The organism is Amycolatopsis nivea, from assembly GCF_004522235.1.
GTDB lineage: Bacteria > Actinomycetota > Actinomycetes > Mycobacteriales > Pseudonocardiaceae > Amycolatopsis > Amycolatopsis nivea.
In genome coordinates this window covers 1-55,536 of record NZ_SDLT01000011.1, presented here as the reverse complement: position 1 = coordinate 55,536, position 55,536 = coordinate 1, and the positions used below count along the sequence as shown (strand labels likewise).

Below are 55,536 nucleotides of genomic sequence, written 5' to 3'. Positions count from 1 at the left end.
CCCGCGTCCGGTTCGCGTCGCGATCTCCGAAGCGCAGGGTCTGCTCTGCGCGGAGGAGGTCGTCGCCGAGCACGCGCTGCCCGGGTTCGACCAGGCGGCAGTGGACGGCTACGCGGTCCGGAGCGTCGACGTGCAGACCGCCGGACAGGAACCGGTCCAGCTGCCGGTCGTCGGCGAGATCCCGGCTGGCTCGCGTCAGCCGCGACGGCTGCAGCCGGGCCAGGCGGTGCGGGTCGACACTGGCGCGCCGCTGCCCACGCTCGCGGACGCCGTCGTCCCGACCGCTTACACCGACGGCCACCAGGCGAAGGTCACCATCACCCGGTCCGTGCCGTCGGCCGGCTACGTGCGCCGGACCGGCGAGGACGTGCAGATCGGCGACGTCGCGGTGCGCAAGGGCGACACCATCGGCTCCGCGCAGGTCGGGCTGCTCGCCGCGGTCGGCCGCGCGAAGGTGCTGGTCTACCCCCGGCCGCGGGTCTCGATCGTGTCGGTTGGCGACGAGCTCGTGGACATCGACCGCACGCCGTCGGTCGGCCAGGTCTACGACGTCAACTCGTACGCGCTGGCCGCGGCCGCTCGCGACGCGGGCGCCGAGGTGAGCCGGGTCGGCATCGTGCCGGGCGACCCGAAGCGGCTGCGCGAGGTCGTCGAAGGACGGCTGCTGATGTCCGAGATCGTGGTCGTCGCGGGCGGGGCAGGCGGGTCTTCCGGCGACGAGGTGCACGCCGCGCTGTCCGACCTCGGGCACATCGACCTGACGAGGGTCGCGATGCACCCCGGCTCGGTGCAGGGCTTCGGCAGGCTCGGCCCGGACTCGGTGCCGACCTTCCTCATCCCGGGCAACCCGATGAGCGCGCTCGTGGTGTTCGAGGTGCTGGTACGGCCGCTGATCCGCACCGCGCGCGGCACGCGCAACCCGCACCGCCGGGTGGTCGGCGCGAGGCTGCTTTCGTCGATCACCTCGACGAAGGGCCGCCGCGGCTACCTGCGCGGCCAGCTGCTGCGCGACGAGGCGAACGGCGAGTACCTGGTGCAGCCGCTCGGGACGTCGGGTGCGCATCTGCTCGCGTCGCTGGCCGAGGCCAACTGCCTCATCACCGTCGAGGAGGATCTCACCGAGGTGGCCGCGGGCGACCAGGTCAAGGTCACCTTCCTCGCCCAGCGCGCCTGATCCGTGGCCGCACTCGCCGACTCGGTCGAAAACCGGCACCCCGGCTGGCCCGCCACGCTCGGCCCCCTGCGGATCCCGGCAGGCGTGCTCGCTGTACGCCCGGTGCGGCTGCGCGACGCCGGCGAGTGGAGCCGCGTCCGGCTGCGCGACCGCGAGCACCTCGAGGAGTGGGAGCCGACCGGGATCGGGCCGTGGGCGGACCGCAACGCGTTCTGGTCGTGGCCGTCGCAGTGGGCGGCGCTGCGCGGGCTCGCGCGGCGCGGGCAGTGCCTGCCGTTCACGATCACGGTTGACGGAAAGTTCGCGGGGCAGATCACTGTCGGTAATGTGATCCGCGCCGCACTCCGGTCGGCCTGGATCGGGTATTGGGTGTCGTCCGAGATCGTCCGGGGAGGCGTGGCCACCGCGGCCGTCGCGCTCGTGACAGATCACGCTTTCGATGTCGCCGGCCTGCACCGGCTCGAAGCGACCGTGCGGCCGGAGAACAACGCCAGCATCCGCGTGCTCACCAAGGCCGGATATCGGCAGGAAGGGCTGTTCGAGCGGTACCTCGACGTCGCAGGCGCCTGGCGTGACCACCTGTGTTTCGCCGTGACGAAAGAGGAGACCGGCAACGGCCTGGTGTCCCGGCTGGTGGCGTCCGGACGCGCCGAGCTGGCCTGACGGTGACTACGCGTCCCAGTGCGATCACGCGTTACCACATCATGTGAGATTCACCTAATGCGGTGATGCATTTTCGTGATCGAACCCGGCGAGTCTGCGCCTCCTGTGTGACTGTTGTGGCTAGCGTGACTACAGCAGAGGATCGGGGGAGGTGACGGGAGATGCCCAGTTCGGTGATCATCGTCGCGCTCGCCGCGGCATGGCTCGTCGTTCTCGTGCCCATGGTGGCTCGCAAACGCCAGCAAGTCGCGCGGACGCCAACCTCCGCGCTGGCCGCCCGGGTAGTGCGAAGGGGCAGTGCTCGCAACGAGGGACAGGAGGACGACGCCATGTCCGACCATGCGAATCCTTCGGTGGAGGATGACCTCGCCGAACTCGAGGCGGAGCTCGACGCTGACCTGGACGCCGAGCCCGAACCCGAACCGGAGCCGCTTCCGCAGCCTTCGCGCGCGGAACGGGCCGCCGAACCGCGCCGCGAACGCCGCAGTTACCGGCCCGGCCGGGGCGGCTTCGACCCGGAGGCAGCGGAGATCGCGGCCAAGGCCAAGTACGCGTTCCGCCAGCGGGTGGTCGTGATCCTGCTGATCGCCGCCGTCGTCACGGCCGCGATCGCCGGATTCGCCATCTCGCTCGCGTGGTGGGCGCACGCCGCGGTGGACATCGCCCTCGTCGGCTACCTCGTGTACCTCCGCCGACAGGTCCGCATAGAGAACGAGATCCGGCAGCGCCGGATGGCCCGCTACGCGACGACGGCTCCCGCTCCTGCCTACGAGGCGTACGACTCCTTCGAGGAGGAGGAAGAGGAGGACGTCGAGGTCGTCGCACCCGAGGTGCCGCGCGACATCGTGGAGCGCAAACCGTCCCCGATGTCCCGCATTCGCCGGCAGGCAGTCGTGGTCGACCTGGACGACGAAGACCCCGCTTTCGAGGAACTCGCCGAGCCCACCGCGGGCCCGTACCGCCGGGCGGTCGGAGAGTGACCCCCCGTTGTTCGGTGCCTGGAGGGCGCTGCTAAGCTTTCCAAGCACTGAACAACAGGGGCTCACGCTCCTGAGGGGCTGTAGCGCAGTTGGTAGCGCGTCTCGTTCGCATCGAGAAGGTCAGGGGTTCGATTCCCCTCAGCTCCACAACAAATTTGGTTTCGTGTTCTTCGGCAGCCCTCTCGGTCATTGTGAGCGAGAGGGCTTTTCCGTTCAGGGTCTGTTTTCGTGATGCACTTCTGGATGGTTGCTCGTAGACGGCCGCAGCACGTCCTGAGCCGGGAAGAGCCGATCGTAGCTGGCCAGGTCCCTGCGGCCACGCACCGCCATCGCCTCCCGCAACAGGGCGGTGCCAAGCCGCCGAGCCGTCTCCGCGGGCACGGGCGCAATGCCGTTGGCAGCGACCACGTCCTGGCGGCTTTCAGGTAGGCCAGGGCATCCAGCATGACCGTCGGCCCGTCGAAGTCGGCCGCCAGCACAAGTAGCCGTCCAACAGCGGGTACAGCCCGGCATGTGCGGCACCGGTCAGATGCGTTCGCAGCACGTCCTTGCTCGGCGCCAGGTAGTCGCGATCCTCGTGCGGGATGCCCTTGCGTCACCCGCCGCGGACCGCTGGCAGCAACCGGCTTTGCCAGTACGCGCGTTCTCCCATCGTGTGGCGTAAATGTCGGTGCGTGCGGCGAACAAGGCCGCGAAGAAGCCGACCTTCACGTCCGGGGCCGATTGCCGGTCGACCGGGCCGGGTTGCGCTTCGAAGAAGCCGGTCTGTGCTGGGCCGGGCGGAGCCGCCTGCTTCGGCGTCAACTCCAGCAGACGCAGCAACCGCGCGTTCTCCGTGCGCAACTGCGTTGTCTAAGCACGGAGTTCGGCAAGCTCCTCGACCGTCGCGGATTGGAGATCGTCATCCACCGAGCCCACCGTGGACGGATCAGATGCGTGCCCGGTCGAGGCGCTCGATGAGGCTGGATTTGCGGGCATGGGTGTGCCGCAACCTGATGGTGCGCAAGGTGAACGTGTCGTACTGGCCACCGCGTTCGGCGAGGGTTTGCAGATCGGTGAGCAGAGTGACGGCGGCGTCGTACTCGGCCGGTTTCCGGGTAGCGATCATCGCCTCGACGCGTGACCACGCGGCTTCGGCCTCTCGCGCCAACTCGTCCAGTCGTTGCTCACGGGCATCGAGGCGAGCCTGTTCCCGGCGCGCCTCGTCTTCGGCGCGCTTGGCGGCCAGCCGACGCTCACCGGCGGCTCGCCGCCCGGCCGCGTTGTCGAGCAGGTCGGCCACAGTCCGCCGGGCCGGGGCGGGGGCGGCCGGAGCGGTGTCGCCACGGAAGCGGCGCAGCAACTCCATCCGCGCCCGTGCCGCCTCACCCCGCATGACCCGCGCCAGGAGCAGGTCCTTCTCGGCAACGGGCAGGCCAGCCACCCACGCGGAGAGGTCGTCCGCTGCCTCGTCAAGCGGTGGAGATGTTTCAGCTGCGGTCGCGAGCAGGGCGTCGTCGAGGCGGAGAAAGTCCGCCAGCGCCCGCTGCGGCGCGGTGAGCGTGCCAAGCCCAGGCGGAACCGGCGGTTCGAGGTCGTCATTGGCCTCGTCGTCGAAAGCGTCCTCGTCGCGTTCCCACGTGCCGTAGGCGGCCAGCCAGGCGAGATAGAGCGGGCGGAGATCACCGGCGGCGAGTTCGGCGCGAACTCCGGCGATCGCTGACAGCAAGGCCTGCGGTTCGTAGTCGAAGTCGAAATCACCGGCGTCGTCTTCGCTGCTGAGGCTGAGCACGATGAATTCGCCCGTGACCCAGGCGCTTACCCCGTCATCGGTGCAGTAGTCCTCGACTGCTTCGGGATCGAGGAGATCGCACGGCAGGCGGAACATCACCTGGTGGGTGCCCCAGTTGGCGAGATACAAGTGCGCGTCGTAGTAGCGCTCCATCAGATGGCGCGGGTCGCCCTTGAAGTCGCCCCAGTGGTATTCGTTCACGAAGCTGGTGGAGGTGATCCGCGCCCGGGTCGACAGCGACCGGACCGCAGCTTGTTCGCTGTCATCCAGTGGCCGGTCGATCGCCAGGAACTCGTAGTACTGGTATTCGCTCACGGTCCGTCCTGGGCATTGGTGAACGGTTTCATCCGTCGGCCGGGCGTCCGGGCACTCACTTTCTGAGCCCCTGCCACGGGGCGTCAGCGTAGTGAACGCGGAGCAGAACTCGCTCGGGAGGTCCCTCAGCCAAGACCGTCCAGGAACGGTCGGTGTGCGTTCTGGAAAGCCCAGCCGTAGTACCGATCCCAGTTCACCGACCAAGTCATCAACCCGCGCAATGCAGGTGAAGGCCCGCCGCGCAGGGTGTACGAGCCGCAACCCGATCCGTGGGCCAGGCAGGTCACGGCGGTTTGGACTTCTGCCGGGGAGACATAGCCGTTGCCTGCACTGACCGCAGCGGGCAGGCCGACGGCGATTTGGTCTTCTCGGAGGCCCGGGAAGGTCTGGCCGGTGTTCGCGACTTTGAAGCCGGACTTCAGCATGTCGGTCATCGCGATCAGGAAGTCCGCGCCGCCCATAGTGTGGTACTGGTTGTCCAATCCCATGACTGGGCCGGAATTGTAGTCCTGGACATGCAGGACCGTCAGCGAATCGCGCAAGGCATAGATCACCGGCAGGTACGCGCCGGTTCGGCTGTCGCCGCCGCCTGCGCCTCCGTAGAACTGGTAGCCCACCTGGACGAAGAATGTTTCTGGGGCCATCGTCAGGACGAATTTGGCTCCGTAGCGGGCTTTCAACGTTTTCAAGGCCGAGATCAGGTTGACGATCACCGGGGTGGTCGGGTTGTGGAAGTCCGTGTCGCCCGAGTTCAGGGACAGGGACTGGCTTTCGAAGTCGACGTCCAGACCGTCGAGGCCGTATTTGTCGATGATCGCCGCGACTGAGTTGACGAAGTTGTCGCGGGCGGCGGTGGTGGTGAGCTGGACTTCGCCGTTTTGGCCGCCGATCGAGATCAGGATCTTCTTGCCTTGTGCCTGCTTCGCGCGGATCGCGGCGATGAAGTCCGCGTCGCTTTCTACCCCGGGGCATTCGGTAACCGAGCAGCGGTTGAAGCGGATATCGCCCGAGGTCACCGACGTTGGTTCGGCGAAGGCCAGGTCGATGATGTCCCACGCGGCGGGGACGTCGGCGAGTTTCAGGTAGCCCGAGCCGTTCGCGAAGCTTGCGTGGACGTAGCCGATCAGTGCGTGTTTGGGCAGGCCGGTGCTGGTACAGCCGCCGGTCGTGGCGGAAACCGCTGGGGTGTGGGCGGATTCGGCCTTGTCGTTGTAGGAGGTGATCGAGTAGCTGTGCGAGGTGCAGGGGGCCAGGCCGGAGAGCGTCGTGGTAGTTCCGGTGACGGTGGCGCGCAGGGTGTTGTCTTCGTAGACGCGGTAGCCGGCCACGGTGCCTGCGGCCGCGGTCCAGTTCAGGGCGATTGACGTGTTGGTGACAGTGCCGACGGTTGGCGTGCCTGGGGTGCCGGGGGCGCCCGGGGTGTCGCCGCCTGGGCCGTCGAGGACTACGTCGTCGGCGTAGTACGTACCGGCGCCGTACCAGCCGTGCAGGTACAGCTCGGCGGACGTCTGGGTCGCGGTGGTGGTGAAGGACAGCGAGAGCTGGCTGTAGGCGGAGGCGTTCGTCCAGGTGGACGAGCCGCCGGTGACGCCTAGGTAGACCGGGGAGCCTTGGGCCCAGGCGGAAACCGTGTAGGTCGTGTTCGGGCGCACGGAGACTGTTTGGGTGCATTGGCCCTGGTCAGAGGCACCGGGGGTGACGGCTAGGGCGTAGCTGCCCGAGTGCACTGGCGTCTTCACGGCCGCGCCTGCGGGGCAGGTCCAGCCGGAGGTCGAACCGGCTTCGAAACCGGGGTTGGCGAGCAGGTTCGCCGCCTGCGCTGGCCCGCCGACGACCAGTCCGGCTGCGGCTAGCAGGAGCACGACGAGGAAACGAGCACGCTTCATTGCGGTTCCTCCGGTCCGATGCGACCCTCTGGGCACATATTGTCTAGACCACTCGCGGAGTTGTCCAGACCTATTGGGGCGACGAAAGTCGGCTTTCCGGTGAACTAGGCCGTGCTGTCGGGCATCAGTGCGCGGAGCAGTTCGTGCAGGGATTCCTGCTGGGCCGGGCTGAGCGGCGTCAGCGGGGAGCGCGCGTCCAGGTGGCGTAGTGCTTCGGTGCGGCGGCGTTTGCCTGCCGGGGTCAGCACGATCTGTTTGGCCCGGCGGTCCGCGGGGTGCGGCTGACGCTCGATCAGGTCCTGCTCTTCGAGCCGGTCCAGGACGAAGGTGGCGTTCGACGCTTCGCACACCATTCGGGCGGCCAGTTCGCGCGCGGTGATCGGCTCGGACAGTTCGCGCAACGCGATCACTTGGCTCGGCGTCAGGCCCATCTGCTCGGCCACGCGACGCACGTGGACATCCAGCGTGTGCGCGAGGTGGTGGACCAGTTTGCACACGTCGCGGTCCACGCCCGGAGTCCCTGCCATGCGCCCGAGTCTAGCGGAACTGATTCGAGCTGTGATAGTTCTAGTTCGAATCATTTGAACTAGAACTACTGTGGGGTGCCGTGCCGCTCTCGGTGTTTTCCTTGCTGCTCGTTGTCTTCAGCCTCACCACCGGCGAGTTCGTGATCGCCGGCATCCTGCCCGACGTCGCCGCCGGGCTGTCGGTCTCGGTCGGGTCGGCCGGGCTGCTCGTCACCGCCTACGCGATCGGGATGATCGTCGGCGGCCCGCTGGTCACGCTGGCTACCGCGCGGGTCGCGCGCAAGCCGCTCATCGCGGGGCTGATCGTGGTGTCCATGGCCGGCAATCTGGGGTCGGCGCTCGCTCCGGGCTACGCGCTCGCGGTGGTGTCGCGGTTCGTCGCCGGGCTGGTGGTGGCGACGTTCTTCGCGGTCGCGATCGCGACTGTCGTGTCGATGGCTCCGCCGGGAAAGGCGGTTTCGACCATCGCGAAGGTGACCATGGGGCTGAACCTGGGCATCGTCGCGGGCAGTCCGCTCGGCACGGTGCTCGGTCATCATCTTGGCTGGCGGGCGACGTTCGGGGCGGTGGCCGTGGTCAGCGGGATCGCGCTGCTGCTCGTGCTGCGGTTCGTTCCGGCCCAGCCCGCGGCCGGGTCGGTGCGCGGGGAGTTGCGGGTACTGGCCGATCGCAACGTCTGGCAGGCAATCGGCCTGACCGTGCTCGGCAACGTGGGCGTGGTGACCGTTTTTACGTATATCGCGCCATTGCTCACCGACGTCAGTGGATTCAGCAGCGAGCTGCTTCCGGTGCTGCTGGTTCTTTACGGGGTCGGCGCGGTCGCGGGCAACTACCTTGGCGGGCGGTGGGCGGACCGGGCACTGCTGCCGTCGCTGGCCTGGATGCTGGCCGCGCTAGTGGTCGCGCTGGCGGCGGCGTGGCTGGGCAGCCCGGTCAAACCGGTGATGATCGGGTTGGTGTTCGTGCTCGGGATGCTTGCCTTCGGGATCGTCCCGGGAATGCAGGCGCGGGTGATCGCCGCGGGCAGCAGCGCTCCGACGCTGGCGGTAGCGGTCAACGCGTCCGGGTTTCAGCTGGCCGCCGCGGTCGCGGGGCTGCTGGGCGGGCAGGTGATCGCCCGTGCGCCGCAGTCGATTTATCTGCTGGCCGCGGTCCTCACCGTGGTTGGCCTCGGCATCGCGCTGTACGCGCTGCGCCGGGAGCGACTGAGTACCGACTCGCGTCGGTAATTCCCCACGATCTTCGGCGTTACAGTGGCCAGGCGAGAGGGGTTGCGGCCGGAGGAGTCATGGAGCTGGAACTGCGCCACCTGCGCGCGCTCGTGGCCATCGCCGACGCGCACAGTCTCGTTCGCGCGGCCAAGGCGTTGCACGTTTCTCAACCGGCTTTGTCCGGGTTGCTGCGGCGCGTCGAACGGTCGGTCGGCGGGAGTTTGTTCGCGCGCTCGCCGACGGGATGCGTGCCGACCGCGCTCGGGGAGGACGTCGTCGCGGACGCGCGGGCGGTGCTGGCGGGGATGTCGGCGCTGACCGAGCGGGCTGGAGCGCGGCGGGAAGCGGCGGGGGCGGTTCGCCTCGGCGGGTACAGCGGGTTTCTGCATCTCGCGTTGGCGAGGTGGTTGCGAGATCAGCCGTGGTGTCCCGCGGTCCGGGTGCACGAGGAGCAGGACGAGGACCGGACGTTGGCGGCGCTCGCGGACGGGGACCTTGATCTCGCACTGGTTTACCTTGCGCCGCTTCCGGATCGGATCGTTCCGGACGGCGTCGAGAGTCTCGTCGTGCAGGCGCGGGAGCCGGTTTTCGTGATTCTGGCCGAAGAGCATCCGCTGGCCACTCGTGCGGAGATACCGCTGGCGGAACTCGCCGGGTATCCCTGGGCGGACGACCCGCCGTGGACGACCCGGTGGTCGGCGTACTTGCAGGAGGCCTGCCGACAACGCGGGGTCGTGCTCGATCAGCCGCATCGGCCGCAGTGTCTGGCTACTTTGCTGGATCTGGTGCGCGAGGGCATGGCGGTCGCGCCGGCGTTGGCGACTCGGGAGGACCGGCAGGACGGGATCGTCGTGCGGGCGATCGAGGACGCGCCGCTGTGGCAGGAGCTGCGGTTGTGTTACCGGGCAGGCACGGCGGTCGCGGACCGGGCCGGCGAGATATCTCAGAAGGTGGCTCGTGATTACGCCAACCGGCAGGGGTGCAGTGCCGCGTTCGACCGCTGGTGGCACGCACTCCTGCCGGCCGGGGCCTAGACGGTGACGCGCCAGTTGCTGTTCGGCGTCGGCACCTCGAAGTTCAGCGACGAACAGCTGTAGTCGCTCGGGTTCGGGTTGGCGGTCGGCTGCAAGGGCGAGTTCGACTCCGTCGCCGGGGTCCACTGGCCGCCGATGCGCAACTGCAGCTGGCTGGATTCGAAGACCTTGCCCTTGGCGTCCGAGCAGTAGTAAGCCTGGCCGGTCGACGGGTCGACGGTCGAGTACAGCTCGAAGATGTCCCAGCCCTCGTTGAGGGTGCTCTGGTCGCTGCCGCTTTGCGAGAACAGGTCGTCCCACTTGCCGGTCTTCACGTTGTAGAGCGACGCCGTCCAGCTGTTGGCGCTCGCGTCGGTCTGGACTTCCTGGACGGTGAACGCCGGGTTTCCGTCCACTGTGGACGTGTAGTTGGAGAGGAACGAGCTGTCCAGCGGGACTACCTTGGCCGGGCCGACTGTCCCGCACCAGTCCCAAGCCCAGACCTGACCGCCTTGGTCGAGTCCGTACGCCGTGACGACCTCGATGCAGGAATGGCCGGTGGGCTTGACCGTCGGGGCGTAGACGACGTCCGCGCTGTTCGAGAGTCGCAGGTCCGGGACGACACTGTGCGTGACGAGAATTCCGTCCGCGCCGCTGGACAATTGCGGTTCAGGACCCCAGAAAGTGTGCTGCTGCGCGTCGATCCGCGGTTTGACGGAGCGGCCGGCTTTTTCGCGGCGCAGCTTGAGGAATTTGTCCGCGGCGGTCCCGGCGGCGGCTTTCGCGGCGGCCCCGGTCAGCCCGGGCACCACCCCGCTGCCCGGAGCCGCGGAAACCGGCGGGCTGCCGGCGACGACGGCCGCGGCCGCCAGGGCGGAAGTGAGCAGGGCAAAGAGTTTCCGCATCGATGCATCTCCTCGTCGTGGGCGAAGGAAACGCGCGGAGGGAAAAGGGTGTCCGTCCGCGGGACACGGATGTTAAGTCGGGATTTTTGGTGCTAGGCACCGACTTTCGACGGTGTGTTCCGATAAGCGCAGCTCAGTGCGGGCATAGGTTTTCCCGTACGCCCGGGGTTATACCGCCAAGTGGAGTAGTCAGCGGGTCTTCGCGCGGACGCGGATGCGCTCGCCCTGCTTGCCGAACATGCTGAGGATTTCGACCGGGCCCTCGCCGGTGCTGCCGAACCAATGCGGGATCCGGGTGTCGAATTCGGCGACCTCGCCTGCTTTGAGGACGACGTCGTGGTCGCCGAGCACGAGCCTGCCCTTGCCGCTGAGCACGCAGAACCACTCGTGTCCGGGATGCGTGCGCGGGTCGGGTTCGCACTGGGCGGCGTCGAAGATCATCTTGAGCGACTGGAACTGCCCGGGCTGCTGGGTGAGCGGCACGACGGTCCGGTCGCTGCGCGTGACCGGCTGCAGCGGGGCGGTGCCGACCAGTTCGTCCAGCGGGACCCGGTGCGCCCGGGCGATGGGCAGCAGCAGTTCGAGGGTGGCCTTGCGCTGGCCGGATTCGAGACGGGAGAGGGTGCTGATCGAGATGCCGGTCGCGTTCGACAGTTCGTCCAGGGTGCGGTTGCGTTGCCGCCGGAAGTGGCGGAGCCGGGGTCCGACCGCTGCGATGGTGTCCTCCACGCCAGCCAGCATGACACTCCTGGCCGCGGGATTGAACGCAATTAGACCAACGGCTACCCGCGATCGACCGGGGACGGATGTTTCGCCGGTTCGGTCGCCCTAGCGTGGTGCGGGTGACCGGGCAGGCAGCCGTCCCCGCACCCGCGGTCGTGGGGGCTGCGGTGTTCGGGGCGGCGCGCCTGGTCTTCAACCGCGGGTCAACGGACCGAATCCAGCGCCGCGTTCACGAACGAAGCCACCTGCGGCCGCCGGTCCTGCTCGTTCCACGCGAGCACCAGCTGACTGGGCGGAGCGTCCGCGATCGGCACGCAGACCACGCCCGGCGGGACCTGGTCGACGAGCGACCGCGGCAGTACGCCGACCATCCGTTCCAGCGAGATGAGGTGCAGCAGCTGGACCACGTCGGCCACCTCCGGGCCGGTCCCCTCGACGCCGGGCACGCCTTTCCACGACGGCAGCGTTTCTCCGTCCAAATCGGACAGCCGGACCGACGGCTGCTGAGCCAGCCGGTGCGTGCTCGGGACGATGGCGACGCGATCCTCGGCGTGGAGGGTTTCGTGGGCAAGCCCGGTCAGGTCGTCGAACGGGACGAACAGGAGGCCGACGTCCGCGCGGCCGCTGAGGAGGAAGTCGGCGCGGTCGGCGGGGCCGCTGAAGAGGATGTCGACCTGGTGGGCGTCGGGATGGTGGGAGTATTCGGCGAGGATTCCGGACAGCAGTCCCGCGTCGCCGCCCGGTTTGAGCACCAGGCGCAGGTGGCTTTCGCCGGCGCGGCGGGCGTTGCGGGCGGCGGCGCTGACCGCGTTGAGCGCGTGCCGTCCGTGTTCCTGGAGCGCCTCGCCGGCCGCGGTCAGTTCGACGTGGCGGCTCGAGCGGGCGAACAACTGCACGCCGAGCCGGGTTTCGATGCGTTGGATCGCCTTCGAGAGCGCCGGCTGGGCGATCGACAGCCGTACCGCGGCCCGCCCGAAGTGCAGCTCGCTGGCGACTGCCAGGAAGTACTCGAGTTCGCGCGTCTCCAGTTCAGCCATGCCTCCAGGTTATCGCCAAATAGCGAATCGGTCTTGGACGTCCAGCCGGAACCCGGGCAAAACTTGAAGCATGATCACGCACACGATGATTGTTTCGTTCGACCAGCCGCTACCCGATGGCGAGCTGGATCAGTACCTCAGCGATATCAAACAGGCCATGCTGGCGACCGGGTTCGCCGAGTCGGTCGAAACTCGCCGCCACCTGCCGATCCCCGGGGAAGAAGCCATCCCGGCGCTGATCGCGACGGCGATCGTCCAAGTCACCCTCGCCGACCTCGACACGCTGGCCAGGAGCTTCACCGCGCCCGAACTGCACGAGGTGATCGAGAAGTGGCAGGCGCGGCATTCGTACCGCGTGGCCTGGGCGAACCACGAGTCGCTGTCGTGAGCCGGCGACGCGGGCTTGTCACCGGGGCGGGCAGCGGGATCGGCCGGGTGGCGGCGATCGAGTTCGCGCGCACCGGGGCAGCGGTGGCCGTGCTGGACATCGACACGGCAGCCGCTGCCGAGACGGTCGAGTTGATCAAGAAGGACGGCGGGGAAGCGCTGGCCGTCCAGGTCGACATCGGCGACGAGTCTTCAGTACAGGCCGCGGTGAAGCAGACGGTCGAGGCGTACGGCGGGCTCGACTTCGCGGTGAACAACGCCGGGTTGTCGTCGCACAAGCGCGTCGACCAGCTGACGCTCGCCGAGTTCGAGCGCGTCGTGCAGGTGAATCTGTCCGGAACCTTCCTCTGCATGAAGTACGAGCTGCCGCATCTGAAGGGCGGCGCGATCGTGAACGTCGCGTCCAACGGCGGGTTGTACGCGATCCCGAACGCGCCGGCTTACGTCGCGTCGAAGCACGGGGTTGTGGGCCTGACCAAGGTCGCGGCGGTCGACTACGCGGCGGACGGCATCCGCGTCAACGCGGTGTGCCCGGGTCCGACGCGGACGCCGGGGTTCGACAAGTGGGCTGGCGACCCCGGCATGATCGCCCGGCAGGAAGCGATCACTCCGCTCGGCAGGCTGGCGACTCCGGAGGAAGCCGCCGCGGCCGTGGTCTGGCTTTGTTCGGACGCCGCGTCGTACATCACCGGCACGACGTTGTCCGTCGATGGCGGGCGACGGGCCTAGAGTTCGTCGGCCAGGAGCTTGGCGGTTTCCGCCGGGGATTCGACGGGGAAGTGGTGGCTGCCGAGGTCGACCAGTTCGATCCGGATCCGGTCGCCGTAGCGGTCGATCGCCTCCTTGGCGATGATCGAGCGCACGGCGTACAGCACGACCGGCTGGGCGATCTCGCGCAGCGCCGCGTCCATGTCCCAGCGTGCGAGGCCTTCGAGCGCGTGCAGACCGGCGGGCTGACGTACGGAGCCCATCTTCTTGACATACGAGTCCACTAAGGACGGATCGGTGCCTTCTGGCGAACCGGCTTCGACCATCCCGCGCATCGCACCGGTGAAGTCCTCGCGGAACTGCTGCAGCAACGCTTGGACGTCCTCCTCGCTCTGCGCGGGGAACAAGCCCAAGTAGTGCAACGCATCGAGCGCGATCACCCGGGTGACCGTGTCCGGAAGCAGCCGGGCGGTCTCGACCGCGACCGCTCCGCCAAGCGAATGCCCGGCTACGACAGTGGATTCGACCGACTCGGCGGCCAGCACAGCGGCTACGTCGCGAGCAAATTCCTCGATGGTCCACGTGTCGCGAGACGACCGTGAGTCGCCGTGTTCGGCGAGGTCGACGGCCAGCACGCGGATCTCGGGCGGGAGGTGCTTGACGATCGCGTCGAAGTCCCCGCGGTCGCAGCCCCAGCCGTGGATGAGCGTCAGCGCGGGCCCGTCGGTGGAACCGGTTGCGGTGTAATGGATTCTCGTGCCGTCGGGGCGGGTAGTTTCGTGATTCACGGGGTAGTTCCTCAGAAAGCGCGGTGGTAGCGGACGGGCCAGGCGTCTTTGGACTGGTTGCGCAGGGCGAGGTACGGGTCGCGCAGCAGCGAACGGCCCATCAGCACGGCATCGGCCTTGCCCTCGCGGATGATCTGGCCCGCGGCCGCCAAGTCCGTGATCTGGCCGACCGGCGCGACCGCCAGCCCGGACGCTTCCTTGAGCGCGGCGGCGAACTCGACGTTCACGCCTTCCCGGTTCGGCGGCCGGGCGCCTCGATCGCGCACGAGCACGCCGGAGGTCACGTCGAGCAGGTCGATCCCGATCGCCGCCAGTTCCTTGGCGAACTCCGCGGCGTCGTCGAGCGCGATGCTGTCCTCGACCCAGTCGGTGGCGGTGATGCGGACGAACACCGGTTTGTCCTGCGGGAACGCCTCTCGGACGGCGCGGGCCACGCGCAGCGGGAAGCGCATCCGGTTCCGCGGGCTCCCGCCATACTCGTCGGTGCGCTGATTGGACAGCGGCGACAGGAACTGGTGCAGCAGATAGCCGTGCGAGGCATGGATTTCGACAGCCTGGTAACCGGCCAGTTCGGCCATCCGGGTGGCGTGCGCGAAGTCCTCGACGACCTGGTCCAGGTCGGCCGCGGTGGCCGGGCGGGGCATCGCCAGGTCGCCGAACGGGATCGCCGACGGCGCGATCAGCTCCCAGCCGCCGTCGGCGACCGGCACCGGTCCGTTCTGCCCGTCGCCGACCCACGGGACCTGGTGCGACCCCTTGCGGCCGACGGCGTTCAGCTGCACCGCGGGCACCGCACCGTGGCCGGCGACGAACGAGGTCAGCTTCCGGTGCGCGAGCGCCTGTTCCTCGTTCCAAAGCCCGAGGTCGGCCGCGGTGCACCGGTTGTCCGGGCTGATCGCGGTGGCCTCGACCATGACCAGCCCGACGCCGCCGATCGCGCGGGGGCCGTAGTGCGCCAGATGCCATTCGGTCGGCAGCCCGTCCGGGCCCGCCGCGTACTGCGCCATCGGGGACATCCAGACGCGGTTGCGGAAGATGACGTCGCGCAAGCGCAACGGGGTCGTCTCCGGGAACTCACTCATGCCACAAAACGGTACGCGTCATTCCGCAATGCGGCACGCGTCGTGTCAGCTTTCGGCGAGCAGGCGGCTGACCTCGGCTGCTGCCGCCACGACCAGCGGCGCAAAGGTCTTCTCCTGGGCGCGGGTGTAGCGCGTGTCGGGAATCGCGAGGGTGATCGTCGCCACTGGCCGTCCGGCCGGGTCCGTGATGGCCGCGCCGATCGACGACACCTGCGGGCGGTACCACGACGAGGACCCGTTGAGCGCGTACCCACGCTTCGCGGTCAGGGCGATGTCGCGGCGGAGGGCGACGAAATCCGGTGCCGGGTTCTGGGCGAACTCGGGAAGTTCGTGGGTGAACAGCTCCTCGACCTCGGATTCGTCGAGCCGCGCCATGATCGCCGTGCCGCCGGAGGTGGCCAGCAGCGGGACACGCGTGCCGACATCCAGCACGACCCGCACGACCTGGTCAGTGTGCTGAGTGGCGATGACGACGAGGTTGTCGCCGTCGCGTTCGGCCAGCATGACGGTCTCGTTCGTCTCCGCGGCGAGCCGTTTGACGACCGGGTCGGCCAGCTCCTTGAGGTCCGGCTTCCCGCAGTCGCGCAGACCGAGCGCCAGCACGCGCGGCGCGACACCCCAGCGCGAGCGTTCGGCGTCCACGACTTTCAACCATCCTGCCTGCTGAAGCGTGATCAGCCCACGCTGCACGGTGCTCTTGGGGATCTCCGTGCACCGCGCCAGCTCCGAGACGCCGATGGGCTGTCGCTGGGCGACTTCCTCGAAGACTCGCAGCGTGCTGAGGACGCTGTTCATCGTCCGGACCCCGCTGGCCGGCTTCTCGGGCTCTTCGTCGTGCATGTGCCTCATCGTGGCACAGCGATACGATGGAGCTTCGCGGCGCAGGGGAGGAAGCATGACCGAACCGTGGCAGTGGAGCGAGCAAACCTGGCGGGGTCACGTCGAGCGCGTGCGTGCCGGGCGGCCGCTGCGGCCGGACTCCTGGCCGGGCGGGGCGCGGGTGGCCGTGGCGTTGTCGTTCGACTCCGACCACGAGACGATCTCGTTGCGCGACGGCCACGTGCTGCCGGGCAAGCTCTCGCAAGGGGAGTACGGCTCGCGGGTCGGCGTGCCGCGGGTGTTGAAGCTGCTTGAGCGGTTCGGGGTGCCGTCGACGTTCTTCATGCCCGCGGTGTCGGCGTTGCTGCACGACGGCGAGGCACAGTCCTATGTGGACGATGGGCACGAGGTCGCGTTGCACGGCTGGATCCACGAAAGCAACGCCCAACTGCCGCCCACCGCTGAACGTGACCTCACCTTCCGGGCCGCCGACACGCTGGAGCGGCTCACCGGCACGCGTCCGGTCGGCATCCGCACGCCGTCGTGGGACTTCTCCGAAAGCTCGCTCGCGATCATCCGCGAACTGGGCCTCGCCTACGACTCCTCGTTGATGGCGGACAACGACTGCTACGAGATCCTCGCCGATGGCGAACCGACCGGCATCGTCGAACTTCCGGTGGAATGGATCCGCGACGACGCGCCGTACTTCACGATGAACCGCTTCGGCTCGCAGCGTCCGTACACCCCGCCGCGGGAAGTGCTGCCGATCTGGCGCGACGAGTTCGACCTCGCCTTGGCCGAGGGCGGCCTTTTCCAACTCACCATGCACCCGCACATCATCGGACATCGTTCCCGCATCACGATTCTCACCGAGCTGCTGGAGCACATCGCTTCGCACGACGGGGTTTGGTTCGCTACGCACGCGCAGGTCGTCGACTACGTGTCATCGCCGATGGATGACAACCACGACAATCCCGACGGCCGCGGCTAACGCTCCAGCCAGAACAAACGTCGTGCCCATCCCGACGGCGTCGATCACCGGCTGCGCGATCAGCGGCGATGAGAACTGACCGAGAAACAACGCAGAGGTCAGCAACCCCAGCGACCTGGTCCGTACCCCGGGGGACGCGGTGGAAACCAGCCAGCCGTTCACGGTCGGGTTCTGCAGCCCCACGCCAAGTCCGACCACGACCATGCCCAGCGCGGCCGTCCACAATGCACTCGCGGTACCGAGAACGACCAGTCCGACGGCGAACGCGGCGAACATCGCGATGGCCAGCGCGGGGAAGGACCAACGGGCCCGCAGCCGGCGGAAGTTCAGGCCCACCAAGGTCATCACCAGATTGACCGCGGCGATCAAGGCTCCCGCGACCGCCGGTCCGGCGCCGCCGACTTCGGCCAGCCAGAACGGTGCCTGTGTCGGAACGGTGTAGAAGACCACGACGCCGATGAAGATCAGCGCGTACAACCCGAGCAGCCTTGGCTGCCACGGCGACGCGGCCGTGGTGGTGTCCGCCGGATCGGTCGGCTGGACGGGCGCGTCCGGCACGAATCGCAGCACGAGCACCAGCATCGGAATCGCGAGCAGGTAAATGGCGAACGGCCCGCGCCAGTCCAGCGCGGCCAGCAAGCCGCCGAGCAGCAGCGCCACGACGCCGCCGAAACCCATTGCCGCGCCTTGCAATCCGAGCACGCGGCCGTGTTCCTCGGGGTCATGGTGGTCGGCGATCAGCGCGGTGGACGTGGTCATGATCCCGGCGATGCCGATGCCGAGCACGGCCCGTCCGACGAGCAGTGCGGGGAGCGAGTCCAGCAACAGGCCGGACCCGCCGCCGACGGTGTAGAGGGCGAGGCAGGCGAGCAGCAGCGGCACGCGTCCGGTCCGGCCACTCAGCTTGGCGAGCACCGGCGCGGAGACCATGATCGCCAGACCCGGCAACGTCAGCACCAGCCGGACGAGAAGCTCCGCGTGCGGTTCCGCGGCGAAGTGCTGCTGCATGCCTGGCAACGCGGGTGTGATCGTGGCACTGGCCATGATGGTCATGGTGCTGACGCCGAGCAGCGTCGCCAGCAGAGATCTCGGTGGGCGCCGCACTCCGGCGTCAGTCGTTTCGGTCACGACGCCGAAGGTAGAACTTCAACTTAACTTGAAGTCAAGGCCCAGGACCGCGTGCCGGGTATGCCTAGCCCTACCTTCGAGACTACGGGCAAGCTGATCGAAACCAGGCAGCACGCTGGCTAATCTGGATCTCGTGGCTACCGTCTCGACAACCGCGAAACCGCGTACTGTGCTGGATGCTTTGTCGCATCGGACATTCCTGATCTCCTCCTGGCCGTGGCGGGCGCTGCTGTACGGGCTCAGCACCGGCCCGATGACGCTGCTGTTCGGCCTTCCGTTCGGGTTCTGCCTGCTGCCGCTCGCGGTGCTGGTCAGCCGGGTCGTGCATGGACAGACCTCCGATCTGGGGCTCGTCGCGGCGTTCTCGGTGTTCGGCATGCTGCTGTTCCTGAGCGCGGGTCCAGCGTGGGCGGCGGTGGTCGCCGGGGTCGAACGGCAGCGGTTGCGTATGGTCGACCTCAACCCGGTGACCGTCCCGTTTGGACCGATCAGTGAACCGGGCTGGTGGCCCCGAATGCGGACGCGCTACACCGAACCGGCGGCGTGGCGTGAACTCGGGTACGCGGTGCTGTTGTGCACCGCGATTCCCGCGCTGTACTCGGTGGCCGGCATGGTCGCGTTGTTCGCGGTGGTTCTGGTGGCGAGTCCGCTGCTCGTCAACGAGAACGACACGATTTCTGTTGGCTTCACTGAGGTATCCACCCCTGGCGGGGCGGTGCCGTACGCGTTGGCTGGGGTGGTGCTGCTCGTTCTGTCCGGCTATCTGCTGTCCGGGTTCGCTGGCCTGCACGCGATGCTGGCGCGTTCGCTGCTCACCGACGGGGCCGCCGAGAAGCTCCGCGGCGAGCTGACCGAGGTGTCGCAATCGCGGACCCGGCTGCTGTCGGCGTTCGACGCGGAACGCAAGCGCATCGAACGCGATCTGCACGACGGCGCGCAGCAGCGGCTGGTCGGGCTGAGTCTGCAGCTCGGGCTCGCGAAGGTCGATCTGCCGCCGGATTCCGCAGCAGCGAAGGCCGTGTCGGACGCACATGACCAGGCCAAGAAGCTGATGGTCGAGCTGCGCGAGCTGATCAACGGAATCCATCCGCGCGCGCTCGCTGAACTCGGCTTGCCTGCCGCGTTGGAGGAGCTCGCCGACGGATGCGCGGTGCCGGTCACCGTGGACGTGTCGGTGCCGGTGCGGTTGCCGGAGTCGGTGGAGTCCACGGCGTACTTCGTGGTGGCCGAGTCGCTGACCAACGTCGCCAAGCATTCCGCGGCCAGTTGCGCCTCGGTGACCGCCGGAATTGTCGGTCGGGTGCTTACCATTGAGGTATGGGACAACGGAGCGGGCGGTGCTGAGCCGTCGCGCGGCACGGGGATCACCGGGTTGAGCGACCGGGTCGCCGTGCTGGGCGGCCGGATGTGGGTGCGCAGTCCGGTCGGCGGGCCGACCGTCGTGCGAGTGGAGCTGCCGTGCTGAGGGGAGAGTCGATGCGGGTCGTCCTCGCCGAAGACGAGGTGCTGCTGCGCGAGGGATTGTGCGGGTTGCTGGAGCGGTTCGGGTTCGAGGTCGTCGCCGCGGTCGGTGATGCCGAGGGGTTGCACGCCGCGGTGCGCGAGCACGGTCCGGACCTGGTGCTCACCGACATCCGGATGCCGCCCGGCCATTCCGACGAGGGCCTGCGCGCCGCGGTCGAACTGCGGCGCACGCGGCCGGAGCTGGCTGTGGTGGTGCTGAGCCAATACGTCGAACACCACCACGCGGCCGAACTGCTCGACTCCGCCGAAGGACGCGGCGTCGGCTACCTGCTGAAGGACCGGGTGGTCGACGTCGAGGAATTCGTCGCCACGCTGCGCCAGGTCGTCGACGGCGGAACGGCGGTGGATCCGCAGGTGGTGCGCCAGTTGCTGCGCCGCCGGGCCGACCCGCTCGCCCGGCTGTCGGCGCGGGAACGGGAAGTCCTGTCGCTGATCGCCGAGGGGCACTCGAACGCGTCGATCGCCCGGCGGCTGGTGGTGTCCGACGCCGCGGTGGGCAAGCACGTCGGAAGCATCCTGTCGAAACTCGACCTCCCGCCGACGGACGACGGGAACCGGCGGGTGCTGGCGGTGCTGGCCTTTCTTCGCGGTAACGGCTGAGGCGGTGCGAGCGCAGGTTGCGCTCGCACCGCTGAGCTTAGGCCGCGTTCACCACTGCGGTGAGGCTGGCCGCGAGCATCGAACGGTCGCGCCCGGCTGTCCATTGTGTACCGCTGTCAGTGCGATATTCCAGCAGCGTCAACGCTTCGCTGTCGTTGCCGGAGCCGATGCTCGTCTGGTGCAAGGCCACGATGTCCACCTTCCGCCCGTGCTCGCCGAGCGCCGCGGTGAGCGCTTCGACCGGACCGGTTCCGGTGTGCGTGCTGGTGTGCTCGATCCCGTCGACGCGCAGGGTGATGCTGGTGTGCTCGTCGGCTGAGTTTTCGAAGCGGGACAACGTGATTACCGGGTTCGGCTGGAGGTAGGCGGCTTCGAAGAGTTGCCACAGTTCGGTCGCGGTCACCTCGTGTCCGGAGCCGTCGGTGTGGCCTTGGACGCGGCGCGCGAAGTCGATCTGCAGCCGCCGCGGCAGCGTGATGCCGTACTCGTTTTCCAGCAGATAGGCGATTCCGCCCTTGCCGGACTGCGAGTTCACCCGGATCACGGCGGCGTAGTCGCGGCCGAGGTCGGCCGGGTCGATCGGCAGGTACGGGACGCGCCAGTCCAGTTCGCGGGCGGGCACACCGGTTTCCGCGGCGCGTGCGTGATGTTCGGCGAACCCCTTCTTGATCGCGTCCTGGTGGGTGCCGCTGAACGCGGTGTGCACGAGGTCGCCGACGTACGGATGCCGCGCGTGGACCTCGATCCGGTTGCAGTACTCGACGGTGCGGCGGATCTCGTCGATGTCCGAGAAGTCGATCATCGGGTCGACGCCCTGTGCGTGCAGGTTCAGCGCGAGCGTCGCCAGGTCGACGTTCCCGGTGCGCTCGCCGTTGCCGAAAATGCAGCCCTCGACGCGCTTGGCCCCGGCCAGCACGGCGAGTTCGGCGCAGGCGACGCCGGTGCCGCGGTCGTTGTGCGGGTGCACGGACAGGATCACCGAATCGCGGCGCGCGAGGTTGCGGTGCATGTATTCGATCTGGTCGGCGTACACATTGGGCGTCGCGATCTCGACGGTCGCCGGAAGATTCAGGATCACCGGACGGTCCGGGCTCGCCTGCCAGGTTTCGGTGACCGCGTCGCAGACTTCCAGGACGTAGTCGGGTTCGGTGAGGTTGAAGACCTCGGGGGAGAACTCGAAGCGGATGTTCGGCCGGTCGCCGGCCGCGCGCAGAACGTCGTGGGCACCGTCGAGGATCAGTTCTTTCAGCGACGCTCGATCGTGGCCGAGGACCACTGTGCGCCAGGTCGGCGCGGTGGCGGTGTACAGGTGGATCACGACGTCGTTGCGGATGCCGCGGACGGACTCCACGGTGCGCTCGATCAGGTCGCGCCGCGCAGGGGTGAACACGACGATGGTGACGTCTTCCGGGGCCAGGTCGGTGTCCGCGAGCAGCCGGACGAAGTCGTAGTCGGTCTGCGAAGCGGACGGGTAGCCGACCTCGATTTCCTTGTACCCCATGCTGATCATCAGCTCGAAGAACCGGCGTTTGCGCGCCGGGTCCATCGGTTCGGCCAGCGCCTGGTTGCCGTCGCGCAGGTCGACCGGCACCCAGAGCGGGGCTTGCGTGATCCGGTTGCCGGGCCAGGCGCGGCCGGTGTTGGGGACGTCGACGCGCTGGTAGACGTCGCGGTAGCGGTACGACGGCATGCGAGAGGGTCGCTGCCGGTTCCAAACGGTGTTCATCTGCGGTCCTTCAAGTGGTCGGGAGCCGACCGGCGCGCGTGCTTGCCCCACGGCGGGGGGCCGGTCCGGTCAGGCCCCGCCGTGGCGGCGAAGGAGAAGGAAGCGCGTGAACATCGAGGCGGAGCGTAGCACGACTCCTCAGACAAGTAGCGGGGTCGGGGCAACTCGCCGCGGCGGGCGGCGCGAGCGCTTAGGATTGGTCCGTGGAGCTGGAATTCGTGCGGACCTTCGTCGCCGTCGTGGACGGAGGGCAGTTCCAGGAAGCGGCCGCGGAGCTGGGGATCACGCAGCAAGCAGTGTCCAAACGCGTCGGCGCGCTGGAACGCGAACTAGGGGTGCAGTTGTTCACCCGCACCGCGCGCGGGGCTCGGTTGAGCAGCGATGGCGAGGCGTTCCTGCCGCACGCCCGGGTGCTGCTCGACGCCGAGAAAAGCGCGCTCGCCGCGGTGCGCCCGGAGCAGCGGCCGTTGCGAGTGGACGTGCTGAACCGGCGGACCAAGTCGGCGCAGCTGGCACTGAGCTTCCACCGGGCGTTCCCGGAGGTGGAGCTGGAGATCGTGACCACCGGCGCCGAGTTGAGCTTCGACGCCGCCGTCGCCGCGGTCGCGGCCGGTTCGGTCGACGCGGCGTTCCGCGGGGTCCCGAAGCACGACCTGCCGGGCGGCGTGACGAGCGGGGTGGTGGACTACGACGCGCACGAGCTGCTCGTCGGCCCGCGCCATCCGTTCGCCGACCTGCCGTCAGTGCCGATCGCGAAACTCGCCGGCCATCGGATCTGGATGCCGGGGCTGTCGGCGAGCATGGAATGGGGCGCGTACTACGCGGAGCTGGCCGAGGCGTTCGACCTGACCATCGATGTGTCCGGCCCGGTCTTCGGCAACGAAACGATGCTGGACGAACTGGCGACCTCGCCTGACCTGGCGACGTTCGTGGGCGCTGGTTCGCGCTACTTCTGGCCGGACGAGTACGACCTCCGCCGCGTGCTGGTGGTCGACCCGACGCCGGTGTACCCGATGTCGCTGCTGTGGCGGCGCGAGCCCGCGCATCCGGACGTGCGGAAACTGCGCGATCACCTGGTGACCGGGCAGGAACCCGGGGACGGGGTTTGGCTGCCTGGCTGGGAGCAGGCGTAGTCAGAGCGGGTGCTCGTACCAGACGTTCGGCTCGACGTACACGCCCAGATCCTGTTCCGTCGACGCCAGCACCGGGGCGATTCCGCCGGGCACGACGGTGTGTCCGTCTTCGAGCCGGATGCCGGTCCACTGCTCCCACTGCGCGAGCGTGCCGGTGACGGTCATCGCGAACGGCGCGATCTTCCGGAACTTCGCGCCCAGCCGCTCGTGACTGCGCAGCCAGGGATCGGTGCCTCGGCCGAGATAGTCCACAATGGACTCCAAGGGCGGTTTTCCGGTGGGCCGCACCGGCACGACCAGCCGGGAAAGCCCAGCCCGGCGCGCCCGGTTCTGCAACTCCACGAGCGCTTGGGCGGCAATCCCTTGCCCGCGCGCGGATTCCGCGACGTACACCTCCAGCGCGACCAGCGTGGTGGGTGCCCGTCCGTCGAGGTGGTCTTCGGCGGCCCAGACGAGAGCACCGTCCCAGCCGTGGTCGGGCAGTTCAGTTCGCTCTGGGGTGGGGAAGGCGACGGGAATCGCCGCCGCTCGCGCTACCGGTACGTCGTCGTCGAGGAGGACCAGGAAGAACTCCGGGGCGATCCGCCTCGAGCTCGCCAGCCCGGCGGTGAGGCCCTGGCCGAGGAACTCCCCGCCGACGAATCCCAGCTGGAGCGCGGGAACGCGCAGCTCCGGCCGGGCGGCGAGGTCTTCGATGCGGAGCACGACGCCCTCCAGGTCAGCGCACCGGAAGCGCTGACCGCCGCCTTCCCAGCGCCGCCGGGTCGAGATTCGCCCGGGTCCCGGCCCGGTGCCCCTCCCGGTATCCGGACCCCGACAACCGTCGCGGGGCCGCCGAGCGCAGGTCGCCGTACTCGCGGTCGAAGGCCTGCTGCACCAGCGCCGTCCGGTCCCGCACCACCAGTTCCGCCGACTTCCCGCCGGCGACATCGGAGTACGTCCGCGCGGCGTTTTCTTCCGCCGCGGTCAGCCGTTCGTGCACCGCGCGCGCGAAACCGTGCAGCCACGTCCGCCGGTACGCCGCCAGCGATTCGCGGAACACCCGTTCCTCCGGCCGCACCCGCGTGAGCTGCGTGCTCGCCTGCAGCAACAGGCTGGTGAACAGCAGCTCGACCCGCGCGAGGTCGGTGCGGAAGCCGAACACGGTGACCTCTTCGACCCCTTGGCCGACCCGGTGCAGCAAGGTCCGGCAGCGCAACGGGTACGCGATGCTGGTGAGCAGGCTGGCTTTGTCACGGCTGTACGGATTGGAGATCGGCAGCTTCAGCACCGTGATGTCGTCGCCGCTTTGCCCGGACGCGGCGAGCATCGCGTTGTCGATCCCGTGCCGCGCGATCAGCTGCGCCGCTTTGGTGTTGTACAGCTCGGCTTCGGCGGGCGTGACGGCCGGGTCCTCGGCCTTGGCCAGCAGCTTCCGCACGCGCTCCAGCAACGTGTCGTGGTCGGGCATGACCCCCCTCTCCAGCAGGCGCGGCCCGTGCGGACCGGCATGGGGTGCACGGTAGGCGTGGGGTACGACAATATTCGATCAGATGTTCGGGAGTGACACTGGGCGCCCGGTTCGTCGCAGCCGTGGTCGGCTCGGGTCCGAACGGCCTGGTCGCGGCTGTCAGCCGAGGATTACTGTCCACATTGGAGGGACGAAAGCCGGGGAGAACGCGTGCTGCGCCGCGAATTCGGCTACCGTCCTGGCCGCACCAACCCGGTTTCGTAAGCGACGACGACCGCCTGCGCCCGGCTGGAGATGCCGAGTTTGGGCATCAGCCGGTTGAGGTGCGTCTTCACCGTCGCCTCGCTGACCAGCAGCCGGGCCGCGATCTCCGCGTTCGGCATTCCCGTGCCGACCAGCCGGAGCACCTCGCGCTCGCGTTCGGTCAGCCCGCTCAGTTCCGGCGCGGGCTCCGCGGGCGGCGCGCTCGTGTAAGCCTCGACCAGCCGCCGCGTGATCGTCGGGCCGAACAGCATGTCCCCGCGCGCCACCGCCTGGATGCCGGAGATCAGCGTCTCCGGCGGGCTGTCCTTCAGCAGGAATCCGGCCGCGCCGGCCCGCAGCGCGCGGTACACGTATTCGTCGAGGTCGAAGACGGTCAGGATCAGTACGCGCGGGTGGTCCGGCCCGGCGAGGATGCGGGCGGTGGCCGACACGCCGTCGAGACCGGGCAGCCGGATGTCCATCAGGATCACCTCGGGCCGCAGTCGCGCCGCCTCGTGCACGGCCTCGATCCCGTCGCGCGCCTCGCCGACGACCTCGACGCCCGGCGCGGCGTTGAGCAGCGCGACGAGGCCAGCGCGGACGAGATCCTGGTCGTCCACCACGAGCACACTGGTCACTTCGGTTCTCCGCCGGTCCGGTCCGAGTACGGGAGGGTCAGCACCACCTCGAACCCCGCCGGTTCGCGAGGCCCGATTTCGATCTCGCCACCGTACATACGCGCCCGTTCCCGCATGCCGACGAGGCCGTGACCGGCGGGATTGCCGTCGGTGCGCGGTCCGCCGCCGGAGTCGGCGACGCTCAGCCGCAGTGCGTCGGACAGGTACTCGACGTCCAGCGTCGCGAAAGATTCCGGCGCGTGCTTCAAGACGTTCGTCAGCGCTTCCTGCGCGACCCGGTACGCGCACAGCTGCTGCCCCGACGGCAACGTCCGCGGCGTTCCGGCGACCCGCATCCGCACGGTCAGCCCGGCCTCGCGGACCCGGCTGACCAGCGAGGGAAGCTCTTCGAGACCCGGCTGTGGACGGTATTCGCCCGGCTCGTGGTGCGGCGGCCGCAGCACGCTGAGCAGGCGGCGGAGTTCGTCCAGCGCCTCGGTGGTCGTGCCGGTGATCGTGTCGAGCGCGCCGCGTGCGGTGTCCGGCGCGGACTCGAAGACGTACCGCGCGAGGTTGGCCTGCACGGAGATCACCGACAGATGGTGCGAGACAACGTCGTGCAGTTCGCGGGCGATGCGCAGCCGCTCCTCGACGACCGCCAGTTCGGCGCGGTCGGCCCGTTCCGCGGTCGCGTGCAGGGCGAGCCCGCGGAGGTAGACCGAGTGTCCAATAAGGACGGTCGCGGACGCTTGCAGCACCGCGATCACCGTGTCGCCGATCGGATTCGAACTGTCGCCGACGAGCATCGTGACCTCGAAGCCGGCCACCGCGAACAGCGACGGCGGCCAGGCTTGCCGAACCGGATAGCGCGCCCACACGGTGTACGCGGCGATCAGCAGGTCAGGACGGCCGAGCGTCGCGCGGTACCCGGCCAGTGCGAACGCGCCGACCAGCAGGGTCACCGCGAGCAGCACGGTGATCGGGTAGCGCCGGCGGATCACCAGCGGTGCCGCGCCCGCCGCGGCGAGCAGCAGCCCGAACAGCCCCGGCCGGTCGCCGAGGGAGCCGTGGTGGACCGCCGCTCCGGCAAACAGGAATAGTCCGACCGCGGCTGCCAGCAGCGAATCCGTGCACAGCGGCCGCGCCCGCAGGATCCGCATCACGCGCCCGAAACTACCTGCCTGACCGGCGGTTTCCCAATTCCGTACCGCGATCGCGGCAGGCCGCCTACCGCCAGGGTTTACCCGAGGCTGCGGCGAAGGGCGGATTCCGCGGACGCGATCGAGCGGTTACGGTCGTTTTTGAATGGTCATCCATTCCCGCTGTTCGGCGGAGAGCCAGGGGTGGGGAGGATTCCGGGCTCTCCGCTGAGCTTCACCCCAGATACGCGTCGAGCGTCACCGCCAACGCCGATTCCGGCGAAGGCGCGAAGCTGGCTCCGGCCAGCCCGCCCCACAACCACAGCTGCGCGAGACCGTGCAACGCGGCCCACAGCGACGCCGCGACCAGCCGAGGATCCGTACCCGGACGCAGTCGATCGTCGTCCGCTTCGGCGCGGTCGAGCCGCACTAGTTCGGCGAAGGTGTCGAAGACGGCGCTGCTGGCCGCGACCAGCCCTGGCTCCTCCGGGTCGATGAGGTCGCGACGGAACATCAGCTCGAACATGGCGGGGTTCGCCACCGCGAAGTCGACGTACGCGTGACAGGCGGCCGTGACGCGTTCGCGCGGGGTGCCGTCGGGCAACTGTGCGCCGCGATGGAGCAGCTGTGTGAAGCCAAGCGTCGCTACGGCGGACAGCAACTCCGCGCGTCCCGAGAAGTGGCGAAGCGGTGCACCGTGCGACACGCCTGCCGCCTTCGCGATACCGCGCAACGTCACGGCCTCGACGCCGGAGCCGACGAGCAGATCCGCTGCGGTGCGGATCAACCGCTGTCGCGCGCTCATACCTGAGCTTCGGAGAAGGCCACCGGCAGCAGCTCCGGACGCTTCGGCAGGAAGCCGTCGCCAGGGGACCGGCCGGTGAGCCGGTTGCGCAGCCGCGTGATCCCGACCGGCAGCACCTCCTGCCACAGCCAGCGCAGGTCGGCGATCGCGCTGCCCTGCGCCGGAGCGCCGGGAAGCGGCCGCAGCCAGCTGCCGTCGTGCGCGACGCCGAGCCGGTCGAGTACGTGGCCGGCGACGCGCAGATGCCCGGCCTGCGACAGGTGCAGCCGGTCCGGCCCGAAGTAGCGCGAATCGTGCGCGGCCTGGTCCGGCCACAGGTCGACGAGCTTCGCGCCATAACTGACTGAAGCCTCGCGGATGGCGTCGTTGAGCGCGGTGACGCGCGGTCGCATCCGCCCGCCGAGCGGCATGCGATGCGCGATGTCGCTCAAGGTGAAGGTGACGACGGTGGGCGCGATCTGGGTGCACTGCCGGATGGCGGCGTCGACGCGCCGAGCGACCGTGCGAGCGTCCCAGCCGCGGCTCATCACGTCATTGCCGCCGCCGAACAACGCGATCAGATCCGGTTCGTGCCGCTCGGCCGCGGGCAGCTGCTCCGCGGCGATCTGGTCCAGCCGCCGCCCGCGAACGGCGAGATTGGCGTAGCGAAACGCGGTTTCGTCGCGCGCGAGCCGCCCGGCGACGTAATCCGCCCAGCCGCGGTACCGGCTGTGATCCGGGTAGGGATCGTCCAGCCCCTCCGCGCAGCTGTCGCCGACGGCGACGAACGTGTGGAAACCCATTCCGCTCTCCGTAACCCCTGGTTCATCTTGTAGACACTGTCTATCAAAGTAGGTAGACGGTGTCTACCTCGGGGGCGCCCGACTTTCGGGTCTACAGCGCGCCGCTGCCGCGCCCTTACCGTGGGTTTGGTCTAGACCTCTCATGAGAGGAACCCGCGATGAAGTTTTCCCGCTCCGCCGTCAAAGTCGGGATACTGACCGCCGTGCTCGGGACGGTTTCGGTGTTCACCGCCGTCCCCGCACTCGCGCACGGTTCGATGGGCAACCCGATCAGCCGGATCATGCAGTGTTTCCAGGAGGGTCCGGAGAATCCGCAGTCCGCCGCGTGCAAGGCCGCCATCGCGGTCGGCGACAGCTGGCCGATCTACGACTGGGACGAGGTCAACATCGGCGACGCCAGCGGCCGCAGCCGCGAGATCATTCCGGACGGCAAGCTGTGCAGCGCCGGCCGGGACAAGTACAAGGGGCTCGACCTCGCCCGCGACGACTGGCCGGCGACCACGTTGCCGAGCAGCGGCCCGTACACCTTCCAGTACCAGCTGACCGCCGCGCACGAGGGCACCTTCGAGCTGTACGTCACCAAGCCGGGCTACGACCCGACGAAACCGCTCAAGTGGTCCGACCTCGAAGACACCCCGTTCTACAAGCAGGACAACCCGCCGATCGCGGGCAACGCCTACCAGCTCCAGGCGAACATCCCCGGCGGGCGCACCGGCCGGCACTTGATTTACTCGATCTGGCAACGCCATTGGCCCGATTCCGGCGAGGCCTTCTACTCCTGCTCGGACGTGATCTTCCGCTGATCGCGGGGCCCGGCAGGGGCAGCGAAGACCTCTGCCGGGCAAGCTGCTCGAGCGTTTTTGTCGGTGTGCCGCGCCATCATGACGGAGTGACGGCATGGAAAGATCGACTCAGCGCTCTCGCTCAGGATCGGCTGCCCGCTGAGGTGGCGGCGAAATGGATCGAGCTGTTTCAACCCGGAATCCGGCTGGTGTCCCGCGGCACCGGTCCACGGGTGGGGCAGCTCGGCGGAAACCCGGCGTTGCCGGAAGCGGTGGAATGGCCTGCCTGGGCGGACCATGGGCCGCTGACGTTCGTCGCCGCGGTGGACTGCGCGACGCTGCCGCGCGAGTTCGTGACCATCCCGCTGCCGGAGGCCGGAACGCTGTTGTTCTTCTGCTTCGACGGCCGCTACACCCCCGATCGCTACCAGCACGATCTGCCCCGCGATGCCGACGGGTACCGAGTGCTCTTCGTGCCCGCAGGCACTCCCGTCGCCGAACGGACGCCCCCGTCCGGCCTCGATCCGTACCCGCGCCGGGACGTTTTCGCGGAAATCGTGGCCACCGCGCCGGAACGAGAGCACTTCCTGCTGGACCACACCACGATCGCGAGCGGAGAGTCTCTGGCCGAAGCGGTCAAGACGGTCCTCGGTCCTGGGCGGTCAGGCACCGATGTGTTCGGGGAGATGACGTGGGAAGTCGCCCAGGGCACGCGGCGGCATCAGGTCGGCGGCCTTGCCGCACCAGTCCAGGGTGCCGTGGAGAACGAGATCGCGGCGGAAGTGCTCGAGGGCGGGTGGGAAGATCCGCGGCACAAGGAGGAAGCGGCCCGCTGGGTGCTGCTCGCCCAGTTCGACAGCGCCGAGGAAACCGACATGATGTGGGGCGACGTCGGAATGTTGTACTGGCTCATCCGGCCGGACGATTTGAAGGCAGGCCGGTTCGACGCTGCCCGCTGCTTGATGCAGTGCGGCTGACGACAAGCCCGAATGGAACGGACCATGAAGATCTTGGTGGTGGGCGGCAGCGGACTGCTGGGCCAGCATGTGCTCGACGAACTGCGGAACCGCGGGCACGAAACGACCGCCGTCGCGCGGACGGCGCGTGCAGGCATCGACCGGACGCTCGACGTCTCGAAGGCTTCGCACGCGGAGTTGCGCGAAGCGCTCGACGGACACGACGGTGTCGTCTTCGGCGGTGGCATGGACGACCGTGCGGTCGGCCGCGGACCGGTCGAGCCTCGGCTGCGCGCGGGCAACGTCGCGCCTGTCGCCGCGTTGTTGCGCGCGGCGCGCGAAGCAGGCTGTACGCGCGCGGCGGTGCTCGGGTCGTACTACACGTACTTCGACCGCGTACACCCTGAGTGGGGGTTGGCCGCGAAGCATCCGTACGTGCGTAGTCGGCTGGAGCAGGCCCGCGTCGCGCGCGAAACGGCTGGGCCGGGGTTGCCGGTGGCGGTGATCGAGGTGCCGTTTGTCTTCGGCGTTGCGGAGGACCGGGTGCCGCAGTGGTCGGTGCCGATCGTCAAGTGGGTCCGTTCCAACTCGCCGCTCTTCGCGCCTCCCGGCGGGACCGCGGCGACGAGTGCGCGCGGCGTTGGCGTCGCGACGGTGGACGCGCTGGAGCAAGCATCCGGCGCGGATGTCCCGGTAGCAGAGGAAAATCTCCAGTGGGCGGACATGTTCGCCCGGCTGGCGGCAGCAGCGGGACGACCGCGCCGGGTCCGGCCCATGCCCTCCTGGCCGGTGCGCGGTGCGTTCAAGCTCGGCGGATTTCTCAACGGGCTGAGCGGAAAACAGCCGGGGCTGACGGTGCAGCACATGGACGGCTTGTTGCTGCGGGAGTTGTATTTGGAGCTGAATTACCCGGCTCCGGTGGACGAGGCGATCAGGGAGACTGCTGTGGCACGGTAAGAATCAACCCAGCCGGGCCCGATGCGTCCGCACCGCCGCCAACCGCGGATCCGACGGTTCGAGCACCGAGGCCAGCGCGTCCAGGATCGCCAGATCATCGGCACCACAGGAGGTTTCCCAGAACGCCCACAACGTGTCCGCGTCCCGGCTGTTCAACGCGAGCTGCCGGACCTGCGCGCTGATCGACTCGCGTTCCTCCAGGATCGCGGGCGATTCCGACTCCGCGAGCAGCGGGCCCTGGAACGACCGGACCGCCGCCGCGGCGTCCCCGGCGCGCAGAGCTGCTTTGGCGCGCAGGAAATCCGCGTCCACCGTGGCCGCGAGGCGGTACGGGCGCGTCTGCAACACCCCGGTGCCGAGCTGGGTGCGCAACCGGTGGATCTCGGCGCGCACGGTCACCGGATTGCCGGTCTCGCCGTACAGCTGCAGCGCCAGCTTCTCCGCCGACAAACCGCGCGGCTGAAGCGCAAGCAGAGTCAGCAATTCGGCGTGCCGCAGGGTGAACGGGATGTCCCGACCGTCCACAGTGGTCGATCCAGGGCCATCGGTGAGGTACTCGAGCGACAACTTCCGCCGGGTCGCGGAGCCGGACGTGGCGATCCGCAGGAGGTAGCCGTCGTCGAGCGGGTCGACGGTGGCGATCCGGCCGTCCGGGAGCGTCACGGTGCCGCCGCCTTTCCGTACCTCCACAGTGGACGGAAGGGTGCACGCTTCGGCGGCCAGCACCCGTCCGCCCGCTGAAAGGAGCGCGCCGGGGCGTCCGCGCAACGACGCCAGGTGCGGCATGTTCGCCCGCCGCACCTTCTCGTCGCGGACCGCCAGCTGCGCTCGCAACCGCCCCTCGGCGAGCTGCGCGGTGGCCGTGACCAGCGACAACATCGCCGGATGCACCGTGCGCAGAGGTCCGCTGACGTCGATCGAGCCGAGCAACGCGCCGGTGTCCGGATCGCGTACGGGGGCCGCCGCGCAGGTCCACGTGTGATAGCGGCGGACGAGGTGTTCGGCGGAGTAGATCTGCACCGGCTGCCCGGTCGCGAGCGTGGTGCCCATCGCGTTCGTGCCGATCGCCTCTTCGCTCCACCGCGTGCCCTCGGTGAGCGCGACCTGGTCCGCGCGCAGCAGCACGCCGGTCGCGCCCTCCCGCCACAGGATGAGCCCGTTCGCGTCGGTCACGATCATCATGTGCTCGGCGTCGTCGGCGATGCTCACCAGCATCTCGCGCAACAGCGGCAGCACCGGGGCCAGCGGATGTTCCGCGCGCAGGTCGGAGAGCTCGTCCGCCTCGCAGATCAGCGGGGCCTCGCCGGCGTCCGGGTCGACGCGCGCGGCCAGCGAGCGTTCCCACGACGCCGACACCACCGAGCGCGGCGAACGCGGCGAGGTGGACCCGGACAGCACCGCCTCGCGGACATGCCGGAGCAGCCGCGCGTACGACTCCGGATCGCGCAACAGGTCGGGTTCGGGCGCCTCTGCCACGTCAACGAGAGTAGAGACCCTGGTCACAAGGCTGCAACGTCGGCGCAACGTTGCCCGGCCTACGGTCGCCGCCGACCGTCACCGACCAGCAACGAGGCAGGGCAAGATGGCCGTATACGCCGCACCGAACACCGACGGCTCCGTCGTCGACTACGAGACCCGCTACGACCACTACATCGGCGGCGAATACGTCGCGCCGGCCGGCGGGCAGTACTTCGAGAACCCGACCCCGGTGACCGGGAAGACCTTCACCGAGATCGCCCGCGGGACGGCGGCCGACATCGACCGGGCGCTCGACGCGGCCGAGGGCGCCGCGCCCGCGTGGGGCCGCACCTCGCCCGAGGAGCGCGCGAACATCCTGCTCAAGATCGCCGACCGGATGGAGCAGAACCTCGAGAAGATCGCGGTCGCCGAGTCCTGGGAGAACGGCAAGCCGGTCCGCGAGACCCTCGCCGCGGACATCCCGCTCGCGATCGACCACTTCCGCTACTTCGCCGGCGCGCTGCGCGCCCAGGAGGGCGGCATCTCGCAGATCGACGACAACACCGTCGCCTATCACTTCCACGAGCCGCTGGGCGTCGTCGCGCAGATCATCCCGTGGAACTTCCCGCTGCTGATGGCCGTCTGGAAGCTCGCCCCGGCGCTGGCCGCGGGCAACGCGATCGTGCTGAAGCCCGCCGAGCAGACCCCGGCGTCGATCCACCTGCTGCTGTCGATCATCGGCGACCTGATCCCGCCGGGCGTGCTGAACATCGTCAACGGCTTCGGCGTCGAGGCGGGCAAACCGCTCGCGTCGAGCAACCGCGTGCGCAAGGTCGCGTTCACCGGCGAGACCACCACCGGGCGGCTGATCCTGCAGTACGCCAGCGAAAACATCATCCCGGTGACGGTCGAGCTGGGCGGCAAGAGCCCGAACATCTTCTTCGACGACGTCGCCGCGGCCAACGACGCGTTCTACGACAAGGCGCAGGAGGGCTTCGCGCTCTTCGCACTGAACCAGGGCGAGGTCTGCACCTGCCCGTCGCGCGCGCTGATCCAGTCCGGCATCTACGACCGGTTCCTCGGCGACGCGGTCGAGCGCGTGAAGAAGATCAAGCAGGGCAACCCGCTCGACACCGAGACGATGATCGGCGCGCAGGCCTCGAACGACCAGCTCGAGAAAATCCTGTCCTACATCGACATCGGCAAGCAGGAGGGCGCGAAGGTCCTGACCGGCGGCGCGCAGTCCGACCTCGGCGGCGACCTGTCCGGCGGCTACTACGTCCAGCCGACGGTGTTCGAGGGCGACAACAAGATGCGCATCTTCCAGGAGGAGATCTTCGGCCCGGTGGTGTCCGTGGCGAAGTTCGACGACTACGACGACGCGCTGAAGATCGCCAACGACACCCTGTACGGCCTCGGCGCCGGCGTCTGGTCCCGCGACGGCAACACCGCCTACCGCGCGGGCCGCGACATCCAGGCCGGCCGCGTGTGGGTGAACAACTACCACGCCTACCCGGCACACGCGGCCTTCGGCGGCTACAAGGCGTCCGGCATCGGCCGCGAGAACCACAAGATGATGCTGGACCACTACCAGCAGACGAAGAACATGCTGGTCTCCTACTCCGACCAGGCGCTGGGCTTCTTCTGATGCCGCAGCGGGTGGACCTGACCCCAGCCGCCGCCGACCTCCTGCGGCGGCTGGTGCCAGTCCACGGACCGGTGATGTTCCACCAGTCCGGCGGATGCTGCGACGGCAGCGCCCCGATGTGCTACCCGGCCGGCGAATTCCGGGTCGGAGCTCGCGACGTCCATCTGGGCGACCTGACGGTGGAGGGCATCGACGCGGTGCCGGTATGGATGTCCGGTCCGCAATTCGAGTACTGGCGGCATACGCACCTGACGATCGACGTGGTGCCGGGACGGGGGAGCGGGTTCTCTTTGGAGGCTCCGGAGGGGGTGCGGTTCCTGATCCGGTCCCGGTTGCTCAGCGACGAGGAGTCGGCTGAGCTGAACGGATAACCGGACAGGTCCGCTACGGCGGTGCCCGGTGAGTGTTTCCCGCTCACCGGGTGCCGCCGTTTGTTTGTTGACGGCTGGTTGAGCGCGCCATTAAGCTTCCTTGTGGTTCGGGGGTTGACTGATTTCTGCGAGCAGAAGTGTTGAAGAAGCCTGCTGTTGTCGTTCTTCTCGCCCTGGTGGCGGCCGGGTGTAGCGGGCCGCCGGATCCTCGGGCGTATCCCGGCAGCGAGGACGGAGTGAGCTGGGAAGAGGCTGCTGCGCGGTACGCGATCGCGTTGCCGTCGTGTCCGACCAAGGCTTTCCGGTTCGACGTGCAGCCCCGGCTTCGGGACCATCTCATTTTCACTTTCGAGGCCGCGAATTCCTGCGTGGACGGCTTTTTGACGAAGTACGGTGCGGACCCTGCTCACCCGGGGCTGAAATGGCCTCGGGACGACAACTTTCCGCCGTTCGGAGCGGACAAGTCGGAGCGATACGGCTGGACCTATGACTTGAAGCAGCGCTCCGCTCTGTACCACGGTTTCCGGACACCGAATGGCTCGTCGTTCTGGGTGTTCGTCAAACAGGGTGCCGAGGAGACGGTGTACGCCTATAGTCTGACGACCGGTTACCCGAACTAGTAATCGCCGCAGGGAAAATGACAAAGAAATCGATAGCCGCGATTCTCTTTTCCGTCGCGGTAGTCGCCGGATGCGGTGGCCAGCCGGACCCGCGGGCGTATCCGGGCAGTGAGGACGGCGTCAGCTGGGAAGAAGCCTCGGCCAGGTTCCAGATGACGCTGCCGTCCTGTCCGGTCAAGGAGTTCCATTTCGACGTCCAGCCCAGGCTCACCGAACGGCTCGCGTTCTCCTTTGTCGCGTCGAAGTCCTGCGTGGACAAGTTCCTGAAGCAGTACGGCGACGATCCGGCGAATCCGACCCGCAAGTGGCCGGTCAGTGACCCCGAGCCGCGGCCTCCGTTCGACGCGGACGAGATGCGGCAGTTCGGCTGGGCGTACGATCCCAAGGCGAAGGCTGACCTGTACACCCACCTCGAGACGCCGTACCACGCGAAATTCTCGGTATTCGTGAAGCCGGGCAGCGAGGAGACGGTCTACGCGCGCAGTCTGACCTCTGGCTTCCCGGACCCGTCGAAATAGTCGGGACCCCTTGCTAGGTTCATCCCATGCTGTCGCTGAAAGACGTCTACGCAGGCGAGCCGACTGTCCTCGGCCACCAGCGGGACCAGCCCGTTCTGAGCGCCATCCGGAAAACCCGGGTCACCGCTCCAGAGCTGGCACTGTCCGAACTCAACCTCTCCGGTGACCGTCAAGCGGACCTCTCCGTGCACGGCGGGCCCGACAAAGCCGTCTACGTCTACCCGATCGAGCACTACTCGGTGTGGACCGCGGAAGGGTTCTCCGTGGCGCACGGTGACTTCGGCGAGAACCTGTCCGTCGAAGGCGCGCTCGAGACCGACGCGCGGATCGGCGACGTCTGGGCCTGGGGCGACGCGCTCGTGCAGATCGCCCAGCCGCGGCACCCGTGCTTCAAGCTCGCGATGCGGACCGGCCGCAAGGACGTCGTTCCCGCGATGATCAGCACGAATCGCTGCGGCTGGTACCTGCGCGTGCTGCGGCCGGGCACGGTCCCGACGGCCGGTCCGCTCGAGGTCGTGGAGCGGGCCGAGGGACCGACCGTCGCGGAGACCTTCCTAGTCGCTTCGGCGAATTACGCGCAGTTGCCCGACCCGGCGCCGATGCTGGCGCTGGCCGAGCGCGTGCTGACGTCGACCGCGCTGCCCGAAAGCTATCGCAACGGGATCAAGTCCAAAGTGGACCGGGCGAAGGGGTTACTTCCAGTCGACCTGGGGTGAGCGGTAGAAGTCGATTCCCTGCGCCTCCCAGCGCGGTGCCTGCTTGGCGATGCGGTCCCGGTAGCCGTCCCAGGTGCGGGACGCTCGCGGCGACCAGCCGATTTCCGCGACGCCGGGCAGGCGCGGGAAGGCCATGTACTCGATGTCGTCGTTGGTCCGGATGGTTTCCGTCCACAGTGGAGCTTCAACCCCGGCCACGGACTTCTCCTCGACCCCGGGAACGAGCGTCGCCGGGTCCCATTCGTAGGCGTCGCGGACTTCGACCAGACCGGCCCAATCCTGGCCCAGTTTCGTCGATTCCGTGTACTTCATGTCGAGATACGCGTGGTTGGCGGGCGACATGACGAACTTGTTCCCGCGCGCCGCGGCGGCGGCCACGTCCTCGTTCGGGCCGCCCTGGTCCCAGTACTGCGGCACGGCGGACGTCGGCAACGGAGTCTTCGCGATTTCGTGCCAGCCGGTGATCAGCTTGCCGTACTTGGCGACCATCGGGCTTACCTTCTCGTAGAAGGTTTTGTAGTCGGCGGCGGGTGTCGAATGTGCTTCGTCGCCGCCGATGCCGATGTATTTGCCGGGCGTGATCGCGGCGAGTTCGCGGATCACATCCTCCACGAATCGGTACGTGGTGGGCGAATTGATGCACAGCGAGCTGTACCCGACCTCGATGTCGGTGCGCGGCGGGACCGCGACCCCGTCGCAGTTCAGCTCCGCGTACACCGACTGGGCGGCGTTCGTGTGTCCGGGCATGTCGATCTCCGGCACGACCGTCACGTGCCGGCTCGCGGCGTAGGCGACGATGTCGCGGTACTGCTCCTGCGTGTAGTAACCGCCCGGGTCGCCGTAGGCCGCGGTCTTGCCGCCTTCGGTCGCCAGGCGCGGCCAGCTTTTGATCTCGATGCGCCAGCCCTGGTCGTCGCTGAGGTGCAGGTGCAGCGTGTTGATCTTGTACTGGACGATCTGGTCGATGTACTTCTTCACCTGCGTCGGCGTGAAGAAATGCCGCGCGACGTCGAGCATCGCGCCGCGGTGGGCGAAGCGCGGGTAGTCGAGGACGCTGCCGCCGGCGATCGTCCACGCGCGGTGCTGCACGGTCTTCGCCTCGATCGCCGACGGCAGCAGCTGCCGCAGCGACTGGACGCCGGTGAACAGCCCGGCGGAGGTGTTGGCGCGCAGCCGGACGCCGTTCTTCGTGACGTCGAGCTGATACCCCTCGTCGCCGACGCGCGGGTCGGCGTGGCCGAGGTCGAGCGAGATCGCGGACAGCCCCGGACTCACCGGGACGACCGGCAGCGGGAACCCGGTCGCGGGCCGCAACAGGCCGCGCAGGTACCCGGCGACGTCGCCGGTGCCGTGCCCGGCGCGGATCACCGTCAGCGGAGTGAGCCGGAAGGTGGCGTCCGCCTTCGCCACGGCATGCACCGGGACCGGTACGAGGTCGGTGACCTGCCGTTCACTGGGCGCGGGACTCGCCGCGGCCGGCCCGGGCACTCCCACCGCGGCGAGCCCGAGCACGGTCACCCCAAGCACGGCCCTGGACAGGGTCTTCCTCACGGCATACCTCCGGTCGCGTCGCGGAGAAGGCGGACTCCAAGAGGTATAGACCACTCCGGGCGGGCTGACAACGCCCGAAAGGGTCGGCTGGCACCTGATGTCCCGTTCGCCGGGATGCCTGCGGCGCCCCAATGCCGCATTGGGTGCGCTGGACGCACCGAACGCACCGAACGCCGCATTGGGTGCGTCGCATGCACCCAATGCCGCATTGGGGGTTTTCAGCAGCTGTGGTGTGCGGCGGGTCCCGCCCATCGGCTAGGGACAGCTTCACGCACCGCGCTCGTGGGGCTGGCACGCGCTGGCGAAGTCCGTGAAGGGCTCCTTGCGGGAATCAGATTCCCTCAAGGAGCCCTTCACGGACTCAGCGGGAGTGAAACCGTCCGGCGCGGCTCGGCGGCCGGTGCCCGCAGCGCCCGGCAAACACCGCCACCGCGAACCCGCCACACACCGCGCTGCTGAGAAAACCTCTCCGTGTCGGTCCTCAGGGTCGCAGAATCGCCCGCAACGCGTCGAGCACCGACGGATCCTCGATAGTCGACGGAACCGCCTCGTCGCGTCCGTCGGCGATCCCGCGCATCGTCTTGCGCAGGATCTTCCCCGAGCGCGTCTTCGGCAACGCGCTGACCACCGAGACGTCCCGGAACGCCGCCACCGGCCCGATGTCCCGGCGGACCAGCGCCACCAACTCGTCCCGCAACTGCTCCTCGGGCACGTCCACCCCGGACTTCAGCACGACGAAACCACGCGGCACCTGTCCCTTCAGCTGGTCCGCGACCCCGATCACCGCGCACTCCGCGACCGCCGGGTGCGAGGCCAGCACGGCTTCCATCGAGCCGGTCGACAGGCGGTGTCCGGCCACGTTGATCACGTCGTCGGTGCGGCCCATGACGAACAGGTAGCCGTCCTCGTCGAGGTATCCCGAATCGCCGGTCAGGTAGTAGCCGGGGTAGCGCGACAGGTACGCCTCGCGGTAGCGCTCGTCGTCACCCCACAGCGTCGGCAGCGAGCCCGGCGGCAGCGGCAGTTTCAGCGTGATCGCGCCCTCGCGGCCGGCCGGGAGTTCCTCGCCTGCCTGGTCGAGAATGCGCACGTCCCAGCCGGGCACCGGTTTCGTCGCCGACCCGGGTTTGACCGGCATCGGTTCGAGTCCGCGCGGGTTCGCCGCGATCGGCCAGCCGGTTTCGGTCTGCCACCAGTGGTCGACGACCGGCGTGCCGAGGATGTCGTGCGCCCAGTGGTAGGTTTCCGGGTCGAGCCGCTCGCCCGCCATGAACAGGGTGCGGAACCGGGACAGGTCGTACTTCTTGAGCTCGTCCGCGTCCGGGTCCACCTTCTTGACCGCGCGCAACGCCGTCGGCGCGGTGAACAGCGCCTGCACGCCGTGCTCGGAGATGACCCGCCAGAACGCGCCCGCGTCCGGGGTCCCGACGGGTTTTCCTTCGTACAGCACGGTTGTCGCGCCGACCAGCAGCGGCGCGTAGACGATGTACGAATGCCCGACGACCCAGCCGACGTCGGAAGCCGTCCACCAGACGTCCCCGGCGTGGACGTCGTACAGCGCGCCCATCGACCACGCCAGCGCGACCGCGTGCCCGCCCGCGTCGCGGACCACGCCCTTCGGCCGCCCGGTGGTGCCGGACGTGTAGAGGATGTACAGCGGGTCGGTCGCCTTCACCGGAACCGGGTCGACCGGGTCGGCGTCGGCGACGAGTTCGGTCCAGTCGAGGTCGGTGCCGGACAGTTCCGCGCGCGCCTGCTCGCGCTGGAACACCACGACGTGGTCCGGCTGGTGCTCGGTGGTCTCGAGAGCGGCGTCGATGATCGGCTTGTACTCGACGACCCGCGTCGGCTCGATCCCGCACGACGCGGCGAGGATCAGCTTCGGCTTGGCGTCTTCGATCCGCGCGGCCAGTTCCTTCGGCGCGAACCCGCCGAACACCACGGAGTGCACCGCGCCGATCCGCGCGCAGGCGAGCATCGCGATGACGGCCTGCGGGATCATCGGCAGGTAAAGGATCACGCGATCGCCGCGGGTGACCCCGAGCGACGCGAGCGCGCCGGCGAAGGTCGCGACCTCGTCCCGCAACTCGGCGTAGGTGTAGCGGCGTTTGCGGCCGGTGACCGGCGAATCCCAGATCAGCGCGTCCTGCGCGCCGCGGCCGCCGTCCGCGTGCCGGTCGAGCGCGTTGTAGGAGGTGTTCAGTTCGCCGTCGGGATACCAGCGGTAGAACGGCGCGGCGGACGAGTCGAGCGCGCGGGTGGGCCGCTGCGTCCAGTCGATCGCCCGGGCCGCTTCGAGCCAGAACCGCTCGGGGTCGTCCAGACTGCGTCGATACGTCTCGGTGTACGCGCCCACGAGGTCTCCTTTGACTTCCGACGGCCGAATCTGCCCTCATGATGGCCTTTCCCCCGGCGGAACGCAGGTCAGCGAGGTCAGGCGAGAACGATGCAGTGGATCACGATCCCGGCGCGACCCGGCAACCCCGCGAAGGCCGTGTGCGTCCTAAGCTGGACCGTGGGGAACAGCCGCGCAGCGGCACCAAGACGACACTGACAGTGAGGGGAACCAGCCGGTGAGCGGAATCGCGAGCGCGCTGCTCTCGCTCGCGCACACCTTGTTCGGCCCGGGGTTCTGCCCCGGCGACTGGGTGTGGGCGACGACCACAGCGGGTGCGCTCGTCGCGCTCTTCCCGGCGGCCGGGGCGCTGATCGTGGCGATCGTCCGCAAGGGGACCGGCAACCGGTACGACGCGACGACGCTCACCGTGTTCGGGCTCATCGGCGTGGTCAGCGTGCTGGTGCTGCCGTGGCTGATGGCCTCGGGCATCTCGGAGACCTTCCGCGCGGCCAACGCGGGCGGCGTGAGCGGGCTGTCCGCCTCCGAAACCGCCAAGCTGAGCACGAACTACTGCTCGTTCATCGGCGTGCAGAAGACCTACCTCGGCGGCGGGCCGAACGTCTTCGAGACGCTCTTCTACCCGCGCGGCCTCAAGCTGTCGTACGCGCTGTACCTGCTCGCCTTCACCGTGCTGCCGGTCGGCTCGCTGCTGTTCGTGATGCTGCAGGCGCGCACCGCGTTCCGCCGCGGGCCGAAGTGGCCGTCGCGGTTCTTCTGGATTCCCTTCGTGGTCATGGCGGTCGCGAGCTCGGGCATGTCGGCCAACACCGCCGTGCACTTCTGGCTCGGGTTCCTGCCGTTCAGCATCCTGGGGCTGATCCCGGTCGCGCTGGTCGGCCCGCCGCCGTGGTCGGTGATCAACCGGCCGGAGCCGCGCCGCGACGAACCGCCCGCCGCGCCGCCTCCGCCGCGCCGGGAGCAGTTGCCGCCGCCTCCGCCGCCGCAGAACAAGCAGTACCCGGCCACCGCGCTGGCGTCCGCTCCGGAGCCGCCGCCCGCCGGGATGCTGGCCGCCGCGCCCGGCGCGATCCCGCCGCCGCCCGGTTCGCGCAACGCGGGCAGCAGCCGGTACCGGCGCGTCCGCCAGCTCGGGCACGGCGGGTTCGGCACGGTCTGGGAAGCCGTCGACACGCAGCTCAACCGCACTGTCGCGCTCAAGATCGCGCACGCGCCCGACCGCGACACCGAGGAGCGCATGCAGCGCGAGGCGCGGGCGCTGGCCGTGGTGAACCACCCCAACTGCGTCCGCGTGTACGACCTGGTCGAGGAGCCGGACGGGCTCGCGCTCGTCATGGAGTACCTGCAGGGCCGCCCGCTCGCCGAGGTGGTCGACGGACAGGGCCCGATCGACGACGTCGCCGCCGGCCGACTGTGGTCCACGATGGCGGGCGCGCTGGTCGCCGCGCACGAGCGGGGCGTGCTGCATCGCGATGTGAAGCCGTCCAACGTCATCCTCGACCCGGCGGGCATCGCGCACCTCATCGACTTCGGAATCGCCCGCAGCCAGGGCGACTCGAAGATGACCGCCACCGGGATGATGATCGGCACGCCCGATTTCGTCGCCCCGGAGCAGGCGATGGGTTCCCCGGCGAGCCCGGCGTCGGACGCCTGGCAGCTCGCCGCCACGGTCAGCTACGCGCTGTCCGGCCAGCCGCCGCGCGGCACCCGCGAGACGCCGATGGCCGCGCTGATGGCCGCGGCGCGAGCCGATCCGGTCACGCACCTGCCGCAGCGTTCGGTGCACGCCCGGATCCTGGCGGCGTCGCTGGACCCGGAGCCGCGCCGCCGCCCGACACTGAACTCGGTGCGGCGCGAGGTCGACGGCTGGCTGAGCAGGCAGGGCAAGGCACTGGACGGGCCGGTCACGCAGATCGTGCCGCGCCGGTCGTCCCGCTGAGTCTCGTGAGCGGCTAGTCCGGTTCTAACTGGCTGTCCTGTCTCAGGACCTCACGGACAGGCCAGTCTCAGGACTTTCCGGACAGTCTTTGGCTGGTGAGGCGTTGGTAGCGTACTGATCTGCCGAGGGTGAGCTGGCGGACGAGGGTGCCACCGGTCATGACGGTGACGCGGTCGCCTTGCCAGTAGACGGTGGCGGTGTGTCCGGCCCAGGTGCGCGTCCCGGGACAGGCCGTGCTCGCGGCAGAACCGCACCACGTTGACCTTATCGCCGTGAGCCGCCCGGGCGACCGCGGCGACGAACTCAGGATCCCATCGAAAACCCTGCTCTGCCCGTCGCCGCATGATCACCACAAAGACCATGGTCACCACGCCGACAGGCCGGTCAGTGTCCGCGACGTCCTGAGACTCAGCAGCCGGTTCTAACCGGCGCAGCCGCTCACGACGGCTTCACCGCGGAAAACTCCAGCCGCTTGCGCTCGATCCCCACCCGCACCTGCTCAAACCCGGCCGCCGCCAGCCGCCCCGGCAGCGTGCCCGCGTCGAGGACGTTCATCGTGTCTCCAAGGTGCAGGAGCCGGAATCCGAAGCTGAGCTGGCTGTCCACGCCGCAATAGGTGCCGCCAGGCCGCAGCACCCGGAACGCCTCCGCGAAGGTCCGGTCCTGCAGCTCGTCGGTCGGCACGTGGTGCAGCATCGTGAAGCACACGACCCCGGAGAACCGGCCGTCCTCGAACGGCATTTCCGCGCCGCTGCCCTCCACGATGTCCGCCCGGTCCCCGTATTTCTCCCGCAACAACCGGGTCGACGCCGGGTCGATTTCCAGCGCGGTCAGCCGTGGGAGAGCGTCGATCAACACCCTCGTGGTGGCCCCGAAACCCGGTCCGATTTCGAGCACGTCGTCGCCCAACTCGAAACGGGCGAGCCAGTCCGGCAGCACCTCGGCGACCGCGGCGGCCCATTTTTCCGAGCTGCAGAGCTTGCGGTGCATCAGGTTCATCGGCATGGCCCCGACGCTAGGGACGAGCCTGGCTGACCGGAAGACGATAGGCTGCCACCTCATGTCGCAGTACGGTCAAACCGGCGCGATGCTGCTCGGCGACCTCCCGATCGCGCCCGGAGCCTGGTTCCCCTGGCACGAACATCCGGCGCACCAGCTCGTCTGGGCCGCGCGCGGGGTCGCCGCGGTGATGGTCGGCGACGCGCAGTGGGTGCTGCCGTCCACGCGCGCGCTCTGGATCCCGGCCGGGGTCCGGCATCGCACCGGCGCGGCCGGGAACGTCGAACTGCGCGGCATCTACGCCGATCCCGAACAGTGCCCGGTCGACTGGCCGTCCCCGCGAATCGTCATCGTCCGGCCGTTGCTGCGGGAGCTGCTGGAGCACCTGTCCGCGGACGGAATCAGCGACGCCGCCCGACGCCGCGCCGAAGCCGTCGCGTTCGATCTGCTGGAGCCGATGGACGTAGCGCCGATCGTGGTCCCCGCGCCCGCCGATCCGCGAGCGCGGGACGTCGCCGACGCGGTGCTCGCCGACCCCGCGGACTCGCGCAGTCTGGCCGAGCTGGGCCGCGAAGTCGGCGCGAGCGAGCGGACGCTGGCCCGTGCGTTCGTCCGCGACTGCCGGATGACGTTCGGGACCTGGCGCACGCAAGCCCGGCTGCGCGCGGCGTTGCCGTTGCTGGCGCGGGGAACGCCGATGACGACCGTCGCGCACCGGGTCGGGTACGCGACGGCCAGCGCGTTCGTCGCCGCCTTCCGCCGGGCGGTGGGGGTGCCGCCGGGCGCTTACTTCAGCGCCACGAAGGCAGCCACATTTCCGCCTGCCAATGGGCGTTCGTGATCGGGATTCCGTTGAGGATCGGCCACAGCCAGGCGAAGTTCGCGACCACCAGCCCGACGTAGAGCGAGACGACGAGCAGACCGGTGCCCCGGCGTTCGAATCCGCGTTTGGCGCTGCCGAGGATCTGCCCGAGCGCCAGCACCAGCCCGAGCACGAGGAACGGGGCCATCGGCGTGGCGTAGAAGAAGTACATCTGCCGGTCGATGTTGGTGAACCAGGGCAGGTAGCCGGCGAAGTAGCCGGTCAGCACGGCGGCGTAGCGCCAGTCCGCGCGGAAGAACCAGCGCCACAGGCCCCAGCCGAGCATCGGGACGGCCAGCCACCACATCGCGGGCGTGCCGATCAGCATCGTCGCGCCGAGGCAGCGCGATTCGCCGCAGCCGGTGACGTCGCCGTCGTAGTAGTAGAGCATCGGCCGCAGGCCCATCGGCCAGGTCCACGGCTTCGACTCCCACGGATGCGGATTGTCCTTGGGCGTCAGCAGGGTTTCGTGGAAATGCAGCACGTTGGCGGTGTAGCTGCCGAGCGAGCGCAGCGCGGGCGGGATCCAGCCGAACATGCCCGGGTCGAGGTTCTTGATCTCGGTGTAGTGCCGGTCGGTCGCGGTCTCGCTGGCGAACCACGCCCAGTACGCCGCCAGGTACATCAGCACCGGCACGACCAGGATCGCCCACAGCGCGGGCGCGACGTCGCGGCGGATCGTCCCGACCCACGGCCGCTGCACGCCCGCCGCGCGCCGGGCCGCGACGTCGAAGAACACGGTGAGCAGGCCGAACGCCGCGATGTAGTACAGCGCCGACCATTTGACGCCGAAGGTCAGGCCGATCATCAGCCCGGCCGCGAACCGCCACCACCGGAAGCCGAGCTTCGGCCCCCACTGCGATTCGCCGATCCAGCCCTCGCGCACCGCGACGGCCAGCCGTTGCCGCACCTGGTCGCGGTCGCAGAGCACGCAGGCGAACGCGGCGAGCACGAAGAACGCGATGAAGATGTCCAGCATCCCCATCCGCGACTGCAGGTGCAGCACGCCGTCGCAGATCACCAGCACGCCCGCGATGCCGCCGAGCAGCGTCGAGCGGGTCAGCCGGCGCGCGACGCGCACGGTGAGCAGCACGATCAGCGTGCCTGCCACCGCCGACATCAGCCGCCAGCCCCAGCCGTTGTAGCCGAAGAGCCACTCGCCGAAGGCGATGAAGTCCTTGGCCAGCGGCGGGTGCACGATCAGCTCGTACCCGGCGTTGTCCTCGTACCCGCCGTTGCGCAGCATCTGCGCGGCCTGGGGCACGTAGTGCTTCTCGTCGAAGACGGGACTGCCGTGGTCAGTGGGCAGGCCAAGGTTCTGCAGCCGGACGACGCCGCCGATCACGGTCAGCACGATCGTGACGATCCAGCCGCGCAGCCGGTCGGCGGGCATGGCCCGGCCGAGCAGGGTGGCTTCGCGGTCGGTCGGGGGACGGCGCGCGTCGACCGGGTCCGGCCGCACGCTCTCGTCGTCGGCACGGGTCAGCAGCGCGGTCACGGGGCCCGATAGTACGGCCTGATCCACCGGTGGCGTCTGGTTAGGCTGACTGCCATGACTTCTGCGCCCGGACGGCTCGTCCTCGCCGCCACCCCGCTGGGCGATCCCGGCGACGCGTCCGCCCGGCTGATCGAGGCGCTGGGCTCGGCGGACGTGATCGCGGCCGAGGACACCCGGCGCCTGCGCGGGCTCACTTCCGCGCTCGGCGTGTCGCCAACCGGGCGGGTGGTCAGCTTCTACGAAGACGTCGAGACCGCCCGGTTGCCGAAGCTGCTGGAGGCACTGCACGGGGGCGAGACGGTGCTGGTGGTGACCGACGCCGGGATGCCGAGCGTGTCCGATCCGGGCTTCCGTCTCGTGGCCGCTTGCGTCGAGGAGGACCTGCCGATCACCTGCCTCCCCGGCCCGTCGGCGGTGACGACGGCGCTCGCGTTGTCGGGGCTGCCGTGCGACCGGTTCTGCTTCGAGGGCTTCGCGCCGCGCAAGCCCGGCGAGCGGTCGAAGTGGTTCGCGGAGTTAGTGAGCGAACGCCGGACCGTCGTGTTCTTCGAATCGCCGCACCGGATCGCTTCCCTGCTGTCGGACGCTGCCGCCGCACTGGGCGGTTCGCGGCGAGCCGCAGTGTGCCGGGAGCTGACGAAGACGTACGAAGAGGTCCAACGCGGCACGCTCGCGGAACTTGCCGAGTGGGCAGCGGACGGGGTGCGCGGCGAGATCTCGGTGGTGCTGGAGGGGGCGACGCCTCGGCAGGCGTCCGTGTCGGACCTGGTGCCGGAAGTGGCCGACCGGGTCGCTTCGGGGGAGCGGTTGAAGACTGTCGCGGCCGAGGTCGCCGGTGCGGCTGGGGTGTCTACAAAAGAGCTTTACGCGGCGGTGCTCGCGGCTCGGAAGTGAGTCAGCTCCTCCGGGCGTTGCCTTCGGCTAGAAGCCGCAGCCAGTGCGGGTCGCCCGGCGCGGTTTTGGTGATCGTGGCCAGTTCCTCCGGCCGCCAAGTGCCGACACCGTCGGTGTGCACGACGTGGTCTTCCGTCAGGCCGTCGTCGGGAATTTCCTTGGTGCTGGCAAGGAACTCGGCGACGGTGGCCGGATCCGCGACGGTGCGGGGAGAAGGAACGGGCACCAGTGCGAGTTCGCCGTCTCCGGCGACCACGAGGTCGCCGTTCGACGTCGCGGCCAGCGCGGTCACTGCCGAGCGGAGCAGTTTGTGCTTCTTGGTTCGGTCGCGCTCGACGTCCACCTCCAGCAAGGTGCCGGACGGTGTCCCGATCCACAGTGCGCCGGGCCGTGCACCGAAGGCGATGGTGAGCTGGGACGAGATGGAATACCTTTTGAGCGAGGTCTTCAGGATTCGGCGCAGCGAAGGGAACTCGAATACCAGGACCTGGTGTTCGTAGGTGTTGCCGCGAATCGCCAGGTACCGCCCGTCGGAGCTGAAGACCGGAAGGCCCCAGCAGTTGGACTCCAGAATCAGCGCCCGGTCCAGGAACCGCAGCCGGTCGCCTGGACGGGAGAAGAGCACGAAGCTCGCGCCCTGGTCGCTTTGCTTCGTGGCGATCAGCCCTCCCGCCGGATGCGCGGCGATGCCGCCGTCCCACATCGGGGCAGGCGTGACGGCCCCGGTGTCGAGATCGATGACGTCCGAACGGTCGTAGCGCTCGGGTGGGGTCGGCGAGGTCCACAGCGACTGGCCGTCCGGGCTGAACGCCACGTCGAGAGAGACGGCGACATCCAGCACGGAGGTGCCGTTCCGGGTCCAGCGCACCGTTTCCCCGCTGCCGGGCACGACCAGTTCCGGCCGTTCCGGATGCCAGGCGACGACGGGCCAGCGGCCGAACTTCCCGTACTCCGCGGAATCCGCCCCCACCGCGCCGATTTCGCGCAGCACTTTCTCGGCGTAGTAGAGATGCACCGCGGGCCGCTCCTGGTCGATCCCGGCGACGAGCGGCAGTTTCGGATGGGATACCAGCTCGCCGATCGAAGCGGCGGGGATCCGGGCGATGGCCTGGACAGCGGTCACCAGAAGACTTTAGCGACTGCGCAACAGCATTTTGGCCGCTATTAAGGCCTTCTCCGCGTCCGGCTCCTCGCCGGTGATCGCGTCGGTGTAGATGAACGACTCGCCGACCCGCACCAGCAGATACGCCAGATCCGCTACCGGCAACGGAGACTCCAGCCGCCCGGCCGTGACCTCGTCGGACAGCAACGCCTGCACCTTCTCGATGGTCCGCGACTGCACCAAGCTCGCCTTGGTCGTCAGCAACCGCAGCGCGCGCTCGGGCTCCCGGCGCAGGAAGGCTCGGAACGGCGAGGAAGCGTTGACCGTCCGCACGAACGCCCCGATCGCCTCCGCGATGCCGTCTCCGCCGCGGCCTGCATAACTGACGTTATCCAGCACCGAGGACGTCTCCGCCCACAGGATTTCGCTCAGCAGATGATCGCGGCTGCCGACCCAGCGGTGCAGGGTCGCGCGGCTGACGCCGAGGTCGGCGGCCAGGTCGCGCATGTCGACGCGGTCTCCGGCGAGGAACCGGGCGCGGGCGAGGCGGAAGGCCGCGACGGCGTCGGGTCGCGAGGTTCGGGTGGACAGTGGCGTGTCGATGAGTGAGACGTTAGCAGAAAGTGTTCCATCGGTGAGACATATGGCAGAATGTCTCACGAAGAGCGAGAGGAGCCGCGAAGATGCGTGCTGTGCAGGTGACCGAGTTCGGCGGTCCCGAGGTGCTGAAGCCGGTCGAGCTGCCCGATCCGGTGGCCGGGCCGGGGCAGGTGCTGATCGAGGTCGACCGCGTCGGGCTGAATTACGCGGATACGCATCAGGCGGAGAACTCGTATCTCGCCCCGAGCAAACTGCCGCTCGTGCCGGGCGGCGAGGTCGTCGGGCGCACGGCGGACGGCAAGCGCGTGGTGGCGCTGCTCAACGACGGCGGCGGGTACGCCGAGCGCGTCGCGGCCGACGAAGCCATGACCTTCCCGGTGCCGGACGGCGTCGACGACCTCAACGCGCTTTCGATGCTGGTCCAGGGCGCGACCGCGTGGATCATGCTGCGCAAGAACGCCCACCTCGAGCCCGGCGAGACCGTGGTCGTGCACGCCGCGGCCGGCGGGGTCGGGTCGATCGCGGTGCAGCTGGCGAACGCGTGGGGCGCGGGTCGCGTCATCGCGACCGCGAGCAGCGAGGAAAAGCGCGAGCTGGCGATCGAACTCGGCGCGGACGTCGCGGTCGATTCGCGTGCCGAGAACATGACCGAAGTCCTGCGGGAAGCCAACGGCGGCAAGCGGGTCGACATCGTTCTCGACATGGTCGGCGGCACGACGACCGACCAGAGCATCGCCGCGCTCGCCCCGTTCGGTCGTCTGGTGTTTTACGGGATGGCCGGCCGCCGCTCGCCGAAGCCGATCGAGTTGCGCAATCTGCTCGGCCACAGCACGACCGTCGCCGGGATGTGGCTGCCGCACGTGTTCCGCTTGCCGGGCAACGTTTTCGGTACCGCGCTGGCCGATCTGTTCACCATGGTGCTGGACGGGAAGCTCCGCGCGATCGCGGGCGGCGAGTACGCGCTGGCGGACGCCCGGAAGGCCCACGAAGCGCTGCGTTCCCGTGGCACGACTGGAAAACTGCTGCTCGACCCGCGGCGCTAGCACTCCCGGGGGCTGGCGAGCAGGGACTCCAACGGCGCCGCTTTGTGCAGGCACTCCTGCCACTCGGCGGCGCTGTCCGAGTCCGCCGTGATCCCGCCGCCGACCCCCAGCGCGATCCGGCCTTCGGCGATCTCGAAGGTCCGGATCGCCACGTTCAGCTCCAGCCCCGCCAACGGCGACAGCAACCCGACCGCGCCGGTGTACACGCCGCGCGCGGCCGGTTCCAGCTCGGCGATCAGGTCCAGCGCCCGGATCTTCGGTGCCCCGGTAACCGACCCCGGCGGGAACGTCGCCGCCAGCAACCCGGCATCGGTGACCCCGTCCGCGAGCGCACCCTCCACAGTGGACGCCAGATGCCACACCCCGGGAGCCGGGTGCACCGCGAGCAGTTCCGGCACCACGACGCTGCCGACCTCGCACACCCGCCCGAGGTCGTTGCGCACCAGGTCGGTGATCATCACGTTCTCCGCGACGTCCTTCGCCGACTGCCGCAACCGCGATGCGTTCCCGTCGTCCGCCGGGCCGCGACGGGGCAGCGTGCCCTTGATCGGCGACGACCGCACGCGGCGGCCGTGGCGTTCCAAAAACAGCTCCGGCGACAGCGAAACCACCGAACCCCATTCACCGGTGACGTAAGCCGCCCGCTGTGGAGCCAGCCGCCGCACTCCCTCGGCGAACAGCGCGGCGGGCGAGCCCTCGAACGTCCCGGTGAACCGCGAGCAGACGTTCGCCTGGAACAGTTCGCCGGCCTCGATCTCGTGCACGCACGCCTTCACCGCCTGCTCGTGCCCGGACGGCCGGTCCAGCGCACTAGCGGACCACGACAACTCCGCGGACCCGGCCAACGCACGTTCCACCACGGCGAGCTGTGCGTCCGCGTCGCCTTCGAGCGACTCGAACCAGCACCCGCCCGCCGCGTCCCAGCGCAGCACGTGATCCGCCCAGCCCCAGGCCGACGTTGGAACCCCGGTGGAGCGGCCGGACGGATCGGCCTGGTCGTAAGCCAGAAATCCGAACCACCCGCCGCCGATCCGGCCCGAAGGCCCCGAGGCGGAAAAGGCCGACGGGAACGGTCGCGGAGTCACCGACACGAACGGCGCCACCACCGCGCGCGATCCGAACCAGTTCCCGCACACCGCGGCGGGTTCGGGCAGGCCGTGCGCCCGCGCGTACGCGGACAGCAGAACGAGCGCCCGAGAAGGGGTCAGGTCGGTCCGCAGCCGCTGGAAACGCATCGCGCCATTGTGCCGGAAACCGGCGGTGACCAGCGGAGAAGGTGATCAGAGCAGCACATCGGACAGGGCGAACGGATACACCACCGCGTCCTGCGCCACGGGTCCGTCGACTCCGGGCACGTCCGGCGCGAAGGCGTGCTGGTGCAGCCCGAGCCGAGAATGGAACCAGCCGGGCCGTCCGGGGATGCCGTTGTGCCGCACGAGCCAGAGCACGACCTCGGAATCGGCCCAGCGGTCCGGGTGCAGCCGGTGCGCCCAGCAGTCGTGCCCGGCGTACACGAGCACCCGGCTGATCTTCGCGGCGTGCCGCACGTGCTTGATCCACGCCTTCACGAACCGGTCGTCGACGCTCTGCGCGTCCACCTCCAGCGCGGGGGCGAGCGATCCGGGCGCGAACGCGCCGAGCCTGCTCGCCGTCCGGACGAAATGGTCGGCCTGGTCGTGCACCGCGCCGGGCCGGGCGTAGTGCCTGGCCCCGGTGTGGATGCCCGCGTGCTGGGCCGCGGCGAGCATCCGCTCCGCGCCCGGATCGCTCCAGTTGACGTTTTCACTGATCGTGACCGAGGCGAACCGCACGTCGGCGCCGCGCACCGCCGTCCAGTCGAGCACCTGCTCGCGATGAGTGAGCGTGAGTCCGCGCCCACTCTCCGGTTCCGCCACCTCGCACCCCTGACAAGCCCCACGACGGGTGAAAGGCCACCCTACGTCCGGAATTCCGGAGCGGGGTGACCTTTCCCGGCGTGTCGATGGGCTTTGATCAGGCGTTTTCCCGTTGGAAGGTGCGCGTTCCCCACCAAATCGCCAAAACGGCCATGACCAGCACGACCACGCTGCCGGTGAACAGCGCGTCCATCGAGAAGTCGCCGCGGAAGCTGTTGCGCTCCACGTCGACCACGTGCCGGAACGGGTTGATCTGCGAGATCGTGTACAGCCACTTCGGAGCCAGTCCGGCGGTGATCGGGATGAGGATCCCGGACAGCAGCAGCAACGGCATGAGCACCGCGTTGAGCAGCGCCGGGAACGACTCCTCGCTCTTGAGCGTGAGCGCAAGCGCGTAGGAGCACGACGCCAGCGTGAGCGCGAGCAGGAACACGATCGCGAGGCTCAGCAGCACGCCGCTGAACGGCGCGTTCAGGTCGAACACCAGGTAGGCGAGCAGGATGATCAGCACCGATTGCACGGTCGCCTGCAACGCGTTCGCCAGCACCTTCCCGAGCAGCAGCGCGGCCCGGTGCACCGGGGTGACGCGCAGCCGCTCGACCACGCCGGACCGGAACTCGGCCAGCAGCCCGAAGCCCACGAACGAACTGCCGAACAGCGCCAGCTGCGCGATCAGCGCGGGCGTGAGCACCATCCAGCCGTCGACCTCGGACATTCCCTGCGCGCTGAGCGACTTCACCAGCAGCGGGCCGAAGAAGAACAGGTACAGCAGCGGCTGGGCGAGCCCGATCAGCAGCCACGCCGGATTCCGCAGCGCAGCCGCCATGTCGCGACGGAAGATCAGCCAGGTGTCACGCAGCATCGGACACCTCCGGTTCCGCCGGCGCGGGCTGCTCGGCCTCGCGCAGGGAGCGTCCGGTGAGCGCGAGGAACACGTCGTCCAAGGTCGGTCGCGTGACCTGCATCGAGGTCGTCGCGATTTCCTTGGCGTCGAGCGCGCGCAGCAGCTCCGGCATCGCGGTGTCGCCGCGCGGCACCCGGAACCGGATCGACCCCTCGCGCACCGCGAACTCGTGCGCGCCGGGCAGCTGCCGAGCCAGGTCCGCGGCGGCCGCGGCGGATTCCGGATCGACCTCGATCGCGACGCCGTCGCCGGAGACCTGCTCCTTGAGCGCGTCCGGATGCCCGTCGGCGACGATCCGGCCGTCGTCGATCACGATCAGCCGATCGGCCAGCGCGTCCGCCTCGTCGAGGTAATGCGTGGTCAGGAAGATCGTGACGCCCTGCTCGGCGCGCAACCGCCGGATGTGCTCCCACAGGTTCGCCCGGCTCTGCGGGTCGAGCCCGGTGGACGGCTCGTCCAGGAACACCAGCCCTGGCGAGTGGATCAGCCCCAGCGCGATGTCGAGCCTGCGCCGCTGACCCCCGGACAGCGTCTTCGTGGCGCGCTGTTCGAGCCCGGTCAGGTCGAGCTGGCCGGCGAGCACCTTGCCGCGCGCGATCGCGTCGGCCTTGCTCATCCGGTACAGCCTGCCCTGCAGCTCCAGCTCTTCGCCGACGCGCGATTCGGGCGCGGTCCCGCCGCCCTGGGCGACGTACCCGATGTTGCGGCGCACCCCCGCCGCGTCGGTGAGCAGGTCGTGCCCGCCGACGGTCGCCGTGCCCGCGGTCGGTTTCAGCAAGGTGGTGAGCATGCGCAGCGTGGTGGTCTTGCCCGCCCCGTTCGGGCCGAGGAACCCGACCAGCTCGCCCGCCTCGACGTCGAGGTCGACCCCCTTCACCGCGTGCACCTCGCCACCGGCTCGGCCCTTGCGGCGGAACCGCCGCTCGAGTCCGCGTGCCGTGATCATGGAAACCCCTCTCCTCCCAGAAGATCAACTAGTCAAGCTTGACTAGTTGACGCGCACACTGTGCCCGAGCAAGAGCGAGTTAGTCAAATTTGATTACTGGGCAGGCTGGCCGAACGCCGAGCCCGGATCGTCGGCCATCACGTACTCGCCCGCCTCGAGCCTGGTGATCAGCCCGGTGAGCCATTCCCGGCTGGCCTTGGCGATCCCACCCCACAGCCGGAACAGCTCGGACACGTGCGGCGGCTTGTTCCAGGTGTCGTCTTCAAGGCCCAGCTGCGATCGGCGTTCCTCGGCCTCGAAGTGGATCAGGTTCTGCCGGAGCAGGCTGATCACGTTCCTGCGGGGAAGCGCGGGCATCAGGCTGATCGCCGCGCACAGCTCCGCGTTGCTCGCGCTCGGATCGGACAGGCCCTTCGCCAGCAGCGTCTGGAACTCCTGCTCGCCGTCCGGGGTGAGCCGGTAGGCGACCCGGTCCGGACCGCCGTCGCCCGGTTCGACGTCGATCTTCTCCAGCAGGTCCTCGGCGGTCATCTTCTTGAGCGCGTGGTAGATCGAACCGGGCTGGACGTTGGCCCACTTGTCCGCCGACCACGACAGCAGTTCGCGGCGCACCTGGTAGCCGTGCGCGCGGCCGAACATCCGCACGACCCCGAGCACCAGCAGACGCGTCGCCGACACCGGCTCTCCCTTCCCCGACCGCCAGGAAACGCCCTGGAGCGCATCCGTAGGCTAAACAGGTATGAGCACCCCTGTGTTGACCGCGGTGGCCTGGCCCTACGCCAACGGCCCCCGCCACATCGGCCACGTGTCCGGATTCGGCGTCCCGTCCGACGTCTTCTCCCGCTACCAGCGAATGGCCGGCAACCGGGTGCTCATGGTGTCCGGGACCGACGAACACGGCACGCCGATCACCGTCCAGGCGGACAAAGAGGGGATGACCCCGCAGCAGACCGCGGACAAGTACACCCGCCAGATCGACGAGGACCTGCGCGGCCTCGGCCTCTCCTACGACCTGTTCACCCGCACCACCACCGGCAACCACGCCGCGGTCACGCAGGAGATCTTCCTCGCGCTCAACCGCAACGGCTACGTCGTCCCGAAGACCACCCGCGGCGCGATCAGCCCGTCCACCGGCCGCACGCTGCCCGACCGCTACATCGAGGGCACCTGCCCGATCTGCGGTTACGACGGCGCGCGCGGCGACCAGTGCGACAACTGCGGCAACCAGCTCGACGCCGCCGAGCTGATCAACCCGAAGTCGCGGATCAACGGCGAGACGCCGAAGTTCGTCGAGACCGAGCACTACTTCCTCGACCTGCCCGCGTTCACCCAGACCCTCGGCGACTGGCTGGGCACCAAGACCGACTGGCGCCCGAACGTCCTCAACTTCACCAAGAACCTGATCGACGACATGCGCCCGCGGCCGATCACCCGCGACCTCGACTGGGGCGTGAAGATCCCGCTGGACGGGTGGCGCGACCAGCCGCTCAAGCGGTTCTACGTGTGGTTCGACGCGGTCATCGGCTACTTCTCCGCCAGCGTCGAATGGGCGCGCCGCAATGGCACGCCGGACGCCTGGCAGGAGTGGTGGGCCAACCCCGACGCGCGCGCCTACTACTTCATGGGCAAGGACAACATCACCTTCCACGCCCAGATCTGGCCAGCGCTGCTGCTCGGCCAGAACGGCGACGGCGACCGCGGCGGCGAGCCGGGCAAGTACGGCAAGCTGCACCTGCCGGACGAGATCGTGTCCAGCGAGTTCCTGACCATGAGCGGGTCGAAGTTCTCGACTTCGCGGGGCACGGTGATTTACGTGCACGACTTCCTGCGCGAATTCGGGCCGGACGCGCTGCGGTACTTCATCTCGGTGGCCGGGCCGGAGACTCAGGACACGGACTTCACGTGGGACGAGTTCGTGCGGCGGACCAACTTCGAGCTGGCCAACGAGTGGGGGAACCTCGTCAACCGGTCGATCTCGATGGCGCACAAGAACAATGGGGCGATCCCTGCCCCGACTGCGCCTGCTCCGGCGGATGAGGAGTTGAAGGCGCTGTCTCGGCAGGCGTTTGAGACGGCTGGCGGGCATCTTGCTCGGTCGCGGTTCAAGTTGGCTGCGGCTGAGGCGATGCGGGTGGTTACGGCGGCTAACCGGTATCTGTCGGATCAGGAGCCTTGGAAGCTCAAGGACGATCCGGATCGGCGGGATGCGGTGTTGCATACGGCGTTGCAGGTGGTTAGTGACGCTAATACGTTGCTGACGCCGTTCCTGCCGCACTCGGCGCAGAAGGTGCATGAGGCGCTTGGCGGGACTGGGGTTTGGGCTGCGCAGCCTGAGCTGCAGGAGGTTCCGGATCTTGATGTGCCGGATCGGGTTAATCCTATTTTGACCGGGGATTATGCCGGGGAGCAGGCTCGGTGGGAGTCGAAGCCGGTTGAGGTCGGGCGGCCGTTGGCGAAGCCTACGCCGTTGTTTGCGAAGCTGGACCCGAAGTTGGGGGAGACTGGGCCTGAGTGGGCTCCGATTGTTACTGACTGACTGGGGGCTCGTCGCCTGGCGGCGACATCGGCTTTTGGTTGCGTGGGGCACCCCGAAGGTTGATTGTGCTGACGGTTCGGGGGTGCTTGTCAAGGCGGGAAAGATGCCTTGACAAGCACCCCCGAACCGCAGATGGGCTTCGTATCGGGGTGCGGGGGAGGGCTGGGTGCCTCGCTCGTTGGGTGCATCGGCTGCGGTTGGGTGGTGGGGGTAGCGCCCCAATGAGGTTTTCTCAGTAGGGCTGGGTGGGGTGTGTCG

General features: G+C 69.0%; 54 protein-coding genes and 1 tRNA gene (1 of these 55 only partly in view). 25 read left to right on the top strand and 30 right to left on the bottom strand.

Annotation, left to right across the window (positions count from 1 at the left end):
* From glp to EIZ44_RS15360, 4 genes are all read left to right on the top strand, one after another.
* Positions 1-1,174: the 3' portion of a molybdotransferase-like divisome protein Glp gene (glp, locus tag EIZ44_RS15375; RefSeq protein WP_199817529.1), read on the top strand. 182 nt of this gene lie to the left of the window's left edge; 1,174 of the gene's 1,356 nt are visible here — the last part of the coding sequence; the start codon falls outside the window, past its left edge; its stop codon occupies positions 1,172-1,174.
* A gap of 3 nt (positions 1,175-1,177) precedes the next feature.
* Positions 1,178-1,837: a GNAT family N-acetyltransferase gene (locus EIZ44_RS15370; protein WP_037811141.1), complete on the top strand. Its 660-nt coding sequence runs from the start codon at positions 1,178-1,180 to the stop codon at positions 1,835-1,837.
* Between the two features lie 161 nt (positions 1,838-1,998).
* The gene (gene sepX / locus EIZ44_RS15365; RefSeq protein ID WP_037811142.1) at positions 1,999-2,817 is read left to right on the top strand and encodes a divisome protein SepX/GlpR; all 819 of its coding nucleotides are present in this window, start codon (positions 1,999-2,001) and stop codon (positions 2,815-2,817) included.
* 74 nt (positions 2,818-2,891) lie between these two features.
* Positions 2,892-2,964, top strand: a tRNA-Ala gene (locus EIZ44_RS15360).
* A 66-nt stretch (positions 2,965-3,030) separates the two neighbouring features.
* On the opposite strand, the gene EIZ44_RS46260 is transcribed toward EIZ44_RS15360, so the two are convergent.
* The 4 genes from EIZ44_RS46260 to EIZ44_RS15345 all read right to left on the bottom strand — a co-directional run bounded on the left by EIZ44_RS46260 (position 3,031) and on the right by EIZ44_RS15345 (position 7,316).
* Complete coding sequence (locus EIZ44_RS46260) at positions 3,031-3,330, bottom strand: TOTE conflict system archaeo-eukaryotic primase domain-containing protein (protein WP_439098600.1); 300 nt, start codon at positions 3,328-3,330, stop codon at positions 3,031-3,033.
* A gap of 415 nt (positions 3,331-3,745) precedes the next feature.
* Complete coding sequence (locus tag EIZ44_RS15355; protein ID WP_134729252.1) at positions 3,746-4,903, bottom strand: hypothetical protein; 1,158 nt, start codon at positions 4,901-4,903, stop codon at positions 3,746-3,748.
* Positions 4,904-5,028: 125 nt separating this feature from the next.
* Positions 5,029-6,789, bottom strand: coding sequence for a chitinase (locus EIZ44_RS15350; protein ID WP_134729250.1), 1,761 nt, complete (start codon positions 6,787-6,789; stop codon positions 5,029-5,031).
* A 104-nt stretch (positions 6,790-6,893) separates the two neighbouring features.
* A complete protein-coding gene (locus tag EIZ44_RS15345; RefSeq protein WP_134729248.1) occupies positions 6,894-7,316 on the bottom strand; it encodes a MarR family winged helix-turn-helix transcriptional regulator in 423 nt (140 codons plus the stop codon).
* Between the two features lie 80 nt (positions 7,317-7,396).
* On the opposite strand from EIZ44_RS15345, the gene EIZ44_RS15340 reads away from it, so the two are divergent.
* Positions 7,397-8,545: an MFS transporter gene (locus EIZ44_RS15340; protein ID WP_134729246.1), complete on the top strand. Its 1,149-nt coding sequence runs from the start codon at positions 7,397-7,399 to the stop codon at positions 8,543-8,545.
* Positions 8,546-8,604: 59 nt separating this feature from the next.
* Complete coding sequence (locus tag EIZ44_RS15335) at positions 8,605-9,561, top strand: LysR family transcriptional regulator (RefSeq protein WP_134729244.1); 957 nt, start codon at positions 8,605-8,607, stop codon at positions 9,559-9,561.
* Here the strand turns inward: EIZ44_RS15335 and EIZ44_RS15330 are convergent.
* The 3 genes from EIZ44_RS15330 to EIZ44_RS15320 all read right to left on the bottom strand — a co-directional run bounded on the left by EIZ44_RS15330 (position 9,558) and on the right by EIZ44_RS15320 (position 12,205).
* Positions 9,558-10,445 (bottom strand): carbohydrate-binding protein, encoded by an 888-nt coding sequence (locus EIZ44_RS15330; RefSeq protein ID WP_134729242.1) that lies wholly within the window; start codon positions 10,443-10,445, stop codon positions 9,558-9,560. The two genes, EIZ44_RS15335 and EIZ44_RS15330, sit on opposite strands and share 4 nt — an antisense overlap.
* Positions 10,446-10,634: 189 nt before the next feature.
* Complete coding sequence (locus EIZ44_RS15325; protein ID WP_205673166.1) at positions 10,635-11,174, bottom strand: helix-turn-helix domain-containing protein; 540 nt, start codon at positions 11,172-11,174, stop codon at positions 10,635-10,637.
* Positions 11,175-11,371: 197 nt separating this feature from the next.
* On the bottom strand, positions 11,372-12,205 hold the full coding sequence (locus EIZ44_RS15320; protein WP_037811154.1) for a LysR family transcriptional regulator: 834 nt from the start codon (positions 12,203-12,205) through the stop codon (positions 11,372-11,374).
* 70 nt (positions 12,206-12,275) lie between these two features.
* Between EIZ44_RS15320 and EIZ44_RS15315 the strand changes: the two genes are divergently transcribed.
* Together EIZ44_RS15315 and EIZ44_RS15310 are read left to right on the top strand one after the other, a co-directional pair.
* Entirely contained in the window at positions 12,276-12,593 is a 318-nt protein-coding gene (locus EIZ44_RS15315; RefSeq protein WP_037811156.1) for a hypothetical protein, read from the top strand.
* Entirely contained in the window at positions 12,590-13,321 is a 732-nt protein-coding gene (locus EIZ44_RS15310) for an SDR family NAD(P)-dependent oxidoreductase (RefSeq protein ID WP_240691309.1), read from the top strand. The genes EIZ44_RS15315 and EIZ44_RS15310 overlap by 4 nt, the downstream gene beginning before the upstream one ends.
* Here the strand turns inward: EIZ44_RS15310 and EIZ44_RS15305 are convergent.
* From EIZ44_RS15305 to EIZ44_RS15295, 3 genes are read right to left on the bottom strand one after another with little or no spacing between them, the layout of a single operon-like run.
* The gene (locus EIZ44_RS15305) at positions 13,318-14,088 is read right to left on the bottom strand and encodes an alpha/beta fold hydrolase (RefSeq protein ID WP_134729238.1); all 771 of its coding nucleotides are present in this window, start codon (positions 14,086-14,088) and stop codon (positions 13,318-13,320) included. The genes EIZ44_RS15310 and EIZ44_RS15305 overlap by 4 nt on opposite strands.
* An 11-nt stretch (positions 14,089-14,099) precedes the next feature.
* A complete protein-coding gene (locus tag EIZ44_RS15300) occupies positions 14,100-15,170 on the bottom strand; it encodes an NADH:flavin oxidoreductase/NADH oxidase (RefSeq protein WP_134729236.1) in 1,071 nt (356 codons plus the stop codon).
* Between the two features lie 45 nt (positions 15,171-15,215).
* Positions 15,216-16,010, bottom strand: coding sequence for an IclR family transcriptional regulator (locus EIZ44_RS15295; protein ID WP_205673159.1), 795 nt, complete (start codon positions 16,008-16,010; stop codon positions 15,216-15,218).
* 55 nt (positions 16,011-16,065) lie between these two features.
* On the opposite strand from EIZ44_RS15295, the gene EIZ44_RS15290 reads away from it, so the two are divergent.
* The gene (locus tag EIZ44_RS15290; protein WP_134729234.1) at positions 16,066-16,980 is read left to right on the top strand and encodes a polysaccharide deacetylase family protein; all 915 of its coding nucleotides are present in this window, start codon (positions 16,066-16,068) and stop codon (positions 16,978-16,980) included.
* On the opposite strand, the gene EIZ44_RS15285 is transcribed toward EIZ44_RS15290, so the two are convergent.
* Positions 16,933-18,108 carry an MFS transporter gene (locus EIZ44_RS15285; RefSeq protein WP_134729232.1) on the bottom strand — a complete coding sequence of 392 codons (1,176 nt, stop codon included), beginning with the start codon at positions 18,106-18,108 and terminating at the stop codon, positions 16,933-16,935. The two genes, EIZ44_RS15290 and EIZ44_RS15285, sit on opposite strands and share 48 nt — an antisense overlap.
* Before the next feature lie 133 nt (positions 18,109-18,241).
* Here EIZ44_RS15285 and EIZ44_RS15280 point away from each other — a divergent pair, with 133 nt between their 5' ends.
* Both EIZ44_RS15280 and EIZ44_RS15275 read left to right on the top strand, forming a co-directional pair.
* Positions 18,242-19,573 (top strand): sensor histidine kinase, encoded by a 1,332-nt coding sequence (locus tag EIZ44_RS15280; protein WP_134729230.1) that lies wholly within the window; start codon positions 18,242-18,244, stop codon positions 19,571-19,573.
* 11 nt (positions 19,574-19,584) lie between these two features.
* Positions 19,585-20,232: a response regulator gene (locus EIZ44_RS15275; protein ID WP_043832501.1), complete on the top strand. Its 648-nt coding sequence runs from the start codon at positions 19,585-19,587 to the stop codon at positions 20,230-20,232.
* Positions 20,233-20,269: 37 nt separating this feature from the next.
* Here EIZ44_RS15275 and EIZ44_RS15270 read toward each other — a convergent pair whose 3' ends face one another.
* The gene (locus EIZ44_RS15270; protein ID WP_134729228.1) at positions 20,270-21,958 is read right to left on the bottom strand and encodes a 2-isopropylmalate synthase; all 1,689 of its coding nucleotides are present in this window, start codon (positions 21,956-21,958) and stop codon (positions 20,270-20,272) included.
* Between the two features lie 203 nt (positions 21,959-22,161).
* Between EIZ44_RS15270 and EIZ44_RS15265 the strand changes: the two genes are divergently transcribed.
* Positions 22,162-23,091 (top strand): LysR family transcriptional regulator, encoded by a 930-nt coding sequence (locus EIZ44_RS15265; protein ID WP_134729226.1) that lies wholly within the window; start codon positions 22,162-22,164, stop codon positions 23,089-23,091.
* Here EIZ44_RS15265 and EIZ44_RS15260 read toward each other — a convergent pair whose 3' ends face one another.
* From EIZ44_RS15260 to EIZ44_RS15235, 6 genes are all read right to left on the bottom strand, one after another.
* On the bottom strand, positions 23,092-23,796 hold the full coding sequence (locus tag EIZ44_RS15260; protein ID WP_134729224.1) for a GNAT family N-acetyltransferase: 705 nt from the start codon (positions 23,794-23,796) through the stop codon (positions 23,092-23,094).
* 13 nt (positions 23,797-23,809) lie between these two features.
* Complete coding sequence (locus tag EIZ44_RS15255) at positions 23,810-24,541, bottom strand: DUF2786 domain-containing protein (RefSeq protein WP_037811165.1); 732 nt, start codon at positions 24,539-24,541, stop codon at positions 23,810-23,812.
* 230 nt (positions 24,542-24,771) lie between these two features.
* Complete coding sequence (locus EIZ44_RS15250) at positions 24,772-25,422, bottom strand: response regulator (protein ID WP_134665115.1); 651 nt, start codon at positions 25,420-25,422, stop codon at positions 24,772-24,774.
* On the bottom strand, positions 25,419-26,561 hold the full coding sequence (locus EIZ44_RS15245; protein WP_134665406.1) for a sensor histidine kinase: 1,143 nt from the start codon (positions 26,559-26,561) through the stop codon (positions 25,419-25,421). The genes EIZ44_RS15250 and EIZ44_RS15245 overlap by 4 nt, the downstream gene beginning before the upstream one ends.
* Positions 26,562-26,775: 214 nt before the next feature.
* Positions 26,776-27,345 (bottom strand): TetR/AcrR family transcriptional regulator, encoded by a 570-nt coding sequence (locus EIZ44_RS15240; protein WP_009083495.1) that lies wholly within the window; start codon positions 27,343-27,345, stop codon positions 26,776-26,778.
* A complete protein-coding gene (locus EIZ44_RS15235) occupies positions 27,342-28,127 on the bottom strand; it encodes an SGNH/GDSL hydrolase family protein (RefSeq protein ID WP_134729222.1) in 786 nt (261 codons plus the stop codon). The genes EIZ44_RS15240 and EIZ44_RS15235 overlap by 4 nt, the downstream gene beginning before the upstream one ends.
* Before the next feature lie 158 nt (positions 28,128-28,285).
* Between EIZ44_RS15235 and EIZ44_RS15230 the strand changes: the two genes are divergently transcribed.
* The 3 genes from EIZ44_RS15230 to EIZ44_RS15220 all read left to right on the top strand — a co-directional run bounded on the left by EIZ44_RS15230 (position 28,286) and on the right by EIZ44_RS15220 (position 30,822).
* A complete protein-coding gene (locus tag EIZ44_RS15230; RefSeq protein WP_037811170.1) occupies positions 28,286-28,930 on the top strand; it encodes a lytic polysaccharide monooxygenase auxiliary activity family 9 protein in 645 nt (214 codons plus the stop codon).
* Between the two features lie 86 nt (positions 28,931-29,016).
* Positions 29,017-29,886: a YwqG family protein gene (locus EIZ44_RS15225; RefSeq protein ID WP_037811171.1), complete on the top strand. Its 870-nt coding sequence runs from the start codon at positions 29,017-29,019 to the stop codon at positions 29,884-29,886.
* A gap of 24 nt (positions 29,887-29,910) precedes the next feature.
* Positions 29,911-30,822: an NAD-dependent epimerase/dehydratase family protein gene (locus EIZ44_RS15220; RefSeq protein ID WP_037811239.1), complete on the top strand. Its 912-nt coding sequence runs from the start codon at positions 29,911-29,913 to the stop codon at positions 30,820-30,822.
* A 3-nt stretch (positions 30,823-30,825) separates the two neighbouring features.
* Here EIZ44_RS15220 and EIZ44_RS15215 read toward each other — a convergent pair whose 3' ends face one another.
* Positions 30,826-32,298, bottom strand: a complete 1,473-nt coding sequence (locus tag EIZ44_RS15215) for a helix-turn-helix domain-containing protein (RefSeq protein ID WP_240691308.1) — start codon at positions 32,296-32,298, stop codon at positions 30,826-30,828.
* Between the two features lie 106 nt (positions 32,299-32,404).
* Here EIZ44_RS15215 and adh point away from each other — a divergent pair, with 106 nt between their 5' ends.
* The 5 genes from adh to EIZ44_RS15190 all read left to right on the top strand — a co-directional run bounded on the left by adh (position 32,405) and on the right by EIZ44_RS15190 (position 36,153).
* Positions 32,405-33,928 (top strand): aldehyde dehydrogenase, encoded by a 1,524-nt coding sequence (adh, locus tag EIZ44_RS15210; RefSeq protein WP_037811172.1) that lies wholly within the window; start codon positions 32,405-32,407, stop codon positions 33,926-33,928.
* On the top strand, positions 33,928-34,299 hold the full coding sequence (locus EIZ44_RS15205; protein WP_037811174.1) for a DUF779 domain-containing protein: 372 nt from the start codon (positions 33,928-33,930) through the stop codon (positions 34,297-34,299). Before adh ends, EIZ44_RS15205 begins: the two co-directional genes overlap by 1 nt.
* A gap of 140 nt (positions 34,300-34,439) precedes the next feature.
* Positions 34,440-34,919 (top strand): hypothetical protein, encoded by a 480-nt coding sequence (locus EIZ44_RS15200; protein ID WP_134665105.1) that lies wholly within the window; start codon positions 34,440-34,442, stop codon positions 34,917-34,919.
* Positions 34,920-34,936: 17 nt separating this feature from the next.
* Positions 34,937-35,437: a hypothetical protein gene (locus EIZ44_RS15195; protein ID WP_134729220.1), complete on the top strand. Its 501-nt coding sequence runs from the start codon at positions 34,937-34,939 to the stop codon at positions 35,435-35,437.
* 26 nt (positions 35,438-35,463) lie between these two features.
* Positions 35,464-36,153 (top strand): MOSC domain-containing protein, encoded by a 690-nt coding sequence (locus EIZ44_RS15190; protein ID WP_134729218.1) that lies wholly within the window; start codon positions 35,464-35,466, stop codon positions 36,151-36,153.
* Here EIZ44_RS15190 and EIZ44_RS15185 read toward each other — a convergent pair.
* Complete coding sequence (locus EIZ44_RS15185; protein ID WP_167754136.1) at positions 36,130-37,704, bottom strand: beta-N-acetylhexosaminidase; 1,575 nt, start codon at positions 37,702-37,704, stop codon at positions 36,130-36,132. The genes EIZ44_RS15190 and EIZ44_RS15185 overlap by 24 nt on opposite strands.
* Positions 37,705-38,185: 481 nt before the next feature.
* Complete coding sequence (locus tag EIZ44_RS15180; RefSeq protein ID WP_134729216.1) at positions 38,186-40,060, bottom strand: propionyl-CoA synthetase; 1,875 nt, start codon at positions 40,058-40,060, stop codon at positions 38,186-38,188.
* A gap of 217 nt (positions 40,061-40,277) precedes the next feature.
* Here EIZ44_RS15180 and EIZ44_RS15175 point away from each other — a divergent pair, with 217 nt between their 5' ends.
* On the top strand, positions 40,278-41,999 hold the full coding sequence (locus tag EIZ44_RS15175) for a serine/threonine-protein kinase (protein WP_037811181.1): 1,722 nt from the start codon (positions 40,278-40,280) through the stop codon (positions 41,997-41,999).
* 438 nt (positions 42,000-42,437) lie between these two features.
* Here the strand turns inward: EIZ44_RS15175 and EIZ44_RS15165 are convergent, their stop codons facing one another.
* Positions 42,438-43,004, bottom strand: a complete 567-nt coding sequence (locus tag EIZ44_RS15165; RefSeq protein WP_134729214.1) for a class I SAM-dependent methyltransferase — start codon at positions 43,002-43,004, stop codon at positions 42,438-42,440.
* A gap of 55 nt (positions 43,005-43,059) precedes the next feature.
* Here EIZ44_RS15165 and EIZ44_RS15160 point away from each other — a divergent pair, with 55 nt between their 5' ends.
* Positions 43,060-43,839, top strand: coding sequence for an AraC family transcriptional regulator (locus tag EIZ44_RS15160; RefSeq protein WP_199817531.1), 780 nt, complete (start codon positions 43,060-43,062; stop codon positions 43,837-43,839).
* Here EIZ44_RS15160 and EIZ44_RS15155 read toward each other — a convergent pair.
* A complete protein-coding gene (locus EIZ44_RS15155) occupies positions 43,790-45,358 on the bottom strand; it encodes a dolichyl-phosphate-mannose--protein mannosyltransferase (RefSeq protein ID WP_037811184.1) in 1,569 nt (522 codons plus the stop codon). The genes EIZ44_RS15160 and EIZ44_RS15155 overlap by 50 nt on opposite strands.
* A gap of 54 nt (positions 45,359-45,412) precedes the next feature.
* Here EIZ44_RS15155 and rsmI point away from each other — a divergent pair, with 54 nt between their 5' ends.
* Positions 45,413-46,252, top strand: a complete 840-nt coding sequence (gene rsmI / locus EIZ44_RS15150; protein ID WP_134729212.1) for a 16S rRNA (cytidine(1402)-2'-O)-methyltransferase — start codon at positions 45,413-45,415, stop codon at positions 46,250-46,252.
* Position 46,253: 1 nt separating this feature from the next.
* Here rsmI and EIZ44_RS15145 read toward each other — a convergent pair whose 3' ends face one another.
* Both EIZ44_RS15145 and EIZ44_RS15140 read right to left on the bottom strand, forming a co-directional pair.
* Complete coding sequence (locus tag EIZ44_RS15145; RefSeq protein WP_205673158.1) at positions 46,254-47,375, bottom strand: TolB-like translocation protein; 1,122 nt, start codon at positions 47,373-47,375, stop codon at positions 46,254-46,256.
* A 9-nt stretch (positions 47,376-47,384) separates the two neighbouring features.
* Positions 47,385-47,861 (bottom strand): QsdR family transcriptional regulator, encoded by a 477-nt coding sequence (locus EIZ44_RS15140; protein WP_205673157.1) that lies wholly within the window; start codon positions 47,859-47,861, stop codon positions 47,385-47,387.
* A 176-nt stretch (positions 47,862-48,037) separates the two neighbouring features.
* Here EIZ44_RS15140 and EIZ44_RS15135 point away from each other — a divergent pair, with 176 nt between their 5' ends.
* Complete coding sequence (locus EIZ44_RS15135) at positions 48,038-48,997, top strand: quinone oxidoreductase family protein (RefSeq protein ID WP_037811187.1); 960 nt, start codon at positions 48,038-48,040, stop codon at positions 48,995-48,997.
* Here the strand turns inward: EIZ44_RS15135 and EIZ44_RS15130 are convergent.
* From EIZ44_RS15130 to EIZ44_RS15110, 5 genes are all read right to left on the bottom strand, one after another.
* Positions 48,994-50,232 (bottom strand): aminodeoxychorismate synthase component I, encoded by a 1,239-nt coding sequence (locus EIZ44_RS15130; protein ID WP_134665086.1) that lies wholly within the window; start codon positions 50,230-50,232, stop codon positions 48,994-48,996. The genes EIZ44_RS15135 and EIZ44_RS15130 overlap by 4 nt on opposite strands.
* Positions 50,233-50,277: 45 nt before the next feature.
* Entirely contained in the window at positions 50,278-50,892 is a 615-nt protein-coding gene (locus EIZ44_RS15125; protein WP_037811190.1) for a glycoside hydrolase family 25 protein, read from the bottom strand.
* Between the two features lie 97 nt (positions 50,893-50,989).
* Positions 50,990-51,754, bottom strand: coding sequence for an ABC transporter permease (locus EIZ44_RS15120; RefSeq protein WP_037811192.1), 765 nt, complete (start codon positions 51,752-51,754; stop codon positions 50,990-50,992).
* Complete coding sequence (locus EIZ44_RS15115; RefSeq protein WP_037811194.1) at positions 51,744-52,742, bottom strand: ATP-binding cassette domain-containing protein; 999 nt, start codon at positions 52,740-52,742, stop codon at positions 51,744-51,746. Before EIZ44_RS15115 ends, EIZ44_RS15120 begins: the two co-directional genes overlap by 11 nt.
* A gap of 93 nt (positions 52,743-52,835) precedes the next feature.
* Positions 52,836-53,420 carry a PadR family transcriptional regulator gene (locus EIZ44_RS15110; protein ID WP_134729208.1) on the bottom strand — a complete coding sequence of 195 codons (585 nt, stop codon included), beginning with the start codon at positions 53,418-53,420 and terminating at the stop codon, positions 52,836-52,838.
* Positions 53,421-53,481: 61 nt separating this feature from the next.
* On the opposite strand from EIZ44_RS15110, the gene metG reads away from it, so the two are divergent.
* Positions 53,482-55,278, top strand: coding sequence for a methionine--tRNA ligase (gene metG / locus EIZ44_RS15105; RefSeq protein ID WP_167754135.1), 1,797 nt, complete (start codon positions 53,482-53,484; stop codon positions 55,276-55,278).
* Positions 55,279-55,536: the final 258 nt, after the last annotated feature.

Coding starts and splice junctions, on each gene's coding strand:
- rsmI (WP_134729212.1), top strand. CDS start 45,413: ATGACTTCTGCGCCCGGACGGCTCGTCCTCGCCGCCACCCCGCTGGGC.
- EIZ44_RS15120 (WP_037811192.1), bottom strand. CDS start 51,754: ATGCTGCGTGACACCTGGCTGATCTTCCGTCGCGACATGGCGGCTGCG.
- adh (WP_037811172.1), top strand. CDS start 32,405: ATGGCCGTATACGCCGCACCGAACACCGACGGCTCCGTCGTCGACTAC.
- EIZ44_RS15315 (WP_037811156.1), top strand. CDS start 12,276: ATGATCACGCACACGATGATTGTTTCGTTCGACCAGCCGCTACCCGAT.
- EIZ44_RS15165 (WP_134729214.1), bottom strand. CDS start 43,004: ATGCCGATGAACCTGATGCACCGCAAGCTCTGCAGCTCGGAAAAATGG.
- EIZ44_RS15330 (WP_134729242.1), bottom strand. CDS start 10,445: ATGCGGAAACTCTTTGCCCTGCTCACTTCCGCCCTGGCGGCCGCGGCC.
- EIZ44_RS15160 (WP_199817531.1), top strand. CDS start 43,060: ATGTCGCAGTACGGTCAAACCGGCGCGATGCTGCTCGGCGACCTCCCG.
- EIZ44_RS15140 (WP_205673157.1), bottom strand. CDS start 47,861: ATGCGCGACCTGGCCGCCGACCTCGGCGTCAGCCGCGCGACCCTGCAC.
- EIZ44_RS15245 (WP_134665406.1), bottom strand. CDS start 26,561: ATGCGGATCCTGCGGGCGCGGCCGCTGTGCACGGATTCGCTGCTGGCA.
- EIZ44_RS46260 (WP_439098600.1), bottom strand. CDS start 3,330: ATGCCGGGCTGTACCCGCTGTTGGACGGCTACTTGTGCTGGCGGCCGA.
- sepX (WP_037811142.1), top strand. CDS start 1,999: ATGCCCAGTTCGGTGATCATCGTCGCGCTCGCCGCGGCATGGCTCGTC.
- EIZ44_RS15190 (WP_134729218.1), top strand. CDS start 35,464: ATGCTGTCGCTGAAAGACGTCTACGCAGGCGAGCCGACTGTCCTCGGC.
- EIZ44_RS15275 (WP_043832501.1), top strand. CDS start 19,585: ATGCGGGTCGTCCTCGCCGAAGACGAGGTGCTGCTGCGCGAGGGATTG.
- EIZ44_RS15300 (WP_134729236.1), bottom strand. CDS start 15,170: ATGAGTGAGTTCCCGGAGACGACCCCGTTGCGCTTGCGCGACGTCATC.
- EIZ44_RS15255 (WP_037811165.1), bottom strand. CDS start 24,541: ATGCCCGACCACGACACGTTGCTGGAGCGCGTGCGGAAGCTGCTGGCC.
- EIZ44_RS15220 (WP_037811239.1), top strand. CDS start 29,911: ATGAAGATCTTGGTGGTGGGCGGCAGCGGACTGCTGGGCCAGCATGTG.
- metG (WP_167754135.1), top strand. CDS start 53,482: ATGAGCACCCCTGTGTTGACCGCGGTGGCCTGGCCCTACGCCAACGGC.
- EIZ44_RS15240 (WP_009083495.1), bottom strand. CDS start 27,345: ATGAGCGCGCGACAGCGGTTGATCCGCACCGCAGCGGATCTGCTCGTC.
- EIZ44_RS15235 (WP_134729222.1), bottom strand. CDS start 28,127: ATGGGTTTCCACACGTTCGTCGCCGTCGGCGACAGCTGCGCGGAGGGG.
- EIZ44_RS15295 (WP_205673159.1), bottom strand. CDS start 16,010: ATGCACGACGAAGAGCCCGAGAAGCCGGCCAGCGGGGTCCGGACGATG.
- EIZ44_RS15320 (WP_037811154.1), bottom strand. CDS start 12,205: ATGGCTGAACTGGAGACGCGCGAACTCGAGTACTTCCTGGCAGTCGCC.
- EIZ44_RS15270 (WP_134729228.1), bottom strand. CDS start 21,958: ATGAACACCGTTTGGAACCGGCAGCGACCCTCTCGCATGCCGTCGTAC.
- EIZ44_RS15335 (WP_134729244.1), top strand. CDS start 8,605: ATGGAGCTGGAACTGCGCCACCTGCGCGCGCTCGTGGCCATCGCCGAC.
- EIZ44_RS15230 (WP_037811170.1), top strand. CDS start 28,286: ATGAAGTTTTCCCGCTCCGCCGTCAAAGTCGGGATACTGACCGCCGTG.
- EIZ44_RS15350 (WP_134729250.1), bottom strand. CDS start 6,789: ATGAAGCGTGCTCGTTTCCTCGTCGTGCTCCTGCTAGCCGCAGCCGGA.
- EIZ44_RS15205 (WP_037811174.1), top strand. CDS start 33,928: ATGCCGCAGCGGGTGGACCTGACCCCAGCCGCCGCCGACCTCCTGCGG.
- EIZ44_RS15195 (WP_134729220.1), top strand. CDS start 34,937: ATGACAAAGAAATCGATAGCCGCGATTCTCTTTTCCGTCGCGGTAGTC.
- EIZ44_RS15135 (WP_037811187.1), top strand. CDS start 48,038: ATGCGTGCTGTGCAGGTGACCGAGTTCGGCGGTCCCGAGGTGCTGAAG.
- EIZ44_RS15130 (WP_134665086.1), bottom strand. CDS start 50,232: ATGCGTTTCCAGCGGCTGCGGACCGACCTGACCCCTTCTCGGGCGCTC.
- EIZ44_RS15345 (WP_134729248.1), bottom strand. CDS start 7,316: ATGGCAGGGACTCCGGGCGTGGACCGCGACGTGTGCAAACTGGTCCAC.
- EIZ44_RS15290 (WP_134729234.1), top strand. CDS start 16,066: ATGACCGAACCGTGGCAGTGGAGCGAGCAAACCTGGCGGGGTCACGTC.
- EIZ44_RS15115 (WP_037811194.1), bottom strand. CDS start 52,742: ATGATCACGGCACGCGGACTCGAGCGGCGGTTCCGCCGCAAGGGCCGA.